At 54.0% G+C, this 56,517-nt stretch carries 59 protein-coding genes and 3 pseudogenes (1 of these 62 only partly in view); 23 read left to right on the top strand and 39 right to left on the bottom strand.

Annotated elements, in window-relative coordinates; translation table 11 throughout:
- The 3 genes in view from pgsA to uvrY are tightly spaced (at most 55 nt apart) and all read right to left on the bottom strand, a layout consistent with a single transcriptional unit that may run on beyond the window.
- Positions 1-175: the start of a CDP-diacylglycerol--glycerol-3-phosphate 3-phosphatidyltransferase gene (gene pgsA, locus RTU33_RS11300; RefSeq protein WP_312627391.1), read on the bottom strand. Its footprint begins 374 nt before the window's first position; only the first 175 of its 549 coding nucleotides appear in the window; the start codon lies at positions 173-175; its stop codon lies off the left edge, out of view.
- A 55-nt stretch (positions 176-230) separates the two neighbouring features.
- A complete protein-coding gene (gene uvrC / locus RTU33_RS11295; RefSeq protein ID WP_312627390.1) occupies positions 231-2,063 on the bottom strand; it encodes an excinuclease ABC subunit UvrC in 1,833 nt (610 codons plus the stop codon).
- Complete coding sequence (uvrY, locus tag RTU33_RS11290; protein ID WP_312627388.1) at positions 2,060-2,716, bottom strand: UvrY/SirA/GacA family response regulator transcription factor; 657 nt, start codon at positions 2,714-2,716, stop codon at positions 2,060-2,062. The genes uvrC and uvrY overlap by 4 nt, the downstream gene beginning before the upstream one ends.
- 457 nt (positions 2,717-3,173) lie before the next feature.
- Between uvrY and RTU33_RS11285 the strand changes: the two genes are divergently transcribed.
- The gene (locus RTU33_RS11285) at positions 3,174-3,398 is read left to right on the top strand and encodes a DUF2594 family protein (protein WP_097164893.1); all 225 of its coding nucleotides are present in this window, start codon (positions 3,174-3,176) and stop codon (positions 3,396-3,398) included.
- 62 nt (positions 3,399-3,460) lie between these two features.
- Here RTU33_RS11285 and sdiA read toward each other — a convergent pair whose 3' ends face one another.
- The 8 genes from sdiA to RTU33_RS11245 all read right to left on the bottom strand — a co-directional run bounded on the left by sdiA (position 3,461) and on the right by RTU33_RS11245 (position 10,678).
- Positions 3,461-4,183 (bottom strand): transcriptional regulator SdiA, encoded by a 723-nt coding sequence (gene sdiA / locus RTU33_RS11280; RefSeq protein ID WP_312627483.1) that lies wholly within the window; start codon positions 4,181-4,183, stop codon positions 3,461-3,463.
- 258 nt (positions 4,184-4,441) lie between these two features.
- Positions 4,442-5,194, bottom strand: coding sequence for an L-cystine ABC transporter ATP-binding protein TcyN (gene tcyN, locus RTU33_RS11275; protein WP_312627386.1), 753 nt, complete (start codon positions 5,192-5,194; stop codon positions 4,442-4,444).
- Positions 5,191-5,859 carry a cystine ABC transporter permease gene (gene tcyL, locus RTU33_RS11270; protein WP_312627384.1) on the bottom strand — a complete coding sequence of 223 codons (669 nt, stop codon included), beginning with the start codon at positions 5,857-5,859 and terminating at the stop codon, positions 5,191-5,193. Before tcyL ends, tcyN begins: the two co-directional genes overlap by 4 nt.
- A 12-nt stretch (positions 5,860-5,871) precedes the next feature.
- Positions 5,872-6,858, bottom strand: a complete 987-nt coding sequence (dcyD, locus tag RTU33_RS11265; protein ID WP_312627382.1) for a D-cysteine desulfhydrase — start codon at positions 6,856-6,858, stop codon at positions 5,872-5,874.
- Positions 6,859-7,075: 217 nt separating this feature from the next.
- On the bottom strand, positions 7,076-7,876 hold the full coding sequence (gene tcyJ / locus RTU33_RS11260; RefSeq protein ID WP_312627381.1) for a cystine ABC transporter substrate-binding protein: 801 nt from the start codon (positions 7,874-7,876) through the stop codon (positions 7,076-7,078).
- An 85-nt stretch (positions 7,877-7,961) separates the two neighbouring features.
- Positions 7,962-8,510, bottom strand: a complete 549-nt coding sequence (gene fliZ / locus RTU33_RS11255) for a flagella biosynthesis regulatory protein FliZ (RefSeq protein ID WP_312627379.1) — start codon at positions 8,508-8,510, stop codon at positions 7,962-7,964.
- Between the two features lie 52 nt (positions 8,511-8,562).
- Entirely contained in the window at positions 8,563-9,294 is a 732-nt protein-coding gene (locus tag RTU33_RS11250; RefSeq protein WP_312627378.1) for an RNA polymerase sigma factor FliA, read from the bottom strand.
- Positions 9,295-9,457: 163 nt separating this feature from the next.
- On the bottom strand, positions 9,458-10,678 hold the full coding sequence (locus RTU33_RS11245) for a FliC/FljB family flagellin (RefSeq protein WP_312627377.1): 1,221 nt from the start codon (positions 10,676-10,678) through the stop codon (positions 9,458-9,460).
- A 270-nt stretch (positions 10,679-10,948) separates the two neighbouring features.
- Here RTU33_RS11245 and fliD point away from each other — a divergent pair, with 270 nt between their 5' ends.
- From fliD to amyA, 4 genes are all read left to right on the top strand, one after another.
- Positions 10,949-12,352 carry a flagellar filament capping protein FliD gene (gene fliD / locus RTU33_RS11240; RefSeq protein WP_312627376.1) on the top strand — a complete coding sequence of 468 codons (1,404 nt, stop codon included), beginning with the start codon at positions 10,949-10,951 and terminating at the stop codon, positions 12,350-12,352.
- Positions 12,353-12,374: 22 nt separating this feature from the next.
- A complete protein-coding gene (fliS, locus tag RTU33_RS11235) occupies positions 12,375-12,785 on the top strand; it encodes a flagellar export chaperone FliS (protein WP_312627375.1) in 411 nt (136 codons plus the stop codon).
- Positions 12,785-13,162 carry a flagella biosynthesis regulatory protein FliT gene (fliT, locus tag RTU33_RS11230; protein WP_312627374.1) on the top strand — a complete coding sequence of 126 codons (378 nt, stop codon included), beginning with the start codon at positions 12,785-12,787 and terminating at the stop codon, positions 13,160-13,162. The genes fliS and fliT overlap by 1 nt, the downstream gene beginning before the upstream one ends.
- A gap of 81 nt (positions 13,163-13,243) precedes the next feature.
- Complete coding sequence (gene amyA, locus RTU33_RS11225; protein ID WP_312627372.1) at positions 13,244-14,731, top strand: alpha-amylase; 1,488 nt, start codon at positions 13,244-13,246, stop codon at positions 14,729-14,731.
- Positions 14,732-14,877: 146 nt separating this feature from the next.
- Here the strand turns inward: amyA and yedD are convergent, their stop codons facing one another.
- The 4 genes from yedD to RTU33_RS11205 form a co-directional block, all read right to left on the bottom strand.
- Positions 14,878-15,291: a lipoprotein YedD gene (yedD, locus tag RTU33_RS11220; protein WP_312627371.1), complete on the bottom strand. Its 414-nt coding sequence runs from the start codon at positions 15,289-15,291 to the stop codon at positions 14,878-14,880.
- A 61-nt stretch (positions 15,292-15,352) separates the two neighbouring features.
- A complete protein-coding gene (locus tag RTU33_RS11215; RefSeq protein WP_312627370.1) occupies positions 15,353-15,796 on the bottom strand; it encodes a YetF domain-containing protein in 444 nt (147 codons plus the stop codon).
- A gap of 9 nt (positions 15,797-15,805) precedes the next feature.
- Positions 15,806-16,318 carry a hypothetical protein gene (locus tag RTU33_RS11210; RefSeq protein WP_312627369.1) on the bottom strand — a complete coding sequence of 171 codons (513 nt, stop codon included), beginning with the start codon at positions 16,316-16,318 and terminating at the stop codon, positions 15,806-15,808.
- A 532-nt stretch (positions 16,319-16,850) separates the two neighbouring features.
- Entirely contained in the window at positions 16,851-17,150 is a 300-nt protein-coding gene (locus RTU33_RS11205) for a DUF2542 family protein (RefSeq protein ID WP_312627367.1), read from the bottom strand.
- A 765-nt stretch (positions 17,151-17,915) separates the two neighbouring features.
- Here RTU33_RS11205 and RTU33_RS11200 point away from each other — a divergent pair.
- Positions 17,916-18,143: pseudogene (locus RTU33_RS11200) on the top strand (integrase); the annotation flags it as partial.
- Between the two features lie 26 nt (positions 18,144-18,169).
- Here the strand turns inward: RTU33_RS11200 and fliE are convergent.
- The gene (gene fliE, locus RTU33_RS11195) at positions 18,170-18,481 is read right to left on the bottom strand and encodes a flagellar hook-basal body complex protein FliE (protein ID WP_312627366.1); all 312 of its coding nucleotides are present in this window, start codon (positions 18,479-18,481) and stop codon (positions 18,170-18,172) included.
- A gap of 214 nt (positions 18,482-18,695) precedes the next feature.
- Here fliE and fliF point away from each other — a divergent pair, with 214 nt between their 5' ends.
- The 14 genes from fliF (at position 18,696) to rcsA (ending at position 30,196) form a co-directional block, all read left to right on the top strand.
- Positions 18,696-20,372, top strand: coding sequence for a flagellar basal-body MS-ring/collar protein FliF (gene fliF, locus RTU33_RS11190; protein WP_312627365.1), 1,677 nt, complete (start codon positions 18,696-18,698; stop codon positions 20,370-20,372).
- Positions 20,365-21,366, top strand: coding sequence for a flagellar motor switch protein FliG (gene fliG / locus RTU33_RS11185; RefSeq protein WP_312627364.1), 1,002 nt, complete (start codon positions 20,365-20,367; stop codon positions 21,364-21,366). The genes fliF and fliG overlap by 8 nt, the downstream gene beginning before the upstream one ends.
- Entirely contained in the window at positions 21,359-22,057 is a 699-nt protein-coding gene (fliH, locus tag RTU33_RS11180) for a flagellar assembly protein FliH (protein ID WP_312627362.1), read from the top strand. Before fliG ends, fliH begins: the two co-directional genes overlap by 8 nt.
- Positions 22,057-23,427 carry a flagellar protein export ATPase FliI gene (gene fliI, locus RTU33_RS11175; protein ID WP_312627361.1) on the top strand — a complete coding sequence of 457 codons (1,371 nt, stop codon included), beginning with the start codon at positions 22,057-22,059 and terminating at the stop codon, positions 23,425-23,427. The genes fliH and fliI overlap by 1 nt, the downstream gene beginning before the upstream one ends.
- A 12-nt stretch (positions 23,428-23,439) precedes the next feature.
- Complete coding sequence (gene fliJ / locus RTU33_RS11170) at positions 23,440-23,883, top strand: flagellar export protein FliJ (RefSeq protein ID WP_312627360.1); 444 nt, start codon at positions 23,440-23,442, stop codon at positions 23,881-23,883.
- Positions 23,880-25,097 (top strand): flagellar hook length control protein FliK, encoded by a 1,218-nt coding sequence (fliK, locus tag RTU33_RS11165; RefSeq protein WP_312627358.1) that lies wholly within the window; start codon positions 23,880-23,882, stop codon positions 25,095-25,097. The genes fliJ and fliK overlap by 4 nt, the downstream gene beginning before the upstream one ends.
- A 105-nt stretch (positions 25,098-25,202) precedes the next feature.
- Positions 25,203-25,670 carry a flagellar basal body-associated protein FliL gene (fliL, locus tag RTU33_RS11160; protein WP_312627357.1) on the top strand — a complete coding sequence of 156 codons (468 nt, stop codon included), beginning with the start codon at positions 25,203-25,205 and terminating at the stop codon, positions 25,668-25,670.
- Between the two features lie 4 nt (positions 25,671-25,674).
- Positions 25,675-26,679: a flagellar motor switch protein FliM gene (fliM, locus tag RTU33_RS11155; RefSeq protein ID WP_312627355.1), complete on the top strand. Its 1,005-nt coding sequence runs from the start codon at positions 25,675-25,677 to the stop codon at positions 26,677-26,679.
- Entirely contained in the window at positions 26,676-27,089 is a 414-nt protein-coding gene (fliN, locus tag RTU33_RS11150; RefSeq protein ID WP_312627353.1) for a flagellar motor switch protein FliN, read from the top strand. Before fliM ends, fliN begins: the two co-directional genes overlap by 4 nt.
- A gap of 1 nt (position 27,090) precedes the next feature.
- Positions 27,091-27,474, top strand: a complete 384-nt coding sequence (gene fliO, locus RTU33_RS11145) for a flagellar biosynthetic protein FliO (protein ID WP_312627351.1) — start codon at positions 27,091-27,093, stop codon at positions 27,472-27,474.
- Positions 27,474-28,211: a flagellar type III secretion system pore protein FliP gene (gene fliP / locus RTU33_RS11140; protein WP_312627349.1), complete on the top strand. Its 738-nt coding sequence runs from the start codon at positions 27,474-27,476 to the stop codon at positions 28,209-28,211. The genes fliO and fliP overlap by 1 nt, the downstream gene beginning before the upstream one ends.
- 11 nt (positions 28,212-28,222) lie before the next feature.
- A complete protein-coding gene (gene fliQ, locus RTU33_RS11135; RefSeq protein WP_312627348.1) occupies positions 28,223-28,492 on the top strand; it encodes a flagellar biosynthesis protein FliQ in 270 nt (89 codons plus the stop codon).
- A 5-nt stretch (positions 28,493-28,497) separates the two neighbouring features.
- Positions 28,498-29,292 (top strand): flagellar biosynthetic protein FliR, encoded by a 795-nt coding sequence (gene fliR, locus RTU33_RS11130; RefSeq protein WP_312627347.1) that lies wholly within the window; start codon positions 28,498-28,500, stop codon positions 29,290-29,292.
- A gap of 280 nt (positions 29,293-29,572) precedes the next feature.
- Positions 29,573-30,196, top strand: a complete 624-nt coding sequence (rcsA, locus tag RTU33_RS11125) for a transcriptional regulator RcsA (RefSeq protein ID WP_312627346.1) — start codon at positions 29,573-29,575, stop codon at positions 30,194-30,196.
- A gap of 136 nt (positions 30,197-30,332) precedes the next feature.
- Here the strand turns inward: rcsA and dsrB are convergent, their stop codons facing one another.
- Positions 30,333-30,521, bottom strand: coding sequence for a protein DsrB (dsrB, locus tag RTU33_RS11120; RefSeq protein ID WP_312627345.1), 189 nt, complete (start codon positions 30,519-30,521; stop codon positions 30,333-30,335).
- A 131-nt stretch (positions 30,522-30,652) separates the two neighbouring features.
- Between dsrB and yodD the strand changes: the two genes are divergently transcribed.
- On the top strand, positions 30,653-30,880 hold the full coding sequence (gene yodD / locus RTU33_RS11115; protein WP_312627344.1) for a YodD family peroxide/acid resistance protein: 228 nt from the start codon (positions 30,653-30,655) through the stop codon (positions 30,878-30,880).
- 199 nt (positions 30,881-31,079) lie between these two features.
- Positions 31,080-31,895: a mannosyl-3-phosphoglycerate phosphatase-related protein gene (locus RTU33_RS11110; RefSeq protein WP_312627343.1), complete on the top strand. Its 816-nt coding sequence runs from the start codon at positions 31,080-31,082 to the stop codon at positions 31,893-31,895.
- On the opposite strand, the gene dgcQ is transcribed toward RTU33_RS11110, so the two are convergent.
- From dgcQ to RTU33_RS11095, 3 genes are all read right to left on the bottom strand, one after another.
- Positions 31,874-33,574, bottom strand: coding sequence for a cellulose biosynthesis regulator diguanylate cyclase DgcQ (gene dgcQ / locus RTU33_RS11105; protein WP_312627342.1), 1,701 nt, complete (start codon positions 33,572-33,574; stop codon positions 31,874-31,876). The genes RTU33_RS11110 and dgcQ overlap by 22 nt on opposite strands.
- Before the next feature lie 73 nt (positions 33,575-33,647).
- Positions 33,648-33,827, bottom strand: a complete 180-nt coding sequence (locus RTU33_RS11100) for a DUF2158 domain-containing protein (RefSeq protein ID WP_312627341.1) — start codon at positions 33,825-33,827, stop codon at positions 33,648-33,650.
- A 77-nt stretch (positions 33,828-33,904) separates the two neighbouring features.
- Positions 33,905-34,813 carry a DUF808 domain-containing protein gene (locus RTU33_RS11095; RefSeq protein WP_312627339.1) on the bottom strand — a complete coding sequence of 303 codons (909 nt, stop codon included), beginning with the start codon at positions 34,811-34,813 and terminating at the stop codon, positions 33,905-33,907.
- Positions 34,814-35,000: 187 nt separating this feature from the next.
- On the opposite strand from RTU33_RS11095, the gene yedA reads away from it, so the two are divergent.
- Positions 35,001-35,912: a drug/metabolite exporter YedA gene (gene yedA / locus RTU33_RS11090; protein WP_312627337.1), complete on the top strand. Its 912-nt coding sequence runs from the start codon at positions 35,001-35,003 to the stop codon at positions 35,910-35,912.
- On the opposite strand, the gene RTU33_RS11085 is transcribed toward yedA, so the two are convergent.
- The 19 genes and pseudogenes from RTU33_RS11085 to RTU33_RS10995 all read right to left on the bottom strand — a co-directional run.
- The gene (locus RTU33_RS11085; protein ID WP_312627335.1) at positions 35,881-36,381 is read right to left on the bottom strand and encodes a very short patch repair endonuclease; all 501 of its coding nucleotides are present in this window, start codon (positions 36,379-36,381) and stop codon (positions 35,881-35,883) included. The genes yedA and RTU33_RS11085 overlap by 32 nt on opposite strands.
- Entirely contained in the window at positions 36,365-37,786 is a 1,422-nt protein-coding gene (locus RTU33_RS11080) for a DNA cytosine methyltransferase (RefSeq protein ID WP_312627334.1), read from the bottom strand. The genes RTU33_RS11085 and RTU33_RS11080 overlap by 17 nt, the downstream gene beginning before the upstream one ends.
- Before the next feature lie 57 nt (positions 37,787-37,843).
- A complete protein-coding gene (locus RTU33_RS11075) occupies positions 37,844-38,539 on the bottom strand; it encodes a phosphohydrolase (RefSeq protein ID WP_312627482.1) in 696 nt (231 codons plus the stop codon).
- Between the two features lie 51 nt (positions 38,540-38,590).
- Positions 38,591-38,869, bottom strand: a complete 279-nt coding sequence (gene drpB, locus RTU33_RS11070; RefSeq protein WP_312627333.1) for a cell division protein DrpB — start codon at positions 38,867-38,869, stop codon at positions 38,591-38,593.
- Between the two features lie 303 nt (positions 38,870-39,172).
- A complete protein-coding gene (locus RTU33_RS11065) occupies positions 39,173-40,516 on the bottom strand; it encodes a VasL domain-containing protein (RefSeq protein ID WP_312627331.1) in 1,344 nt (447 codons plus the stop codon).
- 37 nt (positions 40,517-40,553) lie between these two features.
- Positions 40,554-41,003, bottom strand: a complete 450-nt coding sequence (locus RTU33_RS11060; protein WP_312627330.1) for a hypothetical protein — start codon at positions 41,001-41,003, stop codon at positions 40,554-40,556.
- A 55-nt stretch (positions 41,004-41,058) separates the two neighbouring features.
- Positions 41,059-41,514 (bottom strand): type VI secretion system baseplate subunit TssE, encoded by a 456-nt coding sequence (tssE, locus tag RTU33_RS11055; RefSeq protein WP_312627328.1) that lies wholly within the window; start codon positions 41,512-41,514, stop codon positions 41,059-41,061.
- Positions 41,514-42,059 (bottom strand): type VI secretion system lipoprotein TssJ, encoded by a 546-nt coding sequence (tssJ, locus tag RTU33_RS11050; protein ID WP_312627327.1) that lies wholly within the window; start codon positions 42,057-42,059, stop codon positions 41,514-41,516. The genes tssE and tssJ overlap by 1 nt, the downstream gene beginning before the upstream one ends.
- Complete coding sequence (tssG, locus tag RTU33_RS11045; protein ID WP_312627326.1) at positions 42,037-43,122, bottom strand: type VI secretion system baseplate subunit TssG; 1,086 nt, start codon at positions 43,120-43,122, stop codon at positions 42,037-42,039. The genes tssJ and tssG overlap by 23 nt, the downstream gene beginning before the upstream one ends.
- On the bottom strand, positions 43,086-44,840 hold the full coding sequence (gene tssF / locus RTU33_RS11040; RefSeq protein WP_312627325.1) for a type VI secretion system baseplate subunit TssF: 1,755 nt from the start codon (positions 44,838-44,840) through the stop codon (positions 43,086-43,088). The genes tssG and tssF overlap by 37 nt, the downstream gene beginning before the upstream one ends.
- A 499-nt stretch (positions 44,841-45,339) precedes the next feature.
- Positions 45,340-45,777: a DUF1240 domain-containing protein gene (locus RTU33_RS11035; protein ID WP_312627324.1), complete on the bottom strand. Its 438-nt coding sequence runs from the start codon at positions 45,775-45,777 to the stop codon at positions 45,340-45,342.
- Positions 45,778-45,780: 3 nt separating this feature from the next.
- Positions 45,781-47,046: a PAAR domain-containing protein gene (locus RTU33_RS11030; protein WP_312627322.1), complete on the bottom strand. Its 1,266-nt coding sequence runs from the start codon at positions 47,044-47,046 to the stop codon at positions 45,781-45,783.
- Between the two features lie 30 nt (positions 47,047-47,076).
- Positions 47,077-48,678 (bottom strand): type VI secretion system protein TssA, encoded by a 1,602-nt coding sequence (gene tssA / locus RTU33_RS11025; protein WP_312627320.1) that lies wholly within the window; start codon positions 48,676-48,678, stop codon positions 47,077-47,079.
- Positions 48,678-52,160: an ImcF-related family protein gene (locus RTU33_RS11020; protein ID WP_312627319.1), complete on the bottom strand. Its 3,483-nt coding sequence runs from the start codon at positions 52,158-52,160 to the stop codon at positions 48,678-48,680. The genes tssA and RTU33_RS11020 overlap by 1 nt, the downstream gene beginning before the upstream one ends.
- Positions 52,157-53,365 carry a hypothetical protein gene (locus RTU33_RS11015; RefSeq protein ID WP_312627318.1) on the bottom strand — a complete coding sequence of 403 codons (1,209 nt, stop codon included), beginning with the start codon at positions 53,363-53,365 and terminating at the stop codon, positions 52,157-52,159. Before RTU33_RS11015 ends, RTU33_RS11020 begins: the two co-directional genes overlap by 4 nt.
- A gap of 97 nt (positions 53,366-53,462) precedes the next feature.
- Entirely contained in the window at positions 53,463-54,017 is a 555-nt protein-coding gene (locus tag RTU33_RS11010) for a hypothetical protein (RefSeq protein WP_312627317.1), read from the bottom strand.
- Between the two features lie 57 nt (positions 54,018-54,074).
- Positions 54,075-54,260, bottom strand: a pseudogene (locus RTU33_RS11005) (M23 family peptidase); the annotation flags it as partial.
- Positions 54,261-54,288: 28 nt separating this feature from the next.
- Positions 54,289-54,879: a hypothetical protein gene (locus tag RTU33_RS11000; RefSeq protein WP_312627316.1), complete on the bottom strand. Its 591-nt coding sequence runs from the start codon at positions 54,877-54,879 to the stop codon at positions 54,289-54,291.
- A gap of 346 nt (positions 54,880-55,225) precedes the next feature.
- Positions 55,226-56,517, bottom strand: a pseudogene (locus tag RTU33_RS10995) (hydroxyethylthiazole kinase); the annotation flags it as partial.

Raw genomic sequence — 56,517 nt, 5'->3', positions numbered from 1 at the left:
TTTGATTCCAGCGGCGGGCCAGATAGCCATCGAACCAGTCCGTTACCGCGGCGACAAAGAAGATCAGCGCACAGACAAACGGCGCCCAGGTGAACGGCAGATAGAACGCCAGCACGAAAAAGGGGATCAGGATGACGCGGAACAATGTGAGCAACGTAGGGATATTAAATTGCATGGCGACGGTAACTATCTGTTGTCAGTAAAATTAGCCCTATGTTGCTACAGAGCCCCTAATGTTTCAATGAGTAGAAGATCTTTTCTGCCAGACCGTGTGAAATGCCGGGTACTTTCGCAATATCTTCCACGCTGGCTTTCTGCAGCCCCTGCAATCCGCCCATATATTTCAATAACATCTGGCGACGCTTCGGCCCTACGCCCTCAATGGTCTCAAGCGTACTGGTGCTTTTCACCTTCGCCCGTTTTTTACGGTGTCCTGTGATCGCATGATCGTGAGATTCATCGCGAATGTGCTGGATCACGTGCAGCGCCGGAGAATCGGACGGCAGGTTGAAACCCTCACCTTCCGGCTCGAAAAACAAGGTTTCCAGCCCGGCCTTGCGATCGCTGCCTTTCGCCACGCCCAATAGCAGCGGGTGACGTTTGTCCCAGTTGACCTCAAGCTCGGCAAAAACCTGTTTGGCCTGGCCGAGCTGGCCTTTCCCACCGTCAATCAGGATAACGTCGGGGATTTTGCTTTCTTCGATGTCCTTGCCGTAGCGGCGACGCAGCACCTGGTTCATCGCCGCGTAGTCATCACCCGGCGTAATGCCGGTAATATTGTAGCGACGGTATTCCGCACGCAGCGGGCCGTTGCTGTCGAATACAACGCAGGAGGCGACGGTTTGCTCACCCATCGTGTGACTGATGTCGAAACACTCCATACGTTTAACTTCCGGCAGGTTCAGCTGCGTTGCCAGCGCCTGCAAACGCTGAGAAATAGTCGACTGCTGTGACAGCTTCGTGACCAGCGCGGTTGCGGCATTAGTGCGCGCAAGCTTCAGGTAACGCGCCCTGTCGCCGCGAGGCCTGGTCTGAATATTGATGCGACGCCCGGCCAGTTCGGAAAGCGAATCGGCCAGCAGCGTTTTGTCACCCAGATTGAAGTCCAGCAGGATCTCACCCGGGAGCGTGCGTGCCTGGCTGCCCTGCAAATAGAACTGGCCGACGAAAGTCTCCACCACTTCCACGGCTTCCGTCCCGGCCGGGACTTTCGGGAAATAGCTGCGGCTGCCGAGCACTTTACCCTGGCGGATAAACAAGACATGAACGCACGCAAGGCCACCGTTGAAGGCTACGCCGATAACGTCGAGATCGTCGCCTTCATTGGAAACAAATTGTTTTTCGGTGACGCGGCGCACCGCCTGAATTTGATCGCGAATGCGGGCCGCTTCTTCAAACGCCAGCGACTGGCTGGCTTTTTCCATGCGGGCGACCAGCTGATTGACAACCTGCTCATCTTTGCCGGCGAGGAACAGACGCACATACTCCACCTGCCGGGCATACTCTTCTTCACTCACCAGCCCCGCCACGCACGGGCCGAGGCAGCGACCAATCTGGTACTGAAGGCAAGGTCGCGAGCGGTTACGGTACACGCTGTTTTCACACTGGCGTATAGGAAAAATTTTCTGCAACAGCGCCAGCGTTTCTCTGACCGCGTAGCCGTTGGGGAACGGACCAAAATACTCGCCTTTGGCGTGCTTTGCCCCACGGTGCATCGCCAGCCGTGGATGGCTGTCACCGCTCAGGAAGATAAACGGATAGGATTTGTCATCGCGCAGCAGCACGTTGTAGCGCGGCTGATAGAGCTTGATGTAATTGTGCTCCAGCAGCAGCGCTTCCGTTTCCGTGTGGGTGACGGTCACGTCAATCTGCATAATCTGCGCCACTAAGGCTTCAGTCTTACGCGAGGCAAGGTTGCTGCGGAAATAGCTGGAAAGACGCTTTTTGAGATCTTTGGCTTTACCGACATAGATGACCGTGCCGCCAGCATCGTACATACGATAGACGCCGGGCTGGCTGGTCACAGTTTTCAGAAAGGCTTTTGAATCAAATACATCACTCACTGACTTGCTAACGACTCCGCATTGCACAGGCCATGGCGAATTGCCAGGTGAGTCAGCTCGACGTCACCGTGAATGTTCAATTTGCTAAACATACGATAGCGGTAGCTGTTCACCGTCTTCGGGCTGAGATTTAACTGTTCGGAGATCTCAGTCACCTTCTGGCCTTTGGTGATCATCAGCATAATCTGCAATTCACGTTCAGACAAACTGGCGAACGGTGATTCTGTTTTTTCTGGCTCGATCTGGCTCAGGGCCATCTGTTGAGCGATATCGGAAGCAATATAGCGCTGCCCGGCGAAGACGGAGCGGATGGCATTGACTACCTCCTGTGGTGCAGCACCTTTACTCAGGTAGCCTGCGGCCCCTGCCTGCATCACTCTGGCGGGCAGCGGATTTTCCGTATGGACGGTTAACATGATGACTCGGGTACCGGTAGTGGCGCGCGCAATTTTGCGTGTGGCTTCCAGCCCGCCAATACCTGGCATGTTCATGTCCATAAGCACCACATCGACCGGGTTTGCGCGGCACCATTTGACCGCATCTTCACCACAGCAGACTTCACCGACGACTTTAATACCCTTTATATCTTCCAGAATGCGTCGTATCCCTGCGCGCACTAGTTCGTGGTCATCAACAAGTAGGATGTTGATCAAAGGAATAATCTCCAGAATAGGGATAACGCAACTCTCTCTAAAATCGCAACCATATTAACGGGTTTTATCTAAACATTGAAAGTCAAAAAATGTGCCATTTAGGTTTTTACTTAGATTTCTGGAAATTAAGCTGTACAACAACTGGAAACAACTACAAAACAGTTAGATACAACAACCGCATTTTTAAACGCTTGCCTTCAGAAAATTTCTTAAAAACACGACATTTTACGCAGATGAAAAATACGATTGCAAAAATGTAACAATAATTAACTGGTCATGAACCCGCGCTAAACAAATAAGCGACGAACGCTTTCTTACCCAGCTTAATTTAGCCGTAAGCAGCTCTGATCAGAGGACAAAAATCAGACGCTCCCGTTTTTCCTCTCGCCTGTGGTATACTGCGCGACCTTTACTGTTACTCCCCGCGCAAGCGCGATGAAATCCAACGAGGAAATAGATGAGCACTCCTGATTTTTCCACTGCTGAGAATAATCAACAACTGTCCCAGGAAGTTTCCTGCCTGAAAGCCCTGCTGACCCTGATGCTGCAGGCGATGGGCCAGGCAGACGCAGGACGCGTGATTATTAAAATGGAAAAGCAAATCACGCAGATGGAAGATGAAGCTCAGGCGGCCGTATTTTCCAGCACGGTTAAGCAAATTAAACAGGCTTACCGCCAGTAATGATGAAACCGGCTGCCATGTGCAGCCGGTTTTGCGTCTGGCACGCAGAACGTCGGATGCGGTCAGATAATGCCTGTCGCTGCCGCATAGCAGGCAATCTGAGTTTTGTTGGGCGCGTTGAATTTCTTTTGCATATTCTTCTGGTGGAAATTCACCGTATTTTCAGAAATCGACAGGATTATCGATATTTCCGCTGAGGTTTTCCCCTCCGCCGTCCATTTCAGAATCTCCAGCTCCCGCTTGCTGAATTTCATTTCTGGCGCCATGACCGTCGTATCTTCCAGCCGCAGCAACGTTGCCATACTAAGCTCCATCAGCGTTTGCAGTCGTAACTCGGTTTCATCATCCGCGAACGGATTAGCCTGATGACTTTGCCGCGATACGGATAAAAATCCGAGCGCCCGATTCGGCAGCATCAACGACTGTGTGATCCCACGCCTTAAGCCATGGTCACGCGCAGCATCCCAAAATGCCTGAGTCTCTTTGAATAAGCTTTCACTCCAGGGAAGATGCCCATTCTGGTAATTCTCAGCCTTCAGCACAGGATCGATGGCGAAATAGTTTTCAGCCTGATAAAGGTCCATCCAGGCCTCAGGATAGGTGGTGTGCAAAGAGAGTTTAGGGCGGGTAAACGGCACCGGATGACGCACGCACAACGCGAACCAGTCATATTCCAGCAGGTGCGTTTGCTGTTGCAGAATGGCATAGACCTGGTCATCTGCCGCGGCGGAGTGAAATTGTTGCGTCAGTCCCTTCCGCCAATGAAAAAAATCGATGTCCCTCATATCTGACGAGAAAACTCCTGATTGATAATCATTCCTGTGAATACTGCAAACTAACACATAAACCCTGTTTATATATCTAAAATATCGTTGAAGGCGTAAATAATCTGATACCCCCTCTTTTCTCGGGGCAAACTGGCGGTGGAATATGTTGTACAAGCATGCAGAAATTAAGCACACCTTAAATACAGGCGACAAAAACTTAAGCTAAATTTTCTGATAAAAGAAAACGGCCTGAAATTATCAGGCCGCTATTGAAGATTACTGCATCAGGAATTTTTCAAGGAACTGACGGGTTCGTGGCTGCTGCGGGCTGGCGAACAGCGCTTTGGCTTCGCCCTGCTCCACGATGCGTCCTTGATCCATAAAGATGGCCCGATCGGCAACGTCGCGGGCAAAGCTCATCTCATGAGTGACGATAACCATTGTGCGCTTCTCCTTCGCCAGCTGGCGGATAGTATTCAGCACCTCACCCACAAGCTCCGGATCCAGTGCGGAAGTCGGCTCATCAAACAGGATAACGTCCGGGCGCATCGCCAGGGCGCGAGCAATCGCCACGCGCTGCTGCTGCCCGCCGGACAGGCGGCGCGGATAGCTGGTTTCTTTACCCGACAGCCCAACCTTTGCCAGCAGCTCACGCGCGCGGGTTGCCGCTTCGCCTTTGTTCTCACCTTTAACGATCACTGGCCCTTCAATAATGTTTTCCAGCACCGTACGATGCGGGAACAGATTGAAGTTCTGGAACACAAATCCCACGTGCTGGCGCAAAGTCCGAATCAGCCCTTTCTGCTGGCTCAGCGGACGCGCAGTGTCGATGGTGATGTCACCCACCCGAATCGTGCCGCTTTCGGGCTGCTCCAGCAGGTTAATGCTGCGCAGAAGCGTGGTTTTACCCGAGCCGCTCGGCCCGATAATCGCCACCACTTCGCCCTCTTTCACCTCAAGATCGATACCGTGCAGCACCGTCTGACCGTGGAATTTTTTTACCAGGTTTTTAACGTCGATAGCACTCATTTCGGATCACGCTCCTGGCGGTTCAGCTGGTTTTCAAAGTAGTTCTGTAACGCGGAGAGTACCGTCGCCATGACCCAATAAATCAGCGAGGCGGCGAGGTACATGGTGAACACTTCCAGCGTACGCGAGGTGATCAGCTGCGCCTGACGGAACAGCTCCGGCACCTGAATAGTGGCCGCAAGTGACGTGTCTTTCACCAGGCTGATAAAGCTGTTCGACAGCGGCGGCAGCGCCACGCGTGCAGCCTGGGGCAGAATGGCGCGACGCAGGGTTTGCCACGGCGTCATGCCGATACTGGCGGCGGCTTCCCACTGACCTTTATCAATCGACGAGATCGCCGCACGCAGCGTTTCCGAGGTATAGGCTGCGGTGTTGAGCGACAGACCAATCATTGCCGCCGGAATCGGATCCAGCTCGATGCCAAACTGCGGCAGGCCGTAGTAGATCATAAAAAGCTGGGCAATGAGCGGCGTGCCGCGGAAAATCGAGATATAAAACCGCGCCAGCCAGCGTACCGGGGCGATGGGCGACATTCGCATCAGCGCCAGCACAAAACCCAGCACCAGGCCGAAGAACATCCCGCCGATGCTGAGCTGTAAGGTGAAGACAGCGCCTTTCAGCAGGTAAGGCAGCGAGTCGATAACCAGTTGGATACTTTCTTGCATTATGGGTGTCTTTTATACGTGTGGGTGATAGGCGAACAGCGCCGGAGCGCCGCCGGTATGAATAAAGAGAATCGGTCCTTCATCCTTAAAGCGTTTCTGGCTGATGCCGTCGATAAGCCCGGCCATCGCTTTGCCGGTGTATACCGGATCCAACAAAATTCCCTCCAGGCGTGCCAGCAGCTTCACGGCCTCCATCCCTTCATCGTTTGGCGTACCGTAGCCTGGGGCAAAATAATCATCCCACAGCGTGATTTCCGCTTTCGCTTTGAGTTCGAGGCTTTCGGCCACGGCCTGCTGAAGCGTAACGACTTTAGGTTTCTGATCGGCAATGCGACGGGACACCGTCACGCCAATCAGTTCCGCCTCAGGCATCAGCTGTTCTAAGCCAACGGCCAGACCGGCGTGCGTACCTGCGCTGCCAGACGCCACCACGACAGAAGAGAGCGAGACTGCGCCTTCACACTGCTGTGCAATTTCCAGCGCGCTTTCAACGTAGCCAAGCGCGCCAAGCGCATTCGAGCCGCCGACCGGAATCACATATGGGCGAAAGCCCTGCGCTTCCACGCGCGTGGCAAGCTCTTCCAGTTGGCGGTTTGGATCGGTCAGCGCATCGCACATTTCGATTTGCGTGCTGAAATAGTCCAGCAACAGGCGGTTGCCGTTGCTCAGATAGTTCTCAGCTTTTGTGCCAATCGGATTTTCCAGCAGCGCCACACAGTGCAGGCCCAGCTTCGCCGCCACAGCAGCCGTCTGGCGCACGTGGTTAGACTGAATCGCGCCTGCGGTGATCAGCGTATCTGCACCTTCGCGCAGCGCATCAGCCGCCAGAAACTCAAGCTTACGCAGCTTATTGCCGCCCATCGCCATCGGCGTGACGTCGTCGCGTTTGATAAAGATGTCGCGCCCCAGATAGTCGGAGAAACGGGGCAGGTACTCCAGAGGAGTCGGTGCGCCAATAAATTCCAGCCGAGGGAAACGTGTGAGATTCTGCAGTGACATAGCACCTCCTGATTTTCTTTTTATTATGCACACAGTTGCGGGTGAAATGAAAAAAGGCGCTGGGTTAGCGCCTTTTGATTTTTTATGGGGCAACAGCATTGTCTGCTCCCCCTCTCCCCGACCCTCTCCCTGAATGGAGAGGGAGAAAGTCAAAACCCGCTCCGGCCAATTCCCTCTCCCATTGGGAGAGGGTTAGGGAGAGGGAGATTACCGATGTTTATTTGGTTACGTCAGCCCCGAACCACTTCTCGGACAGCGCTTTCAGGCTACCGTCTTTCTGCATATCGGCGATAGCACCGTCGATAGCTTTCAGCAGGTCATCGTTGCCTTTACGCAGCGCCACGCCAGATTCCTGACGGGAGAATGCTTCACCGGTGACGGCCAGCGTGTTGTTGGTTTTCTTCACCAGATCCAGTGCGGCAAGACGGTCAACCAGAATGGCATCAATACGGCCTACGCGCAGATCCTGGTATTTGGTCGGATCGTCATCATAGGTACGCACGTCCACACCCTGCACGTTCTGACGCAGCCACTCTTCGTAGTTGGTGCCCAGACCCACGCCGACTTTTTTGCCCTTCAGGTCCGCGGCGGTTTTAATGGTGCCTTCATTGCCTTTTTTCACCAGCGCCTGAATACCGGACACGGTATAAGGCGTGGAGAAGTCATATTTCTTTTTACGCTCGTCGGAGATGGTGACCTGGTTAATCACCACATCAATGCGTTTAGAATCCAGCGACGCCAGCATGCCGTCCCATTTGGTCGGCTTGAGGTCTGCTTTTACGCCCAGATGCTTTGCCAGCTCCTGGGCAAACTCCACTTCGAAGCCGGTCAGCTTGCCGTCATCGCCCTGGAAACTGAACGGCGGATAGGTGCCTTCCAGGCCCACACGCAGAGAACCACGCTCTTTCACCTGACTCAGCAGATTTTCTGCCGCGAAGGTTTTCACACTTGCCCCGGCGACCAGCGCCACGGCCATCATGCCCATCAGAGCCTGACGGCCCAGAAATGCTAGTTTCATTCTTTCCCCCAACATTTGAATTTTTTTGCAGTGTAAGGCGTTTGGGAAAAACAGCTAATACCCGTCCGCTATAAGCCATTCAAATTTAATATAACTCAGAGGTTGCCTGCATGCCGAACTTCTGCTGATCGCCCACCGGGCGCAGACTTTTGAATTGCGAATACTTTCGTAGCGCAATGCGGTAGTTGTTGGTACTGGTTTGCGGCAGCCACGGCGCGAGATTTTCGTCCGCTTCACCCGCAAGCAATGCGCGGTCGATTTTCAGCGCGCTCAGATGATTGCCCAGACGACGCAGGCGCACAACGTATTCACGCACGGTGCCTGGACTCATGTCGGTTTGCTCGAAGAGATACTGCTTAAAGCCGAGGATATCGAAGAAGTCGCTCTGCTCTTTGCAGTGCAAATCGCCGCAGAAACGGCACAGCGCCACCCACTCGCGGCGCTCCTGTTGCCAGTCGGCTTCGTCCATCAGCATATCAAGGCGGGAAATAGCGATTTTGTTGACGATTTCGCCCCGACGCACAAGCGTGATGCGGTCGAGCATTTTATGGCAGTGGGCGCAATGCGTCTGGCTGTGTTTAAAGTCTTTGAGATAGCGGCTTAAAGGCCGTCTTTTTACCTGCTGCACCGTCATGATAACTCCTGGTAGTCAATGCTATGTGCGGCATTTCTCCAGGCATGACAGCTTAGCCGCCCTCCTGGTACCGACCCAGTTTTGTTCGCAAACGCTTAATGGCCTGGCTGTGAAGCTGGCTGACGCGCGACTCTCCCACCTCCAGGACGGCACCAATCTCTTTGAGATTGAGCTCTTCCTGGTAATAGAGCGTCAGCACCAGCTGCTCACGTTCCGGCAAGGCTTCAATCGCCTCCATCACGCGACTACGCAGGTTGCCCTCCATCAGCAGATGGAGCGGGTTCTCCTGCTGGTTCTCTTCAGTCACCAACTCGATACTGTCGCCGTGCTCTTCCCGCCACTCGTCGTAGGAGAAAAGCTGACTGTTGTTGGTATCGAGCAGCATCTGTCGATACTCCTCAACGGCAATGCCCAGCCGCTGCGCGACCTCCGTTTCGGTGGCGTTGCGGCCCAGCTCCTGCTCCAGTTGCCCCATCGCCTGCGCCACTTCACGGGCGTTGCGACGAACGCTTCTGGGCACCCAGTCCCGGCTGCGCAGTTCGTCGAGCATCGCGCCGCGTATGCGTTGTACTGCGTAAGTGGTAAATGCCGTGCCTTGCAGTGCATCGTAACGTTCGACGGCATTCAGTAATCCAATGCCGCCCGCCTGAAGCAGATCGTCCAGTTCTACGCTCGCGGGCAGTCGCACCTGAAGGCGCAATGCTTCGTGTCGCACCAGAGGTACATAACGCTGCCACAGCGAGTGTTTATCCATTACACCTTCAGCGGTATAGAGTGAATTCACGATAAACAGCCCTGCAATAGTTGAGTTATCGGCATGATTATCCGTTTCTGGAGGGGTTTTAATCGACGGAATAGTGGCTAAAAGGAGGGGTTATTTGGGGAGTTAAGTGAAACTCTAAAACAGAAAAACCCCGCCAAGGCGGGGTTTGTTAAGCGAATCAGGATTAGCCCTGCAGCAGAGACAGAACCTGCTGTGGAACCTGGTTTGCTTTAGCCAGCACGGAGTTACCGGCCTGCTGAATGATCTGCGCTTTAGACATGTTGGACACTTCGGTCGCATAGTCGGCGTCCTGAATACGGGACTGCGCTTCAGACAGGTTGGTGGTGGTGTTGTTCAGGTTGGTGACCGCAGAGTCCAGACGGTTCTGGATAGCACCCAGAGAAGAACGGAATTTGTCTACGGAAGCGATAGCCTGATCCAGTTTGTCCAATGGGTTAGAGGTAGAACCTGTGGTCAGGCTGCTCAAACTCATGTTATCAGTATCAATCTTAAATGCAGCAGTACCAGAGGTAGTTGCAGTATCAGCAGACTGCGGATCAATCGCAACATAATAAGACTTCGCCGTACCAGTTGTGCCATCGAATTCGCTTTCGAAGCCATTCGCTTTTAAGTTATTAACTTCTGCCGCACTTCCTGGAGTGATGGTGATTTTTGCAAACAAGTTACCGTTATCGTCTTTATAGACGTTGGAACCATCAACAGCAACACTACCAGCATCTACACCAAGGCGAGTCGCCAGGTCGCCGGCAGTATTTTCATTAACCGTCGCCGCCGTAACATTAGTTGTTGAACCGTAGTAGGATTTAAAATCTTTACCCGCTGTGCCGTCCAGTGCTGTCATCGTGCCTTTCGGACCATTAACGTTAAAGCTGTCCAGACCCAGAGTATTAGAGTCGATTTTCTTCAAATCAATGTCGATGGTTTCACCGTCGTTTGCGCCAACCTGAATAGACATTTTACCGTCTTTAGCCAGTACGTTCACGCCGTTGAACTGGGTCTGACCGGATACGCGGTCAATTTCATCCAGGCGGGATTTGATTTCGTCCTGGATGGAAGACAGGTCGGAATCGGAGTTAGTACCGGTAGAAGCCTGAACGGTCAGCTCACGGATACGCTGTAAGTTGTTGTTGATTTCAGACAGCGCGCCTTCAGTAGTCTGCGCAACGGAGATACCGTCGTTGGCGTTCCGCGCAGCCTGAGTCAGGCCCTTGATGTTAGAGGTGAAACGGTTAGCAATCGCCTGGCCCGCAGCATCGTCTTTGGCGCTGTTGATACGCAGACCGGAAGACAGACGCTCAATGGAAGTCGACAGAGCAGACTGGTTCTTGTTGATGTTGTTCTGAGTGATCAGCGAGAGGCTGTTGGTATTAATGACTTGTGCCATGATTTGGTTTCCTGTTGTTCATCAAATCTGTTAGTAGATTTGGGTTTCCACCCGTCGGCTCAATCGCCGTCAATGTGGTTATCGTCGCCCTCCATCCAACCTTTAGATTTTTTTTCACAAACCCCTGAATAATTTTTTAGCCGCCGAAATAGTCCGCCCTCGTGCCTTTATTCCCGCCATTAAAAAAAGCAAATTAAACGTAAACTTTGCGCCAATCCCGCCGATAACCCCGGTATTCATTCTACGTGTCGATAAATTTAAGGAATAAATATGGCAAGTATCTCTACACTGGGAATCGGTTCGGGTCTTGATTTGAGCACCATCCTGGATAACCTGGAAACGGCTGAAAAAGCGGGTCTGAAGCCTATTTCAACTCAGCAATCTTCCTACACCGCCAAGCTGAGCGCCTACGGCACGCTAAAAAGTGCACTGGTCGCATTCCAGACGGCCAATACCGCCTTAAACAAAGCAGGTCTGTTTACCGCCACCAGCGCCAACAGTAGCTCTTCAGCATTCAGCGCCACCACCACCGGTAACGCCGTGGCGGGAAAATACACGATTAGCGTCTCCCAATTGGCACAGGCGCAAACGCTGACCTCCAAAACCGCGCAGGCCGACAGCAAAACCGCGATCGCAAGTAGCGACAGCACCATTACCATTCAGCAGGGCGGCGGTAAAAAACCGGTCACGATTGATATCAGCGCCGCAAACTCCTCCCTGAGCGGCATTCGCGATGCGATTAACAAAGCCGATGCGGGCGTCAGCGCCAGTATTATTAACGTCGGGAACGGCCAGTATCGCCTTTCGGTCACCTCGAACGACACAGGCTCTGACAATGCGATGACCATCGCCGTCAGCGGTGACAGCGCCCTGCAAAGCTTTATGGGTTATGACGCCTCCGGCAACGGCGGCATGCAGGAGAGCGTGACGGCGCAAAACGCCAAACTCAAAGTCAACAATATCGACATTGAGAACAGTAGTAATACCATCAGCGACGCGCTGGAAGACATTACTCTGAACCTGAACGACACCACCACAGGTAATCAGACGTTAACCATCACCAAAGACAACTCACAGTCTGAAACAGCGATTACCACTTGGGTCAATGCCTATAACTCGTTGCAGGATACTTTCGCCTCACTCACCAAGTACACCGCGGTGGATGCAGGTACCGATTCGCAGGATACCACCAACGGCGCTCTGCTCGGCGATAGCACCCTGCGCACCATTCAGACCCAGCTGAAAAGTATGCTGACAAGCTCCGGCAGTTCGACCCTGAAAACGCTTTCCCAGATTGGTATCACCTCCGACGCCAGCACCGGCAAGCTGAGTATCGACAGCACCAAGCTGGAAACTGCACTGAAAACCGGTTCTTCGAACATCAAAGACCTGTTTATGGGGGACGGAAAAGCCACCGGCATCACCACCACCATGGACAAGAGTCTGACCAGCTGGCTCTCCAGCACCGGGATCGTCCAGGCGGCCACCGACGGCGTGAGCAAAACCTTAAAAAATCTGACCGACCAGTACAACGCCGCCAGCGACCGCATTGATACGCTGATGGCACGTTACAAAGCCCAGTTCACCCAGTTGGACGTAATGATGAGTTCGCTGAACTCCACCAGCAGCTATCTGACTCAGCAGTTCGAATCGTCTTCCAGCAGCAAAAGCTAATTAATCAAGCTCAGGAGCTAACATGTACGGCGCAAAAGGCACGCAGGCCTACGCAAAAATCGGAGTCGAAAGCGCGGTGATGAGCGCCAGCCAGCAGCAGCTGGTGATCATGCTGTTTGATGGCGCCCTCAGCGCACTGGTGCGCGCACGCCTGTTTATGCAGGATAACAACCTGGAGGGGAAAGGCCTCTCCCTCTCGAAAGCCATCAACATCATCGAAAACGGTCTGAAAGTGGGCCTCGATGAAGAGAGCGAAGATGAGCTCACGCAAAATCTGATCGCGCTGTACGCCTACATGGTAAGGCGTCTCCTGCAGGCGAACCTGCGCAATGACGTTTCCGCTATCGAAGAGGTGGAAACGCTGCTGCGCGAGATCGCCGATGCCTGGAGGGACGTTGCCACCTCGACCAACCTGATTCAGGACGCCGTCTAATGAGTACTGCACCGCACCTGTATAGCCTGTACCAGCAGCTGCTTGAGCAAAGCCTTGCCATGCTGCGCCTTGCCAGCGAAGGACAATGGGATGAGTTGATCGCCTGTGAAATGGAGTACGTCAGCGCGGTGCAAAAACTGGCAGAGGTGACGCGTCAGTCGGAACCCTCGGGCGTGATGCAGGATCAGCTGCGTCCGGTTCTGCGGGCGATTCTGGAAAACGAGACGGAAGTGAAACGTCTTTTACAGGCCCGAATGGACGAGCTGGCGAAGCTCGTCGGGCAGTCAACCATCCAGAAATCCGTCCTCACCACCTACGGCAAACAGGGCGGCCACGTTCTGGTTCCGCAGGAAACCCGCGATACCCCAACCAACTGATTCGCTGGCGCGCACCGCGCGCCAGGCGTTTTTCCGTTTCGTATTCCATACTTGAGTCTCCTTATCTGTCGGAGTCCGTGTATGCGCAACCCCACCCTGTTGCAGTGTTTTCACTGGTATTACCCCGCTGGCGGTGAATTGTGGCGAGAGGTCGAAGCGCTTGCGCCCAATCTGAACGAAATCGGCGTCAATATGATCTGGCTGCCTCCGGCCTATAAAGGCGCATCGGGTGGTTATTCCGTCGGTTATGACAGCTACGATCTGTTCGATCTGGGCGAATTTGATCAAAAAGGATCGGTTGCCACCAAATACGGCGATAAGGGCCAGCTGCTGGCTGCCCTGGATGCGCTGAAGAAAAACGATATCGCCGTGCTGCTCGACGTGGTGGTGAACCACAAGATGGGTGCCGATGAGAAAGAGCACATTCGCGTACAGCGGGTCAACGAACAGGACCGCAACCAGATCGACGATGAGATCATCGAATGCGAGGCCTGGACGAAATACACCTACCCGGTACGCAACGGCCACTATTCTCAGTTCGTCTGGGATTACAAATGCTTCAACGGCATCGACCACATCGAAAATCCCGATGAAAACGGCATCTTTAAGATCGTCAACGACTACACCGGCGAAGGCTGGAACGACCAGGTCGACGGCGAAATGGGCAACTTTGATTACCTGATGGGCGAGAATATCGACTTCCGTAACCATGCGGTCACCGAAGAGCTGAAATACTGGGCGCGCTGGGTGATGGAACAAACTCACTGCGACGGTTTCCGCCTGGATGCGGTGAAACATATTCCGGCCTGGTTCTACAAAGAGTGGATTGAGCACGTTCAGGAAGTGGCACCAAAACCGCTGTTTATCGTGGCGGAATACTGGTCACACGAAGTCGATACGCTGCAAAACTACATCAATCAGGTCGATGGCCAGACGCTGCTGTTTGACGCCCCGCTACAGATGAAATTCCACGAGGCCTCGAGGCTTGGCCGCGACTACGACATGAGCCAAATATTCACCGGCACGCTGGTGGAAGCCGATCCGTTTCATGCCGTGACGCTGGTCGCTAATCACGACACCCAGCCGCTACAGGCGCTGGAAGCGCCGGTCGAACCCTGGTTTAAGCCACTGGCCTATGCGCTGATTTTACTGCGTGAGAACGGCGTGCCATCGGTGTTTTATCCGGATTTGTTTGGCGCGGTCTATGAAGATACCGGCGGTGATGGCAACACCTACAAAATCGAGATGCCGGTCATCGAACAACTTCACGAGCTTATCGATGCCCGACAGCGGTTTGCGCACGGCGTGCAAACGCTCTATTTCGATCACCCCAACTGCATCGCCTTCAGCCGCAGCGGCACCGACGAAGCGCCCGGCTGTGTGGTGGTACTCTCAAACGGCGACGACGGTGAGAAGACGCTCACGCTCGGTGAAAACTACGGCCAGAAGCGCTGGAAAGATTTTCTCAATAATCGCGAGGAAATTGTTGAAACAGACGACGATGGCAAAGGCGTCTTTACCTGTAAAGGCGGCAGCGTCAGCGTGTGGGTGATGGAGGATGTTCTGTAGGGCTGTTTGTCACGAACCGCATTGAGTGGTGAAATGCCCGGTGGCGCTGCGCTGACCGGGCCTACGATTTCGCACCGTTTTTTATGTCCGGTTGTAGGCCCGGTAAGGCATAGCCGCCACCGGGCAATCGCAAACGGGCACATTTTTTAAGGCAATGGCGAAAGCAAAGGATTCTTCTGCAGATAGTCTGCACATTCCTGCGTCGGACGGTCGACACGTTTTAGCGTCATGCGATCGTAGTCAAGACGATCGCCGTCGCGCTCGATGGCGTAAACATCTTTCTTGCCAGTGACGTTATACACGTCGTCGCTACGCAGCATCAGTTTACCCGGCAGCGCAATCACGCGCTGCCACTGGCGACAGTCCAGCGTATCGCCGTCTTTGGTCACCACAAGCGTGGCAATGGCTTCCGGACTGACCATCGCGCTTTGCGGCCCTTCCGACTGCCAGTAACCCGCAAGGCCTGCCGGCGCAGGCGCTTTAACCACATCGTTGTAATTATCAACCTGAACACATCCGCTCAGCGCCAGCATTGCGCCGAAAATTGCAATTTTTTTCATCACTCATCCTGCAAACCGTGAAAAAAATATTGTGGCATTAAAGCGTTAACGCTTCCAGCCTTTACTTCTGCGGGATAATCGAGATATGGCCGTTGCTCTCGAGGATGGCAAACTTGATCTCCGCAAGCTCCGTCAGCCCCTGATTGTTGCGGGCCGATACCATAATATCCTCCTCGGAGATATCGGCCATTTTCATTTTTTTGCGCATCAATACGCCATTTTCCACCAGCACCACCGCCGTTCCGTCAATCATCTCCTCCGCGCCGGGCAGGTATTTTTTGATTTTGCCAAACAGCATATCCATTACGATGAGGGTAATGATGCACAGTGCAGCCCCGGTGACGGAAAAATCATTGCCGAGCAGCCCCTGCTGCGTCGCCTCGCTGATGATCAGCAGCAGAATCAAATCAAACGAGGTCATCTGCAACAGCGCCCGACGCCCGGCAATTTTGAAGACGACCACCAGAATCAGGTAAATCGCGACGGCACGAAGGATCATATCCATATACAAATCCTAAGGATAAATATACTGGGTCAAAGTGACAGCGGGCTGCTGGTTAGCCCTCAGCGTGGAGACGACCTTACCGGAATGCCGGGGTTGCACGCTAAGCCAAAGCGTATGCAAGCCCCCTTCCGGCTGGTCATGAAACTCGAGCGTCATATCGCCGTTATGGCTGCTGAATCGCCACGGCTGCGGGTAGAGGGCTTCGATTTCAAACATATCCATAAACTGCCCGCCGAGCGTCACGGTATAGCTCTCTCCCGGCGGCGCGTTGAGCGTGACTTTCAGATCCATATCGCTTTGGTTGCGACCAAAACGCTCGTAATCGACCTTCAGAGAGTGGTTGCTGTTTACCGCGCTGCCGTTGCTGAACATCCCTTTTGAAAACAGCCCGCAGAACCCGGCCAGCAGCACTAAAATCAGCAACACAAAACCGTACTGTCGTGCCGCATTTTCCACCCGTAGCCAGAAGGGGTGCTCTGCTACAGGCGCTGATGAAGACGATGAGGATTTACTGTCAGCCATAATGACCCCGACGCGTGAGCGAACCGTAGAGGAAAGTATGGTCGCTTCCGGGCAGACCGTAAGTGACTGATGAAAAAATAGTGACAGGAAGTTATAGAGATATATCCCAACCAGCCCGGGCCGGGTTTCACATTTTATTAAACCTGCATGCCCATCATATGAGCATACATTTTTCATAATCGACAAAGATCGTCTCAGAGCACACCAAATAACAGATGATTAGCGTCGTTGAAAACATCAGTCGTCTAAGTTCACCTTAGATCGAGTGCTGTTTTATGCCTCCCCCATGTCCCATCATCGAAGCTTTACGAGCGCGTTTCCAAAGTTACTATCCCCTATATTTTCTCCTTCCGCCGTTCCCGGCGGGAATCTCAGCAAACCATGACATCAGGACGATGAAACAGAAAACCTATCACTACCTTCAGTTCCAGGCTGAGGGTAGTGATGTCGTTACTTCCGCAGTCAGCGAGGTTTATTGCTTAGTAAAAGAAGATGTAGTCTTACCTGATAAACCTTGAATTGCCGTCAACGCCTAAAATCGAAAAGGTAGCATTGCGCGGATTTCACTAAACCAATGGTTGACTGCGGGGATTTCCTCCAGGAGCCAGAAACCTAACACAATCATCACAATACCCATTACCAGATGAAAAATAATGCTGAACCAGAATTCAATAGGTTTGTCATCTTTATGAATGTACTCCTTTCGGCTCGTTCCTTTGAATGTTTTGGTATAAACGCCACGACGACAGTAGATAAATGATTGAGCCAAGGAGATTGGACCAACCAAAAAAGCTGCGCATACGGTGAACCAATATTGAAAACCCATCGCCATTCAATCCATTTAATGATTTTTCCCATTATTGCACAGGTAGTTCAGATTCCGCTCAGGATGGCATAAGCATCCGCTACTCACTCGAACGTGTCGGCATAGTGGTTAAACCTGGACGGCATCAGCAAACGTTCGTGGATGTATCTACCTTCACCGCGGCTGTGAGCGCACCTACACCAAAGTCCTTCTGATGGAAGAATATTTGAATGGTCGCAGCGACGGATTTAAACACTGAATGGTTATTTGTTTGGTCCGTGCGGAGCAAGACGGAATTCCAACTGATAAAGTTTTCCATCCGGAGCTTTAAAGTCGACGTCAAAAGAGCCCGGCGGGTTAAACGGATCTGGAACGTTTCTCGCTATACACGTTGACCGCCAGGCTATATGGCCGTTTTTTCCCAAGCCAAGTGAGCGTGACTTCCACCAGTCGTACCATGACTGGTCTGTTGGCTGGTCACTGCCCTTCTCTCTTACGAACCAATGATTCCGCTTCGATCTCTTTCCCATTTCACGAGTGGAGTACATCGGGGATGGAAGCTTTTTGTCTATCAGCATCTGACGTGCCTGATTATGCATTAACGAGAAATGCATTTTGGTCACTCTCACGCCTGTTAATCAAGGAAAAATCATGAGCGAGTTTGCGCTTATTGAAATCAAGCCGGAACCTGCTCCAATGCTTTACATCACAAATGGCCTTGACGTTTACCTTGAGCAAATCTGTCAGACAGATCGGGCTGGTGTCCGCAAGGCGGCACCATCAATTACATCCGCGAGACGCTACCAGTCCCGAAATACGGATGCATGCTGGTCGTTGGCTGCCGGTGCTAACCCGAACTTCATCGCGAAGCAAATGGGCCACACCGACGCGCAAATGGTTTACCGGGTGTACGGATCCTGGATGGCTGAAAATAACCAGGACCAGGTACTCATCCTCAACCAGAAATTGAGTGAGTTTGCCCCATCCATGCCCCACGCAGTGGGATCAGATGGATATTAATTATAAATATCATTAGGTTATCTAACCTAAACCTGCATCCCCATCACTTCCTGGTAAGCCGACACCAGTTTGTTACGCACCTGAATGCCCATCTGCAAAGAAACAGACGATTTTTGCAGGTCGGTCATCACATCGTTCAATGCCACGCCCGGCTCGCCTAAGGCAAATTTCTCCGCCTGCGCTTTGGCACTGTTTTGCGTTTCGCTGATGCGGTCCAGCGCGGCGTTGAGCTGCCCGGCGAAGCTGATAGTTGGCTGTTCTTCCACCTGCTGATTGCGGGCGACGCTGGCAGCAGCCTGCATTTGCGTCAGAACCCCTTCGATGCCTGTAATGGCCATTTTGATCCCCTGGTTGATGTCATGGGTGATGAGATTATCAGTTTGTCAATGAGATAAAGGCGCTAATTAACGTTAAAAAACCCGACTATTTGAGCGATGGAAAATTCGCGGAGGGCAAATAATGGCATCAGTACCCCTTTGCCTTTGCCGACCGGGAGTCAGCCTTGCTTTTGTACACGTTTAACGCCATCGACCTGGATTTACGAGGTGCGCAATGAGCGCGACCGCGGCCACGCCACAATCTAAAATGCCAGAGTGGGTCGCTCGCCTGCGCGCTAACCCGAAAATTCCTCTTATGGTTGCCAGCGCTGCCGCAGTGGCAATCATCGTTGCGCTGGTGCTGTGGGCAAAGCAGCCTGACTACCGGACGCTGTTCAGCAATCTGACCGATCAGGACGGCGGCGCCATCGTCACTCAGCTCCAGCAGATGAACATTCCCTATCGCTTTGCCGACAGCGGCGGCGCGATCGAAGTGCCTGCTGACAAAGTCCACGAGCTACGCTTGCGTCTGGCGCAGGCCGGGCTGCCGAAGGGCGGTGCGGTCGGCTTTGAGCTGCTGGATCAGGAAAAATTCGGCATCAGCCAGTTCAGCGAGCAGGTGAACTACCAGCGTGCGCTGGAAGGCGAACTGGCCCGCACTATTGAAACCCTCGGTCCGGTGAAAAGCGCCCGCGTGCATCTCGCGATGCCAAAACCATCGCTGTTCGTGCGTGAGCAAAAACTCCCTTCTGCCTCCGTGACCCTGAACCTTGAGCCTGGCCGCGCGCTGGACGAAGGTCAAATCGCGGCGGTGGTGCATTTGGTTTCCAGCGCCGTGGCAGGCCTGCCGCCGGGTAACGTGACCTTGGTCGATCAGGGTGGCCATCTGCTGACCCAGTCGCAGACCGGCGATCGTGACCTCAACGACGCGCAGCTGAAATACGCCTCCGATGTGGAAGGACGCGTGCAGCGTCGTATCGAATCAATTCTGTCGCCGATTGTTGGCAACGGCAACGTCCATGCGCAGGTCACCGCCCAGATCAACTTCGACAATAAAGAACAGACCGAAGAGCAGTATCGCCCGAACGGCGATACCAGCCAGGCGGTAATGCGTTCGCGTCAGGTGAACGAAAGCGAGCAGGTTGGCAGCCCGAATCCGGGTGGCGTGCCGGGTGCGCTCTCCAACTCCCCTGCTCCGGCGCCGAATGCGCCAATCTCCACGCCACCGGCAAACCAGCAGGCAGGCGCGCAGGGGCAGCAGCGTACGACCAGCACCAATAACCAGAGCGGGCCGCGCAATAGTTCCCGCAACGAAACCACTAACTACGAAGTCGACCGCACCATTCGCCACACCAAAATGAACGTCGGCGACATTCAGCGCCTGTCGGTAGCGGTAGTGGTGAACTACAAGAATCTGCCCGACGGTAAGCCGCTGCCGCTGACCGCCGATCAGATGAAGCAGATTGAAGATCTGACCCGCGAAGCGATGGGCTATAACACGACCCGTGGCGACACCCTGAACGTGGTCAACTCGCCGTTTACCGCGGGTGATGAAACCGGTGGCGAACTGCCGTTCTGGCAGCAGCAGTCGTTTATCGATCAGCTGATGTCCGCCGGACGCTGGCTGCTGATTGCCCTGGTGGCGTGGATCCTGTGGCGCAAAGCGGTTCGTCCGCAGCTGCTGCGCCGCGAAGAGGAAGCCAAAGCCGCGCGCGAAGAAGCGAAGGTCGAGCGTGAAATCGCCGAGGCCGTGCAGGTTAACCTCAGCAAAGATGAACAGCAGCAGAGCCGTCGCGCCAACCAGCGCCTGAGTGCCGAAGTGATGAGTCAGCGTATTCGCGAAATGTCAGACAACGATCCGCGCGTCGTCGCGCTGGTCATTCGCCAGTGGATGAGTAACGACCATGAGTAATTCAGCCCTTAGCGGTACCGATAAAAGCGTCATCCTGCTGATGACCATTGGCGAAGACCGCGCGGCGGAGGTGTTCAAGCATCTCAACACGCGCGAAGTACAGACGCTCAGCGCGGCAATGGCCAACGTGCGCCAGATTTCCAACAAGCAGTTGACCGACGTGCTGGCAGAGTTTGAGCAGGAAGCCGAACAGTACGCGGCGCTGAACGTCAACGCCAACGAATACCTGCGTACCGTGCTGGTGAAAGCGCTGGGTGAAGAGCGCGCGGCAAGCCTGCTGGAAGATATTCTCGAAACCCGCGAAACCACCAGCGGCATCGAAACGCTCAACTTTATGGAGCCGCAGAGCGCCGCCGACCTTATCCGCGACGAGCATCCGCAGATCATCGCCACCATTCTGGTTCACCTTAAGCGCGGCCAGGCGGCGGATATTCTGGCGCTGTTCGACGAACGCCTGCGTCACGACGTGATGCTGCGTATCGCCACCTTCGGCGGCGTGCAGCCGGCGGCGCTGGCGGAGCTGACCGAAGTGCTGAACAACCTGCTCGACGGCCAGAACCTCAAGCGCAGCAAAATGGGCGGCGTGAGAACGGCAGCCGAAATCATCAACCTGATGAAAACTCATCAGGAAGAAGCGGTCATCACCGCCGTGCGCGAATTCGACGGCGAGCTGGCACAAAAGATCATCGACGAGATGTTCCTGTTCGAAAACCTGGTCGAAGTGGACGACCGCAGCATTCAGCGCCTGCTGCAGGAAGTGGATTCCGAATCGCTGCTTATCGCCCTCAAAGGCGCCGAGCATCCGCTGCGCGAGAAATTCCTGCGCAATATGTCGCAGCGTGCGGCGGATATCCTGCGCGACGACCTCGCCAACCGTGGCCCGGTGCGCCTGTCTCAGGTGGAAAACGAGCAGAAAGCGATTCTGCTTATTGTGCGTCGTCTGGCGGAAACCGGCGAGATGGTGATTGGCAGCGGAGACGATACCTATGTCTGATGCCACGCCGTGGAAAGTCTGGTTGCCTGATGACCTGGCCCCGCCGGTACAGGCCTTTGTACCGGAATTTACCGAACACACCGACGGTGAACCGGTAGATGAAATATCAGAAGAACAAAAGCTGCAGCAGCAGCTCGCGCAGATTCAGATGCAGGCTCATGAACAGGGCTATAGCGCCGGTCTGGCCGAAGGACGTGCCGCCGGGCAGTCTCAGGGCTATCAGGAAGGCTTAGCGCAGGGTCTGGAGCAGGGCCAGATGCAGGCTCAGCAGCAGCAGGTGCCTCTGCACGCGCGGATGCAGCAGCTGGTGAGTGAATTTCAGCATACGCTGGACGCGCTCGACAGCGTTATCGCCTCGCGTCTGATGCAGATGGCACTGGAAGCCGCCCGCCAGGTGATCGGCCAGGCGCCGGTTGTCGATAACTCGGCGCTGATCAAACAGATTCAGGCCCTGCTGCAACAGGAACCGCTGTTCAGCGGTAAACCGCAGCTGCGCGTGCATCCGGATGATTTACAGCGCGTGGAAGAGATGGTTGGCGCCACGCTAAACCTGCACGGCTGGCGGCTGCGGGGCGATCCTTCCCTGCATCACGGCGGCTGCAAAGTGTCTGCCGATGAGGGCGATCTTGACGCCAGCGTAGCCACCCGCTGGCAGGAGCTGTGCCGCCTGGCCGCTCCGGGAGTCATCTGATGACCGCCCGTCTGACGCGCTGGCTCACCACGCTCGATAACTTCGAGACAAAAATGGCGCAGCTCCCATCGGTGCGCCGCTACGGACGGCTGACCCGCGCCACCGGGCTGGTGCTGGAGGCCACCGGGCTGCAGCTGCCGCTCGGCGCGACCTGCGTGATTGAGCGTCTGGAAAACGGCGAAGTGCACGAAGTGGAGAGCGAAGTGGTCGGCTTTAACGGTCATCGCCTGTTTCTGATGCCGCTGGAAGAAGTGGAAGGCATTCTGCCCGGTGCTCGTGTCTATGCGCGCAATGCATCCGGCGACGGTTTGCAGAGCGGAAAGCAGCTTCCGCTTGGCCCGGCGCTGCTGGGACGCGTACTCGACGGCGCAGGAAAGCCGCTCGACGGCCTGCCCGCTCCGGACACAACCGAAACCGGCGCGCTGATCACCCAGCCGTTCAACCCCTTGCAGCGAACCCCGATTGAACACGTGCTGGACACTGGTGTGCGTCCCATTAACGCCCTGCTGACCGTGGGACGCGGCCAGCGCATGGGCCTGTTTGCGGGCTCCGGCGTAGGGAAATCGGTACTGCTCGGCATGATGGCGCGCTACACCCAGGCCGATGTGATCGTGGTCGGGCTGATCGGTGAACGTGGCCGTGAAGTAAAAGATTTTATCGAGAACATTCTTGGAGCAGATGGGCGTGCGCGCTCGGTGGTGATCGCCGCCCCGGCGGACGTCTCTCCCCTGCTCCGCATGCAGGGCGCGGCCTATGCCACGCGTATCGCCGAAGATTTTCGCGACCGCGGCCAGCACGTTTTGCTGATCATGGATTCTCTTACCCGTTACGCGATGGCCCAGCGTGAAATCGCGCTCGCCATCGGTGAACCGCCTGCCACCAAAGGTTATCCGCCTTCGGTGTTTGCGAAGCTGCCCGCACTGGTGGAACGCGCCGGGAACGGCATCAGCGGCGGTGGTTCGGTCACCGCCTTTTATACAGTGCTCACCGAGGGCGACGATCAGCAGGATCCGATTGCCGACTCAGCGCGTGCCATTCTCGACGGCCACATTGTGCTGTCCCGCCGTCTGGCGGAAGCGGGCCACTATCCGGCCATCGATATCGAAGCCTCCATCAGCCGCGCCATGACTGCGCTCATCACCGAGAAGCACTACGCGCGGGTGAGAAACTTCAAACAACTGCTCTCAAGCTTCCAGCGCAACCGCGACCTGGTGAGCGTCGGTGCGTACGCAAAGGGCAGCGACCCGATGCTCGACAAGGCCATTGCGCTGTGGCCACAGCTGGAGGGCTTTCTGCAACAGGGTATTTTCGAAAAAGCGGACTGGAATGATTCCCTCCAGGCTCTGGACATCATCTTCCCGGCCGCTTAACAGGAGACCGATATGGCAGAACACGGTGCCTTAGCCACGCTGAAAGAGCTGGCGGAGAAGGAAGTCGACAATGCCGCCCTGCAGTTGGGTGAGATGCGACGCGGCTGCCAGCAGGCAGAAGAGCAGTTGAAGATGCTGATGGATTACCAGCTTGAGTATCAGACCAGCCTGAACGACACCCTGTCCCAGGGGATGGCAAGCCTGCGCTGGCAGAACTACCAGCAGTTTATCCAGACCCTGGAGAAGGCTATCGATCAGCATCGCCAGCAGCTTCTGCAGTGGAACCGCAGAGTCGAACAGGCGCTCAGCGCCTGGCGTGAAAAAAAACAGCGTTTGCAGGCATGGCAGACGCTCCAGGACAGACAGGCCGCCGCCGAGCTGCTGGCGGAAAACCGTCTGGATCAGAAAAAAATGGATGAGTTCGCCCAGCGCGCCACCTTAAGGAAACCCGAATGATTACTCTGCCGAAACTTCTCGTCAGTGACGCCGATATTCCAGGCGCGCAAACCGGCGTCACCGCCGGTGCCGATGCCGGGGACGCTCAGGACTTTTTTGCTCTGCTGGCCGGGGCGATGTCTGGCAAAACCGCGAAAGAGGGCAAGCTGACGCTCGCCGACCTGCAGGCCGCCAGTCAAAAGCTCCCTCAGGGAGAGGCAAAAGCCACGCTAAACCAGCTTCTCACACAGCAGGACGAAGGCGATACGCAGAAAATCGATCTGACCACCCTCACGGATGCTCAATCGGTGCTGAGTGCACTGACGCCGGAAGCCAAAAGCGACGTGGTGAAACAGCTGACCAAAGATCTGCAAAAAGCCGAAGACAAACCGACGCTGAGCGAAGAAGAACTGGCGGGCATCAGCGCACTGATGGCGATGCTGCCGCATACTGCTACGGCTACCACAACAGCCGCACCAGCCGCTTCAGGTGATGCCGTTACCCAGACGGCAGGCGCAGGCGTCAAAGGGTTTGCGGATCTCGCAACTGCGGCAACCGCTGTGGGCAGTACCGCCGGACACGCAGCCGGGAAAGAATTCACCCTCACGCAAACGGGTCATGGGGTGCAGGCCGTTCATACAGAGGATGCCGCCAGCCAGGCCACGCCGCTGGTCGCGTCTGTTGCCGCAAAAGCGGATGCAGACAGTTTCCTTTCTGCCGCAGTGCCTGTGGCGACCGCCGCACCGGCCATCAGCAACGCCACCGCCACGGTCAATACCCACCCGGTGGTGACCGTCAATTCTCAGCTCGGCACACCGGAATGGCAGCAAAACGTCAGCCAGCACATTACGCTGTTTACCCGCCAGGGCCAGCAAACGGCCGAGCTGAAGCTGCACCCGGAGAACCTGGGCCAGGTCAATATCACCCTGAAAATTGACGACAATCAGGCGCAAATCCAGATGGTTTCCCCGCACAGCCACGTGCGTGCGGCACTGGAAGCGGCAATTCCGACCCTGCGCACTCAGCTTGCAGACAACGGCATTCAGCTGTCGCAGAGCAACGTCAGCAGCGAAAGCTTTGCGGGACAGCAACAGCAATCTGCTTTCGGACAATCTTCATCGCAACGTTCTGCTGAAGGTCGGGCAAATCCTTCCGATAACGAAGAGACGCTGAGCGTTCCCGTCAGCCTGCAGGCGCAGGCTCGGGGCAACGGCACAGTTGACACGTTCGCCTAACGCCAGAGGTAGCACGATTATTCCCGTCTTTTCCGCCCTTTGAGCCGGACTTAAGTCGGGATAATCATCGGATAAGCAGTACCCATTAAAGGAAAGCCGTAACAGATGACTGACACCGCGATCGCAAAGAAAAGCAAGCGCTCAATCTGGATCCCGCTGCTGGTGCTGGTGACGCTCGCGGCCTGCGCAACCGCAGGCTATAGCTACTGGCGTCTGCAGCAGCAACCTTCAGCGGAGGCGAAGAAAGAGGCTCCCCCGCCACCTGCCCCGGTATTCTGGGCGCTGGACACCTTCACGGTGAACCTGGGCGACGCCGATCGCGTGCTCTACATTGGTATTACGCTGCGCCTGAAGGACGAGGCGACCCGCACGCGTCTGAACGACTATCTGCCGGAAGTACGCAGCCGCCTGCTGCTGCTGTTCTCCCGTCAGGACGCCGCGAAGCTTGCGACCGACACCGGAAAACAGGATCTGGTGAACGCGATTAAACAGACACTTGCCCCACCGCTGGTCGCGGGTCAGCCGAAGCAGGAAGTGACTGACGTGCTGTATACAGCTTTCATTCTGCGGTAATCCCATGGGCGACAGTATTCTTTCTCAGGCCGAAATTGATGCGCTGCTGAACGGCGACAGCGACAAGAGCGACGAACCTCAGGCGGGCGCATCCGGCGACAGCGACATTCGTCCCTACGATCCCAATACCCAGCGTCGCGTGGTGCGCGAGCGTTTACAGGCGCTGGAAATTATCAACGAGCGTTTTGCGCGCCAGTTCCGTATGGGACTGTTTAACCTGCTGCGTCGCAGCCCGGATATTACCGTCGGGGCAATCCGCATTCAGCCGTATCACGAGTTTGCCCGCAACCTGCCGGTGCCGACCAACCTGAACCTGATCCACCTGAAGCCGCTGCGCGGCACGGGCCTGTTCGTGTTTTCGCCAAGCCTGGTGTTTATTGCCGTCGATAACCTGTTCGGCGGCGATGGACGCTTCCCGACGAAAGTGGAAGGCCGCGAATTCACCCACACCGAGCAGCGCGTCATCAACCGCATGCTGAAGCTGGCGCTGGAAGGCTACAGCGACGCCTGGAAGGCGATTAACCCGCTGGAGGTCGAGTACGTGCGTTCGGAGATGCAGGTGAAATTCACCAACATCACCACCTCGCCGAACGACATCGTGGTGAACACGCCGTTCCATGTGGAAATTGGCAACCTGACCGGCGAGTTCAATATCTGCCTGCCGTTCAGCATGATCGAGCCGCTGCGCGAGCTGCTGGTCAACCCGCCGCTGGAGAACTCCCGCAGTGAAGATCAGAACTGGCGTGAAAACCTGGTTCGCCAGGTTCAGCACTCCGAACTGGAGCTGGTGGCGAACTTCGCCGACATCTCCCTGCGCCTGTCGCAAATATTAAAACTACAGCCCGGCGATGTACTGCCGATCGACAAACCGGATCGCATTATCGCCCACGTGGACGGCGTGCCGGTGCTGACCAGCCAGTACGGCACGATAAACGGACAGTACGCGCTACGCGTTGAGCATTTGATTAACCCGATTTTGAACTCGCTGAACGAGGAACAGCCCAAATGAGTGATATGAATAATCCGTCCGATGGCAACGCTGGCGATATGGACGATCTGTGGGCTGAAGCGTTGGGCGAACAGAAATCCGCTGGCGGCAAAAGCGCCGCCGATGCCGTGTTCCAGCAGTTAGGCGGCGGTGACGTCAGCGGCACATTGCAGGACATCGACCTGATTATGGATATTCCGGTCAAACTGACCGTTGAACTGGGCCGCACTCGTATGACCATCAAAGAGCTGCTGCGCCTGACGCAGGGTTCCGTGGTGTCGCTGGACGGCCTCGCGGGCGAGCCGCTGGATATCCTTATCAACGGCTATCTGATTGCCCAGGGCGAAGTGGTGGTGGTGGCCGATAAATACGGCGTACGCATCACGGATATTATTACGCCGTCTGAGCGTATGCGTCGCCTGAGCCGCTGATATGAAACCCCAGGTCGTCGTTTCACAATCGGCTCCCACAGCAGCGCCCTCTTCCCCGCTGATTGCCGTCAGCGGTGCGCTGCTCGGCATTATTCTGCTGATCCTCGCTGCGGCGTGGCTCGCGAAGCGCTTTGGCTTTAACGGGGTGAAAAATAGCGCCACCAAAGAGCTGAAGGTCAGCGCCAGCGCGGCGCTGGGCCAGCGTGAGCGGGTGGTGATTATCGATGTTGAAGATGCGCGCCTGGTGCTGGGCGTGACCGCAAATCAGGTGTCACTGCTGCATAAGCTGCCGCCGAAAACCGTTGACCCTGAAGCCCCGAATCCTGACGCCCCCGATTTTGCCTCACTGATGAAATCCGTGATTAAGCGTCCAGGGAGACTTTGATGCGCCGTCTGTTATCCCTTTCGCTTGTTACGCTGTTGCTGATCTCCCCGGCAGCGTTCGCCCAGTTGCCAGGGCTGGTGAGCCAGCCGCTGCCAAACGGCGGCCAGAGCTGGTCTCTACCGGTGCAGACGCTGGTATTTATCACCTCGCTGACCTTCCTGCCTGCCATTTTACTGATGATGACCAGCTTCACGCGCATCATCATCGTGTTTGGCCTGTTGCGCAGCGCACTCGGCACCGCCTCCGCACCGCCAAACCAGGTGCTGCTGGGCCTGGCGCTGTTTCTGACGTTTTTCATTATGTCGCCGGTGATCGACAAGATTTATAACGACGCTTATCAGCCGTTCAGCGAAGACAAAATCACGCTTGAGCAGGCCATTGATAAGGGCTCGCAGCCGCTGCGGGAGTTTATGCTGCGCCAGACGCGCGAGGCAGATCTTGCGCTGTTCGCCAGGCTTGCCAATACGCCCCCGATTCAGGGCCCGGAGGCCGTGCCGATGCGTATCCTGCTGCCCGCCTACGTCACCAGCGAGCTGAAAACGGCCTTCCAGATTGGCTTCACCATTTTCATTCCGTTCCTGATTATCGATCTGGTGGTCGCCAGCGTGCTGATGGCGCTGGGGATGATGATGGTCCCCCCGGCCACCATCGCCCTGCCGTTCAAGCTGATGCTGTTCGTGCTGGTTGACGGCTGGCAGCTGCTGGTCGGTTCGCTAGCACAAAGTTTCTACAGTTAAGGAGTGCCGCGATGACCCCTGAATCGGTAATGATGCTCGGCACTGAAGCGATGAAAGTGGCCCTGGCTCTCGCCGCCCCACTGCTGCTGGTGGCGCTGGTTACCGGGCTGCTGATCAGTATTTTGCAGGCCGCGACGCAGATTAACGAAATGACCCTGTCGTTCATTCCGAAAATCATCGCCGTGTTCGTGGCGATGATCGTGGCCGGTCCGTGGATGCTGAACCTGCTGCTCGACTATGTGCGCACGCTGTTTAATAACCTGCCCTATATCATCGGGTAAGCGGGATGTTACACGTCTCAAGCGATCAGTGGCTCCACTGGCTTAGCCTCTATTTCTGGCCGCTTTTGCGCGTGCTGGCGCTGATCATGACGGCGCCGCTCCTGAGTGAAAAATCGGTGCCTAAGCGGGTGAAACTCGGGCTTGGCGTCATCATCACCTTTATCATCGCCCCAACGCTTCCCGCCACTGACGTGACGCTGTTTTCCCCCAACGCGCTGTGGCTGGCGCTGCAACAAATCCTGATTGGCATTGCCCTCGGTTTTACCATGCAGTTTGCCTTTGCAGCGGTGCGCTTCGCGGGTGAAGTGATTGGCCTGCAGATGGGGCTTTCCTTTGCGACTTTCGTTGACCCCGGCAGCCATCTCAGTATGCCGGTGCTGGCCCGCATTATGGATATGCTGGCGATGCTGCTGTTTCTGGTGTTTAACGGCCACCTGTGGCTGATCTCCCTGCTGGTTGACACGTTCCATACGCTGCCCATTGGCGGGCACCCGCTCAACAGCAACGCCTTTATGGCACTGAGCCGGGCGGGAGGGCTCATTTTCCTCAATGGACTGATGCTGGCGCTGCCGATCATCACCCTGCTGTTGACCATCAACCTGGCGCTGGGAATGCTCAACCGCATGGCGCCGCAGCTTTCAGTGTTTGTTATCGGTTTCCCGATTACGCTCACCGTCGGTATTATTTTGATGGCGGCATTAATGCCCTTAATTGCTCCTTTCTGTGAGCATTTATTCAGCGAAATATTCGATCTATTAGCAGATATTATCAGTGAGTTACCAAAGATAAGTTCTCCATAATATAAAAAGGGTTATCCTAAGGATATTCTTAAAACAGACCTGCGAAAACATCTACCAGGATAACTCTGGCGCGGGTTAATTGTTTTTACCCCCCTCACAGTTCATAACATTTACTTTACTTTAAGATGTTTCCTGGCAAATTATACGTAACTTTACGGGATAGTTGTGGTCACCCGATTGTCTTACTTGCTCTTTGCTATGACAGGTATGGCGCGCTCTGACAAATAAAAAACAATCGGGTTATGGGTTAATTATCGTTATGCATTGAGTGAGGGTAACCATGTCAACGATTATTATGGATCTGTGCAGTTACACCCGGCTGGGTTTAACCGGGTATTTGACCAGCCGGGGGATAAAGAAGCGTGATATCGGCGACGTCGACAGCATCAGTGAGCTTGAAGAGGCCTGCGGTGCGCTAAGCCCGTCTGTCGTGTTCATTAATGAAGACTGTTTCATTCACGATCCACAAAACAGTCAGCATATAAAGCAGATCATTAATCAACACCCCAGGACACTGTTTATCGTCTTTATGGCTATTGCCAATATTCATTTCGATGAATATTTGCTGGTCAGAGATAATTTGCTGATCAGTTCGAAATCGATTAAGCCAGAATCCCTGGACGGTATTCTTGCCGATTATCTGCAAAAAATCGGCGAGGATGTTAGTAAGATTAAAATCCCAACATTATCATTAAGCCGGACTGAATCCAGCATGCTGAAAATGTGGATGTCGGGCCAGGGTACGATTCAAATATCCGACCAGATGAATATTAAGGCTAAAACGGTATCATCACATAAAGGTAATATTAAAAAGAAAATAAAAACCCACAATAAGCAGGTTATTTATCATGTTGTCCGATTGACAGATAACGTGACCAGCGGGATCTACGTCAATATGCGATGAATAAAAGTGCAGACGATTCCGTCTGCGCTATTTCATTGCCCGGCCTACAAAACCAGCTTGCCTCGCAGGCTGGCGTAAGGCGTAGCCGCCACCCGGCAAGTGTTTACTGCACATCCCTGCCCCGGCAGAAAGACGCTCAGTCGACTTTTTCGACGAAGATACCGTCGTCGTGGCCGATTTCATTAAAGAACCAGATGCCCATCGGGTAATCTTCCAGCGACACCAGATACATCGTTCCTTCGTTAAACTGCTCTACGGCCAGTACAACGCCCGGCCGACGCGGCCCACCGTCCGTTTTGACCGTGACGCGATCGTTCACCTGCATACGTTCTCTCCTGTCTTTTCCTTTGAGCCAGTGTAGAACAAAACGTCCCCGCTGACAGCGTCTCACGTACCGATGGCTGTTTTTTTCGACGGTCTATACTTAAGGGTGGGTTACTGGATGAGGAGCCTTGAATGAAAACTGTCAAAGAGTATAGCGAGACGGCCAAACGCGAGGTCAATGTGGACGTCGACGCCTTGCTGGACGCTATCAATGAAATCAGCGAGAGCGAGGTCCATCGCGCCGGTGATTCTCCGCATCACGTCAGCATCAACGGGCGTGATTACCATACGTGGCGAGAGCTGGCCGAGGCCTTTGAGCTTGATATTCACGACTTCAGCATTACTGAAGTGAACCGCTGATCGCAATAAAAAAAACCCGGCCATGGCATGGCCGGGTGGAAACAAGCTTTCGCAAGAAGCACTTGAAAATTCGTTACACCAGGAAATCCGATGCGGGGAAAACATTATCCTCAATTTTTCCATCAGACAAGCACCATTCATAAATAATGTGAATGTCTTTAAGATTTTTCCCGCATGAATTTATGTTTAAGGAGCGCGAATGCCCACCCTGCAACAGCCGCTGATCCTCTTTACCGACGTCGAAGGTACTCTGCTTGATATCCATACTCAGGAATGGCAGCCCGCCAGCGACTGGCTACTGCGCCTTAAACAGCAGCAAATCCCCGTTATACTGTGCAGCAGCAAAACGGCGGCTGAGATGATGCTGCTGCAAAAAGAGCTGGGACTGGAAGCGCTGCCGCTGATTGCTGAGAACGGTGCGGTTATTCATCTGGCAGATGAATGGCAGGACGATGAGGCGTTTCCTCGCCTGATCAGCGGATCGCCGCACGAAGAGATCCGGCATGTGCTAAACCAGCTTCGCGACAGCGACGGATATAAGTTCACCACGTTCTCTGACGTCAGCGAACCAACCATCGTCGACTGGACAGGAATGACGCCCCGGCATGCGGCGCTGGCGAAGCTGCATGAGGCTTCAGAAACGCTTATCTGGCGGGACAGTGATGAAAAGATGCTGGAATTCAGCGCCGCGCTTGCCTCACTTGGTCTGCAATTTGTGCAGGGTGCCCGCTTCTGGCACGTACTGGATGAACGCGGTGGCAAAGCGCAGGCGGTAAACTGGCTGCTGCACCGCTATCAGCAGCGGGAAGGCTTTCGGCGGACGTCGATAGGCCTTGGCGACGGACCCAACGACGCATCGCTGCTTGATACCACCGATTATGCCGTGGTCGTCAAAGGGTTGAACCGCGACGGTGTCAGGCTCTCCCGCGATACGCCAGAGCGCGTCTATCATACCAGGGAAAGCGGGCCTGCGGGCTGGCGCGAAGGGCTGGACTACTGGCTAGCACCACCCTGACAGCACACCTGGTTACGCCCGTTCTGCTTGGCCAGATAGAGCCTGCCATCGGCAACGGACTGCAAATGCTCAATATCATAGATCCCTTTTTCATCACTGCTGCTGACGCCAAACGAGGCGCTGATGCGAAGCGTAGTGCCTTTGCCGATGAGCATTTCCCGGTTGTTAATTTTGGCGCGGATGCGTTCGGCCATCGCGCAGGCATCTTTCCGGGAAGCACCCGGCATGACCAGGCAGAACTCTTCTCCGCCAACGCGCCCGGCTAAATCGTCCTTGCGGATCTGCGAGGCAATCGTGCTGGAGACATGGCTCAGCACACGATCGCCAGCCTGGTGACCAAACCGGTCATTGATGCCCTTAAAGTAATCCAGGTCAAGCTGAATCACCGACAGCGACTCGCCGTGCAGCTCACACTCGCGCGCTGCTTTAGCGGCCAGGTCAAACAGCGTGCTGCGGTTGTACAGGCGCGTCAGTCCGTCATGCCACGCCTGCCATTGTAGCGAGCTTTGCAAAGTACTCATGTTGCGGACCATACGACGAATCACAACCCAGGAGATGATGAGCATGGTGGTAAACAGCGCCCAGACCAGGCTCAACGCCACGGAAATAGTGCCGAAATCGCCCCGAATGCCCTCATTCAGAGGGTGAATACGCACCAGCACGCCGTCAAAGTTGCGCATTTTTTCCCAGTTAACGTAACGTGTCGCAAAGCGCATGCCGCCGTGGTTGTCATACTCAAGCGCCCTTGCGAGTTGGGCTTTTTCACTATTACTCAGCGGCTGTGGCGTGGCTTCAACGGAGAGGGAGCTGGCAAGCAAGTTCATTTGCCGATCGTAAAGACGGTATTCGCCTTCCTTTTCACCCTGCATAGCTGTCGACAGCAGGTGCTTCATCTGTGCGAGAGAGAAATCAATCGCCAGCACGCCATGCCAGTAATGCTGATAATCCACCGGGAGCGAGACGGCAATCCGGCGTTTCGGCCCTTCCGGCGTATCCAGCATCCAGCTCACCCAGCGAATGCCGCGATTTGGATTAGTGCGCTCAGACTGATCGACAAACCAGGGGCTGGTCACCAGCGCGTAATACTGCCCAACGACGTCATTGCTGAGCATCGTCGGATTGCTGGCGATAAAAAAACCCGCGCGGGAAACGTAGAGCATCTGCTGCGAGTCGCCTTTAAGCGTGGTGGACAGCCTCAGCAGGTAACCCACCTCCAGCGTGGCGGTCAGTTCGTTGCCGAGCAGCAAACTGTCGCGAGAAAGAATGGTGGTATCGTCGACAAACGCATCGGAGACGCCGTGCACCGGCAACGTGCGCTGGTTGTCGAGCAGAATGGACCACTGATGCTGCGTGCGCTTGCGCTCAAACTCTTCGCCTGCATTATGCAGCACGTCGAACGCCAGCGGCCTTTCAAGCGCCGCCTGCATCCCGTTGCGGTAAAATATCAGCCGCTCAATGCTGACCTGCAGCTGATTGTTAAACTCGTGGGTCACGTTCTCCAGCGAGTTGCGCTGGCTGGAGATGTAGGCATCTTCAAGGACGACCACTTCACGCCAGGTAAGCAGGGTTGAAAACAGCAGGACGACACAAAAACAGACGTTAACCACCCGGTCCGGGCTGGAACGATGGCTGAGTCTCTTTAGCCAGCGCGGATTTTCCACTCGTGATAGGTGGGGCACACAAACTCCCTGAACATGATCTGGGGCGATGACTACAGTTAAAACGCCCGGCTAAGAATACCGGGCGTTGTCACTATGCTTCGTTTTGGGCTCGCCCGTCTCCCGGCATGAGTTCGTCTTCACGGAATGCTTCCCGCTTTACGCCAAACCCATCATACCAACGGCATTCGACCATGCCACTGGCGTACCCGGTGACGACCATACGCGGCCCGCCACTTTTTGGCTTAACTTCATCACTGACCAAAAAGACCATAACTGCCTCCGGTATCAGAGTGAAACTGTTTCACGATAGCCGAAAATAGTCAGGTTTGCGTAGTCGCTGAAAAACTTTTACGTTGCCGAACGCAGCCGCGAGATAAGGTTCACGCCAGCCAGCACAACGGCGCCCACCACGAAACCAAACAGCAGATTGAACAGCGTTGGTGAAAGCATGCCAACGATCCCGCCCTGCCCCGCGGCAAAAGCTTCAACCGCGTGATGTAGCGGCGCGATACCGTGCACCACAATGCCACCACCCACTAAAAACATTGCCAGCGTTCCCACCACGGAAAGCACCTTCATCAGCCACGGCGCCACAAACAGCAGGAATTTGCCAACCGCCTGAGAAAGTGCGCCGCGCTTCTCCACCAGCCAGTAGCCCATGTCGTCAAGCTTCACGATCACACCGACCAGACCGTAAACGCCGATGGTCACGAGAACAGCAATGCCAGAGAGGATCAGAATCTGATTAAGCAGCGGCGCGTCAGCCACGATCCCGAGGGTGATCGCCACAATTTCTGCCGACAGAATAAAATCGGTGCGTACCGCGCCTTTTACTTTGTCGCGCTCGAACGCCTGCGGGTCCTGATTCGCAATAGCTTCCAGACGCTGCTGGCGCGCCTTTGGATCTTCTTTATGCTTGCGTGAGTGTAGCGTATGCAGCACTTTCTCCACGCCCTCAAAGCAGAGGAATGCGCCACCCAGCATTAACAACGGTGTGATAGCCCAGGGCAAAAACGCACTGATGAGCAGCGCCAGCGGCACCAGGATCACTTTGTTAATAAACGACCCTTTCGCCACGCTCCATACCACGGGCAGCTCGCGGTTGGCCCGCACGCCCGTGACCTGCTGTGCGTTTAGCGACAAATCATCCCCGAGCACGCCAGCGGTTTTCTTCGCCGCCAGCTTACCCATCATGGAAATATCATCCAGCAGCGTGGCAATATCATCCAGTAACGTTAAAAGACTGCTTCCGGCCAAAAGGGACTCCTGTGTTTTGTTGTTATTTCTGAGTCTTATAGTATGAAGCAAAAGTCCTTTCCCGCCCATTGGCTCACGCTGTCAATCAAAAAGAGTTCGTCTGGTGCCAATTAAAGCGCTCGCCAGAAGGATAGTTTTCCCGTTAACTATACGCGCCCTTCTTAATTCTCTGTCGCCGTGAGGACTCATGCAGGTCAGACATCTTTTACCGCTCATCGGAGCGCTTTTCGCCCTCTATATCATCTGGGGATCGACCTATTTTGCCATCAGCATTGGCGTAGAGAGCTGGCCGCCGATGATGATGGCCGGCGTGCGCTTCCTTTCTGCGGGCGTGCTGCTGATGGGCTACCTGCTATTGACCGGGCATAAGCTGCCAGCCCGCCGTCCCTTGCTGAACGCCGCCCTGATTGGCGTACTGCTGCTGGCGATTGGCAACGGTTTTGTCACTATCGCTGAACATCAGCGCGTTGCCTCCGGCATTGCCGCCGTCGTGGTGGCGACCGTACCGCTTTTTGCCCTGTGCTTCAGCCGCCTGTTTGGCATCACCACCCGCAAGCTTGAGTGGCTCGGCGTGGCGATTGGGCTTGCGGGGATTGTGCTACTGAACAGCGGCGGCAACCTCAGCGGCAATCCGTGGGGGGCAGTGCTGATTCTGATAGGCTCTCTGAGCTGGGCGTTTGGCTCGGTTTACGGCTCGCGTATTGAATTGCCAACCGGGATGATGGCGGGTGCGATTGAAATGTTAGCGGCAGGCATCGTGCTGATGTGCGGCTCGTGGCTGACCGGGGAAAAGTTGACGCAGATGCCGACGCTCTCCGGCTTCCTGGCGGTGGGCTATCTGGCTGTTTTTGGTTCACTGATTGCCATTAACGCCTACATGTATCTGATTCGCAATGTTTCACCGGCAGTGGCCACCAGCTATGCCTACGTCAACCCGGTGGTTGCGGTGCTGCTCGGCACCAGCTTCGGCGGAGAGTCGCTTTCTTCTGTTGAATGGCTGGCGCTGGGGATAATCATCTTCGCCGTGGTGCTCGTCACGCTCGGCAAAACGCTGTTCCCGGTAAGGGCTACCGTGAAGTCGTGCGAGGCGGAGAAGTAACGGACAGCGGCGCAATGCCCTGAGTGTCGATCTGCGCGCTGTCGGTGCCGGCGCAGATCCACTCCTCCAGCCGCTCCCTGAGCGCCACATCGCTGAGCTTTTGTTTCCCCCGCAGAGCGCATTCCCAGACGACCATCACCCGCCAGCCCTGCGCTTCCAGCTGTGCAATATCCCGCGCGTCGCGTTCAACATTTTTACCAATTTTGTTCAGCCAGAATGCCGTGCGGGTTTCGGGCACTTTAAATAAATAGCAGTCGTGATGATGCCAGAAACAGCCGTGAGTAAAGAGGATGCAGCGGTACGCCTCCAGCACAAAATCAGGTTTTCCCGGCAGCGTGGCATCCTGCACGGTGAAAGGAAAACCTGCGTCATTCAGTAATGTGGCGAGACGTTTTTCAATAGCGGTATTCTGCGTGCCGATAGCACGCATATTTTTACTGCGCGTGGCCGGACTATGAACGTCCGCCATCGGCTTTTTCATTAGTGCGGCATGCCACCGCCTGGAGAATACGGGACTTCAGCAGCTTCGCGACGGCCGCAAAGGCCGGAACCACTACGGAGTTGCCGAACTGACGGTAGGCCTGGGTGTCTGACACCGGAATCCGGAACTGATAGCCCTGCGGCGATTCGAAGCCCATCAGTCTTGCGCATTCGCGAGGGGTTAAGCGGCGCGGGCGGCGCTGCTGATTCTGCGGATCGTCAAAGTCTTTCTCACCGAGCGCTTTGTCCCAGCCGCGATCGACCAGGATCTCCGCGCCGTCTTTGTAATAGCGGGCAGAGAGCGTTCGCGCCACGCTACTGGCCCGTGTCGGGTCAACCAGCCCATAGCCAAAGCCGTTGCCGCGTGCCTGATGTTTTTTGGCGTAGCGGTAGAGATACTTCCACAGCACCGGCGTCAGAATAAATTTCGCATCGACGCCAGGCTCCAGCAGTTCGCCGAACGTCGGGCGACGCTCAGGATAAAGCGCAGGCAGATCGCGCAGGGTAAAGCCCTGCTGAAGATTCAGATCGCGGCGGAACCCCACCAGCACGATACGTTCCCGGTGCTGGGGCAGGAAGTGCTGTCCGTCGATGATTTTTGGATCGTCCGCGCCCATCTCCGCGGAGTCGGCAATGTCGTAGCCGAGTGCGTCCAGCGTCTGCATGATGATGCGGAAGGTTTTCCCGCCGTCGTGGCTTTTCAGGTTCTTGACGTTTTCCAGCACGAATATGGCCGGGCGACAGGCGTCAATGATGCGCGCCACGTCGAAAAACAGCGTGCCCTGCGTATCACAGGCAAAGCCATGCGCGCGGCCCAGCGCATTTTTCTTCGACACGCCAGCCAACGAAAACGGCTGACACGGGAAGCCCGCGAGCAGCACGTCATGCTGAGGGATGATAGTGCGAATATGCGTAGCAGCCTCGCCGTCGCTGACGTCCGGTTTATTGCTGAGGGTCACATCGCGAATATCTTCATTAAACTGATGTTCTACCGGATCGCAGTACCAGTTGGCTTTGTAGGTCCGAACCGCGTGCTTGTTCCATTCGCTGGTAAAAACGCACTTTCCGCCGATGGCTTCAAAACCATGGCGGATGCCACCTATTCCGGCAAAGAGATCGATAAAGCGAAACTGCTCCGGCTGGCCTGACGGCTGAGGTAAGAGTGCCGCAAGCCTTGCAAACTCACGCTCGCCCAGACGACGGTTGATTTTCCCGTTCTCCGCGGCGCGTTTGAGAATAGCCGGGCTCCAGTGCTGTTCGCCAACGGCGTTGAGCGTGGCAACCAGCGTCTTCACGTCGTAAATGGTGAGCAGTTGGGTAACTAAAGCCTGTGCGTCTGGCCCGGAAAATTCCGCGTCCTGCGCTGGGAGAGTGCGAGTAAGTATGTGCTGCATATCAGTAACCGGGGCAGACTATTTTCTCTGAGAGTAACACAGTTTCCCGATCCCGGCTCAGGCTGGCGGCGCAAAACGCGCCAGAATCGCCCGATCGTACTCCAGATAATCGCCCTGCAGTTCAGCGCTGATTTTTGCCATAAACTCGACCAGATAGCGGGCATTGTGATTTGCCAGCGCTTTCCCCTTCACCGTTTGCATTGTGACAGGCAGGCCAAGAAGCTTATTCTGGAAGTGATCGAGGGCATAACGCTTATCGTTTAGCGGGCGCGAATCCGCAAAAGGATCGTCGGCGTTGAACAACGAAAAATTGAGTTTTCCCGCCACCGCAAACACGCGGGCGAGCCCAATCGCGCCTAATGATTCCAGCCGATCGGCATCCTGAACGATCTTCGCTTCCAGCGTTTCAGGGGGTATATTTGCGCTGTGGCTGTGTGCTTCGATGGCGTGCATTACCGCGGGGAGAAGCGATTCCGGGAAGTCAGGAAAATCTTCATGCAGAATCGTCTGCGTTTTTTGGGCCGCCAGGCGTGAAGAGCTGCTGCGCTCCGGGTGATTTTTCGGCAGGCTGACGATGTCATGGAAATAGCAGGCGGTGAGAATCACAAGCTCGTCGACATCGTCATCGACGGACAAGCGTTGGGCCGTGGCCCAAACGCGGCGAAAGTGAGAAATATCATGTGCCGCATCATCATCCATGTGGTGCGCCATCAACCACTCTTCAAAACGCTGTTGCCAGGAGTGCACGGGGATTCGCCTCTCTACATTATCGGAACGAAGAGGCGAGCATAGCAGCTTTTTGTGTCAGCTTCCCGATGGCTCAGAACGACGGGGTCGGGTGTACCAGGCGATTCCACCGAGGATAGCTCCCACCACGCTCAGCACCAGAAAACCGAACAGCGCGCCCAGCCATTTCCCCATGGTCAAACCGAGCTCCCCTTCAGGCATGGCACCGGGATTGGGATCGATCTGACTGACCACCCAGAAGTAGCGCAGCATAGCCCAGATAAAATAGCCACAAAACGCATAAAAAACCCACAGCGCCAGCATACCGCCGGGACCACGCGAAGCTCTTTCTTCCATTAAGAGAAGCCCTTCCTTTTCACAGAGAAATGTTTCATTTTTCACTTACCATTGCCACAAATGTGATTCTCATCACATTACAACCCTGTTGTGCCGCCAGAAAAGCCTACGGAGACCTCGTCAGGGAATGACTTATCGTTCATTTGATCTCTGGCAATGTTCACCGGAGCTGTCGCTCACGATTGTGGCGTGGACTTCTCATTGGATTGTTCAGAATAAATGCTGCGACATGCAGGATTTTGTCAACGTTTTCAGGCACGAAAGAGTCTCTTGTGACTGAAGAGAAACGTATCGAAGCAGCAATCAAGGCTGCTCCAGCGAGGAATATCTATGCTGCAGGCCACTAAAATGCTGCAGGATCTGCTGCTGTGTAGCCAACGCTGCGTCGCCTTCCTGAGTTTGCAGAAGGCGTAACTGTTCCTCCAGCGGAATCGACTGACCGAAGCTGTTTATCATCCCGTATACGCTCGACTTCAGCTCACTGACGGTAATGTATTTGCCCTTTTGACCATCCAGCGCGTTGAGGCGGTCTGCCAGCTGCTGCAGCTGCTGCATCCCGGTATACCAGCCACTCAGAGAAGCATCGGAAATTGCGCTGGCGGCCATTCGTTGTTGCCACTGCCTGCTCATTCCTGCCACTTCAGGGTCATCGGGCCACAGAACCTTTGCCTGAGCCAGCAGCCCGTTGCCATACCGGTATGCCCAGTCGGGCGGCAGCGAAGCCAGCCTGTCCAGCTGTGATGATGCCCTTTTTAGCCAGGCTGCCGGGTCAGGTTTGACTTTGCTCGATTGCTGTAATGCCTGGATTTGTGTCGTGCTCAGCGGCTGAGGAAGCGGTGCCACCGAAGCAACAAGCGCATCAGCGGCTTCGTCCACACTGTGTGCATAATGCCAGCCGGTTAATGCGATGGCACCGGCAACCAGTGCGGAACAGGCTCCCGCCAAAAACACCGGCCAGCGCTTCGGCGCCGGTGGCGTTTCCTGTACAACCTGCACGTTTACCTCCGGTTCAGGGCGTATGACGTACACGAGGCGGCTAACGGGTGAGGCCTCCTCTTCCGCGGGCACCGCAGCCAGCGCCTGTGGCGGAAGCGTTACTGCTGGTTGCGTATCGTTCGGCGAAGCGCTGTTTTCCAGCCGGGTTAATGCGCTGTTTATTTGCTGCATCAGCGGAGTCGTCTGACAGGCATGCTTCAGCTCCTGACGCGCCAGAATATCGTACATGCTCTGCAACAGCCCTTGCGCCTGTATCAGCGCCGGTAAATCCCCATGGCTAAGTGAAAAGGTGCGAAACAGCTTCTGTAAGCGCTGAAAAAGGCCATTGAGGATTTCCGCGCGGGCATGAACCGGCTGCGGCCAGAGCTGCGCCCACTGATGGCTCAGCAGCGCATTCAGGATAGTCAGCCCTTCATTCAGACCATTTATGCGGGCCAGATGGCTGCGGGCGAGCGTATACCACGCCCCGGTCTGGAGCTCGACGCCGTTCAGTTCAAACAACGAGAGCGACAGCGCTTCCACCTGCTGCCAGTTCACGTCCGGGCGCGCCGGATGCGTCAGCTTTGCCATCTCCTCGCGAAGCGCAATAAAGTCAGAAAGTGCGCGCGGGTCACTGCCGGTTTTCACCGGGCGGGGTTGTACATCGTGCATAGTGATTTCATCCCTGAGGATAAGAAAAAGGCGGGGCTTAATCGGGCAACAGCGCGCCGATCATCTCAAAAAAGGCATCTTCGTTAAAAGCAACGCGGGGTGCTGCCCTGTTGCCGCTGACGCTCCAGGTCCAGCTCACATCGTTGCTTGAGCGCATAAACAGGCGGTAAAGCGAGGCTATCTGCCCCTGCATACAGAGCGTCACTTCCACACAGCCGACAACGCCCTGCCCGTACAAAAATACCGGCGTGAACTTCACCACCCGGTTTTCATAACGCAAATGGATACCCGGCACGCTGAACGTATTGCCGCTAATCAGAAACTCAACCAGCGATACGGAGACCGCCTCTACGGAAATTCCCGTGTCGGTCAGCCAGTTTTCCATTGTTTCCTGAAGCTTGCCCATTCGCTCACAAAACTCGGCGATATCGGCCTGGCTTTTATTGTCGTACGCCCGGCTGCGGGTCTGCTGCTGGAGTTTTTTCATGAATCGTGCTTTGGCTGACATGCTGTCCCTGTGGTTTTCATCCAATGAACAAGATCTATAAATGGGCTTTGGTATCGAGGTAGTTCTGCCGTTTGAGGTGACGAATAAGCACCCGCCCCTCCGGCATAAAATCGGTGCCGTAGCGAACAAGGCCGATGCCTTTCAGCTCGGCGTCAATGGCGTAGCGCAGCTCGCCGGGGATGTGCTGGTCGAGCAGGATGACGTTGATGCTTTTCAGGCGCGGCTCGTATTTGAGCAACACGTCGGAAAACGTCTTCAGTAACTGATGCGCGGTGCCCGGCATGCCTTGCAGGATTTTGGTCATATCCGGCAGGCCATAATCCGGCAAATGTGCCAGCGTCCCGGCGCGGCAGTTGAGGATCCGCTGCATGTTGTCGAGCACGGACAAAATCACCTGGTTTTGTTCGCTGACCTGATGGAGATCGAGGCCGCCGGTGAAGTTGCCCGCCAGCAGTTCATACAGCGAAGGGGTATTGTGTCCCTGGGCCATCACTTATCCTTAACAGGCTGTAGCGTCAGATGGTTGTTTCCGGCTTCCAGAATGCGTGGTTTATCAGGGTCCAATTCCTCCCGCTCAATGACCAGCTTCCAGGTGTTATTCTCCATATCCGGATGACGGAACAACCCGACCACGGCCACGAACTGCGCATCGGCTTCCATCGGCATATCGAGGCTGGCATCACCGCCCGGTTTCACCACCACATCCCGACTGGATAACAGATCGGCTTTCAGTACGGTTTCACCTTCTTTCAGTAGCTGCTGATAGACGGATTTATCGAAGGTTTTTCTGTCCCTGAGCTGATATACGCGAACGACAACTGACTCGGACAAAGAATTGTTCTCTCGGGCATCGGTGTTCAGGGCCTCACGCGCGGTGAAATCCAGATGCAGCACTTTAATTTTTTTATAAAAGACGGAGGTAAATGCGGATTTAGTCCCATCGGTGACGCTTTGCGTCAGGCCACATCCTGTCAGGCCAGATGCCAGCAGCGGCAGCAGCCAAAGAGCGGGTTTAGTCAAACTTGTACGTAACACGTCGGTTTCCTTGTTGTGGTGTTGCGGACTGCAGGCCGCTGTAATAACCCAGCTCAGTCGTAAAGGTCTCAGGAATGTCATCAGAAAGCTCAGCCTCCCCGGCGCCCAACACGCCATTCATCCCGAGCCAGAATGCCCCTTCGCCGAGCGGAGGAGGCGTCAGCAGACGAGTGCTGACCGTCAGGTGGATTTTTGCCTTAAAGCGCCATCCCAGATACACCCGCAGCATCACCAGAAAGTCCTGATACAACAGCCCGTCTGGCTTCCAGCCCTGCACTTCCCGTTCATTATTCGTCGAGAGTGCAATCAGCAGTTGGCTATTCGCATCCATCGCTTCCTCACCCAATGGCGTATTGCCATCAAGCAGGAAATCATCATCAGCGTAAAAGCCTAAAGGCTGGCTGATTTCCACCGGTCGCAGGCAGTAAGGGCTAACTTTCACGGTGGTATCCGGGGCCAGCAGGGTTACCAGTGCCTGCATGCCCTCCTGGGTTTTTCCCGGCTGCCGCAGTACGCCGAGCAGCGCCAGAAAGCGCGATACTGGCGTGGCGATGTGATTCGCTGTGCCAGGAATGCCCAGCCCCACCAGGCCCAGCAACGACTGAGAAATAGCGTCGGTGCCGCCGGGTTCAAACGTGGCCGGATAGGAGTATTTACGCCAGATGCGGTAAAACTGGGTCAGGATGCGATGGCTGAAGATGTCGAGGAAGCCCTGCAGCGCCTCATGCCCTTCACGACGTTGGGTGATGTCATCGAGATAGGCTGTGGGCAACGGGGAATCCACCCCATACATGCCCATAAAGGTGGTACGAACGACCGGCGGCTTGCTGTCATCCTCTTCATCGTATTCGACGGCTTTCAGTTCGCTCGCCGGAAAGCCCATCCCCGGGTGCGGCACAAACCGCACCGGATCGTCACCAGGATGGCTGGTTGAGCCCATCAGTGGTTTGCCCGGATTCATCTTCTCCAGCAACTGGCAGAAGCGGTAAAAGTTTATCCGGTTAAGGTCAGCCTCGAGCCGCGGGGTCAACCGGGAATGCGGCGATTGTGCTTCTCTTCCCATTCCAGGCGTTCTCCGGTCGGTTGCAGAATAATAATCAGGCGGTTAAACAGATAGATATCGGTGTACAGCGCAAAGAAGCGACTCAGCATCTCACCAAACAGGCAGATATCCCCGCGACCGGCAAAGCCGTGGCTGTCGAGCGTCACCTCAATCTGCACACCGCGGACCAGGTAACCCTGCTCAAAGCGCTCCGTTTCACTGTGCTTCACGTCGATAATCGCTTCCAGGCGGCGGCGGTTCATCTCGCTGTCGGTCCATTCATACAGCGCCAGGGTACCGCGCAGCACATCGGCATTATCCATCATCGACAGGAAACCGCTCCCGAGGTGGCTCAGCACGCGCCAGTGAAAACGGTCCTGCGCCGGGGGATAACAGGGTAGCGTCGGCGCACACAGGTTACGGACGGCAATACTGGCCGAGGTGGTTTTCATTAGCGTATCGAGCACGGTACTTTGCAACGCCCTGCGCGGTAGCTGCCCGTTGGTGCCGGTGAGCGTCAGCGACAGGCTTTCGTCCTCCGGCACCGTGTGGTTATCAAACGCTTCGCCACCGAGGATAAGCCAGGTGTTATGCAGCCCTGACGGGCCCCGGCGCACGCGAGTGTGATAGTAATATTCAGGCGCTTCGTGTCGCATCATCCCGCCTTTATGACGGAAGCTGGAGAACGGCACGTAGGTATGCTGGCTGGATGACATCACCGAGTCCACGGCGTAAATCTCGGTGTGACCATCCTGCACGCGCATCGGGCGCAGCATGTATTCGGTTTGCAGAGAGTTGAGCGTGAGCGGGTCAGATTCCAGCGGGAACAGGTTAATCACCGGAACGCAGTTCAGGCGCAGATGCTTTTCGGTAAAGCTGAAGTCATGCTCCCAGCGTTCCGCCAGCACCACATCAATTTCAAACCAGGGGAGCTCAGCCGGGAATTCCACGTTTTCCAGCCCACGCAGGCCGGTGAACATGAATTTCTCGCGGAAGGTGAAATACTCCAGCAGCAGCTGGTAACCGCTAAAACTGCTGCTCCCTTTCGGCCACAGATCGTCGTCATCACCAAAGCCAAGCGCGGTGAAATACCCGTCGAGCGGTCTTCTGTCCACATCACCCGGCATCCGCAGCCAAAGTCGGGCCACGTTCATGGTGAAGGCTTCATGCATCGCGCAGGCCAGCGGTGCGTCGGCGTTAAAATAGAACGGGAGCTGGCTGAGAGCGACGCGGGTCCAGTCAGCAAGATGGCTGCAGCTGAAGCGCAATGTGATGACCGAGCGGCCATCCGGATCGGTTGCCAGACGGGCACTGTCAAGCGACAGCGGCTGAAGCTCGATCTCTTTGGTGGTTGTATACCGGCAGCGGGTGCCCTTTTCCCCGATTGGCCGCGAGTTCACCTCAAAACCTTTGGCGATGCGCATCTGCTCTTTCATTTCGCGCCAGTCAGGGGTGAACTCCACCACCGACATTGACGGAATGGTACGCAGATAATGCGGCCACAGCAGGCTAACCAGCCCTTCGGTCAGTTCCGGCAGATCGTCATCGAGCTTCTCACGAAGACGGCCCATCAGGAAGGCAAAGCCCTCGAAAAGCCGCTCCACGTACGGGTCGCGCGCGCCCGCTTTATCGAGATTAAGCATTGCCGCCCGGTCAGGGTGAGCCCGGGCAAACTCTTCACCTGCTTCAAGCAGGTAGCGCATTTCAGCGTCGTAATAACGCAGGGTTAAGTCATCCATATTTATTTCTGCTTAGTTAATTGCTGCGTGATGAGCGATTAAGAGAATTCCAAAAACCGACAGGCGACTTCAAATAGAAAAGGTCGCTCATCAATATGGTTTGCAGGAGAATGTTTCTTTTACATAACGAGTGGCTGTGCCTGGCATCCAGCCCGATGGAATATCATTACAGCGTACATATCCTCTGCTAATCAGCTCTTTTGGATAGAGGATGGAGTACAACAGACCCAGTATAACAATAGCAATGCAACCCTATTTTAAATAAACGACACAGTAATACATCTTCCTGAAAGCAAACTCTTTCCCCATGAACAGAACCAGAATAAAATAGGCCAGTGGGAATATCATCACGAAAGGCAACACAACCAAAGCAACGGTTAACCATGAAAAAACAATTTCATCACCAAAGCTGGAATATTCTTTAAATATACCTTTCCCAAGATAAAAGCTCAGAGTACACGACCCAAGAATGATCACTATAACGAAAAATGCACGAATTCTATCTTTCATTCCGCCAACCCGGACTGAAACATAACTTTTTATCTACTACATACTTGCTGGCCGTTCCGGGTGTCCATCCAGAGGGGACTCCTGAGCAAAGAATGTAACCTTTGCTTTTTAGTGTTGACAAATAGCCAAACGAAATAGTACATGACAAAACAAACGCAAACACACACATATACTTGAAAAGTGGCATAATTTTATTCATTTTTTTAAGTGCAAATTCTTGCTCATATCGGAGCGAAAGGAAAAACCAGTATAAAGGAAACGCAAACATAATTGGTATGGATATAAGACTTAATGACATCCACGAAAAAATAATCTCATCATGAAATTCGAGATAATCAAAGACCTCGCTCAACCAAAAATAAAACGACAGAATAGAAACAACCAACAATATAAGAGTTGAAAAAACAGCATTGGTTTTTTTTGTCATATGTTAGTATATCCTCTTGGTAATGTCGTCAATTGAGTCCCTCAAATAACTTCTAATCTCTGACTCTATAATTTTCTTGCCTTTTATTAACATTTGTTCTGCAAGCATAGCACCTAAGTCCCAAAAACCATCTTCCATTTCTCTGGCTTTTTCAGCAAATTCTTGTTGAGCCGCATCAATGTACTCAACTACTTTGTCTGTCACACCAAACTTCTGGTCCAGCTTATTTAAACCCCAGGCAGCAAAAAATCCAACGCCAATGACTATTACAAGGTTAAATGCAATCAACGGGGTTACTACGACACTTCCAACGACAAATGTGACTACTGATACAATGCCGATTTTCACTACATCAGTAGCCAGAGACCCTATGAATTCAGCTAAAGACCTCTCATCGTTCAAAATGAAATCAAGAGTCCTGTAAGCGGCTGCGACATAAAATGTCAGCCGTGCTCCTTCAACAATAGATTTTGCAAACCCATATTTACCAATTCCCAAATCAACAATCTTTGGATTTTTAGCCGCAAACACAGGCGCATTCAATATCTTCCTTACACCAGGATAACCACTTATTTTTATCAGTTCTGTACCGTTGCGGTTTACATATGTTGTTGCTTTTATGCTGAAGCTTCCCAATTGGTTGATCAACATGGATGCAGTCACAACATCCTTGATGTTTGTTCCATAATTTACAACTATTTGTCCGGGGTCACTTTCTGTTATTGCTACCCATCCGTGTTTCCATGCCCCCCACGAGGACAATATTTCGAAAGATTCTGGAAGAGTGAGCAGCATCACATCCTGATTAGTTTGCCTTAGCATAGCCCTCAAATTACCATCAGGTGAATCATGAGTATTCCGTAAAACTGGATAATCAGGTACAAACCCAGTTGGCTTTTGCTTACCGGTCAGATAACTCGGCAATTCTTGCGAAGTTTGCACAGGTGCTGCAAAGCCTGCTGCTGGTTCTGCAGCGGAAGCCCCACTGCTCTTCTCGTACGTATCATCCATCATCGACGGAATAAACTTTGCCTTACAGGGGCAGGTACTGTAGCTGTCGAGGGTTCCGGCCATTCTTCTGCCGTGAATGGTATCGTTGTCGATGCCACCAGCTATCTTGTAAAGCCCCGCATGTTTTCCGCAGGTCACACTGTCCTGCTCCCGGGCCACAGGTTTATCAAACAGAGTGTGATCCTCTGCGCCCGTGGTAATTTTCCCGCCGCAGGTCGTCTTGTCGCCCTGCACCAGATAAAAGCCTTCTGTTGCCATATTTTTCCCTTTAGCTGAATTCAGTCCGGGTTACCCACAAAGCACTGCACTGCTTGCCGGATCGAGCGCAATCAACCCCGCCAGGAGCAAGTCCATCTCAGGCTGAAGCCGTAATTTATCGCTTTCACTGCGTGTAGCTTTCATGCGTAGCAGTCTGAGGCGGCGAGATTTCACCTCAAACAGCAGTGCTGGTGTCCACTGAGTGAGTGTGATTGACCGTGCAGCACTATCGAGTTCACCCAGCAAATGCAGTGCCAGTTCATTCTTGCCCTTTTGCTCGACCACGCGGGCCATCAGAAGACGTAGCAACCATTTGTCTTTCGTGGAGTCCGCCCCCGGACGCGTCTGCAGCCAGTGGAGGGTAGCATCAAGCCCCTCCGCGTCGGCTTTCTCCAGCGCTTCCGACTCGAGGGCCAGAATATCGTTATCAGCCTCAGTAACGGCACTGACGTGCTCATCCCGCCAGCCAGACAGGTCGTCCAGCACGCTCTGGTTTATCCAGTTCAGCGTGACCTCATCGGCAAACGGCGTGCCGTCGTTAAAGGCCAGCGTTTCAAGCCCGGTGAGACGGCGCAGCAACCCTTTCAGGTCAGCGGTGATGATGTCGGCCAGTACATCCTGGCCCGATTTGACCAGCGCCTGATGGATATACCATTGCAGATCCAGCCAGAGGTGATTGGCGCCACGCGAAAAGGCGCTATCTGCCTGCTCCAGTATCTCCAGCCAACTTTGCTGAAGGTAAAGGCGTTTGAGCATGGCCCGCTGGTCAGCCCGCGGCGGTTCAATGCGCGTTTTTCCCTCCGCGTCCGGTGCTGGGATAGCACTCAGCGTGTCATGACGCAGGCTTTTCATCAGCCTGTGTGCGGCAAGCCAGCCATTGGGTTGTTCACGCAGATACCCCGTCAGCGTTCGGGCCTGGGTCAGCAGATCCTGACCGGACGTGATGCGATTCAGAAGCGGCGCATCATGCTCTGTCATGTGCAATGAGACTTCTGAATGAGACTTGCTGCTGGCGTTTTGCGGAACCACTGCATTCACACCGCCGGCCTTCATCAGACGGGATTCCAGCGCGGCGTACAGGGCATTCAGCTCCGGCTGCGACGCTTCCGGCTCAGCCTCCAGGCTGCCACGCATAAGCAGCAGCGCACCAGCAGTGCGCAGAGCATCGTCGCGCACCACTTCCGGCCAGAACGAGAGGCTGTCGAGCACGCGAGAGCCCGCCAGCCATTCCAGCGCGGATTTACGGCTCCGCTCACGCTGCGGATGAAGCTGCGTTCCATAGCGCTGCAGTAACCCCGCCAGCAGTTCAAGCCCTTCAGCAAAACCGGCTTCTCCGTCCTGATGCAGACGCGCCCAGCAATAATAGGTGGCAACCCGGATATCTTTGGCCGTGGTAGTCAGTAATTTTTCAGCAAGCGTGCATATCAGCCCGGTATCAACGCCGGAAAGTTTATTGACCTCCTCACGGATACGCTGAAAATCATCATCATATCCCGGGTCTTCTCCGGTCGGAGTGGCATCATTCACCGGGGCAAGCCAGTGCTGCCAGTTTTCCGTGCGAGACTGCGCCTGTTGTCGCAAGTGGGTTTCGTCCACCAGGCAGGCAGCAACCAGATTCTGCAGTGTGCTCATTATTCAACACCCTCCATGTCACTGTTTCCCGTGTTAGCCATCAGCACCTGCGCCGTGGCCGCACTGTCGACGCTGAATATTTGCTCCGGCAGAGTGAAACCGCGCAGCTCCAGCAGCGCCAGCGGGCCTTTACCCAGCTGTGAACGCAGCACCCACTGCAAAGTCCGGCCATCCTGCGCGGTAAAACTCATCATCCACTGGCTGCGGTCAAGCTGCTGGCGCTTGCCCTGATCCAGCCAGCGAATAAAGCCCCATGTGCCGCTGTAGTCGCCGAACAAACGGGCTCCTGCGCTGGTTGAAGTCCAGGTCAGCATGGTTCCAGGCTTGTAGGTATCCCCCGGCCAGCGGAATGACTGCCAGTCGGCCATCTGGTTAAAGTAATGCAGCTTTTGTCCGTCGATGGTCAGCTGAGTTTCCACCACCTGCGGCACCGGACGCGCCTGTAGTTCAAAACTGATGCCCTGGCTGCCATCGGTAAACAGGATATCGGACAGCTGACTCAGTTGATTCACCGCTTTGAGGAACTCTGGATTAAATGTCAGCCCCTGGCTGTGTGCGCTATCAGGCACCCACTTGCTGCCTTCTTTGTGCAGCACCCCACTGAGCTCCGTGGTCAGGAAGCGGTCGATGCGTCCAGTGTCTTTACGGATAAACTCTGCCAGCATCGGCAGGGAAGCGTCGCTCTTGCTCACCGCGAACGGGAAACGACCGTCGAAGGCAGTACGCCAGTTCGCCACAACAGAACGACTCCAGCGGTCATTGAGGCTGGCCGCTGAAGGCTGCAAAACCGTTTCCCAGGCCTGAGTCAGCGGCTGCACAAACATCGTGCGGCCAAACCCGCTCCACTCTTCACCAAGGCTTGCCGCCACCAGGCTGCCGTACTGCTGGGTATCGGTCAGATCGACGCTTTTGCCCTGGAACACCGTCTGGGCCAGTGTTTGCATCATCTCCTGCGGATCGGAAGCGCTTGCCACCTGTTGCAGGCGTAGACGCACACGTGTGATACGGGTCAGGTAGGTTTGCAGACTCAGCGTGCTGTCTGCAGACATTACGTTGCTGGCTTTATTTTTGCCCAGAAGCTGAAGAAGCGGCCCGAAGGTTTCATCCAGCGGCCCCTGCGGCCCGGCAGCGTTCTGATCGATAGCCGGCTTATCTTTACTGCCGATAAGATCTTTCGCGGACTTGATAAGAGAATCCGACAGCCCTTCAGCCTGCTGCCCGGTCTGGCCTTGCCAGGCGAGGGTATTCATCAGGGCAATCATCGGTGACTGCCGCACGTCGCTCATTAGCGTTAGCTGATCGGTGACGTCGGCAATATTGTTCGCCGGGTTCCAGTGCAGGCTGTTGAGGAAACCCAACCAACTGCCAGCAAAGTCAGTGAAGTAACGCTGGGTCAGACGGGCTTTCAGCGCGTCCGGCGACAGATCCGCAGAAATGGATTTCCGGCTGTCGCTCAGAACCCAGTCGATTTCATCACGGCGCGAATTCGCCGCTTTCTCGATAGCCTGCTGAATTCCCCCTTCCCATGCCTGACGGGTGAACATCCCCGGCACAACTTCATCAGTAGTGAAGAGACGACGGGCATCGGTGCCGCTCGTCATGTCCTCCAGTGACACATCGGCAAAGTTACGACGCACTGACTTGAGCATATTTTCATACAGCGTACTTTCAGCATTGCGGCGGCCAATCTGCTGCAACAGCACCTGGCGGCTCTGGCTGACCAGTTGCGCATCCGGCGTAATTTTCCACTGCGGCTGCTTTGGCAGTTCCGCAATGTAGAACGCCCACAGGTCCGGTGACAGGCTCTGCCACAGGCCTGTTGAAATCCCCATCCGCGTCGGCTGCACGCTTTTCATGGTCCGGGCGTAAAACGCACCGTCGGCTTTATCCGGACGGGACATCATTAGCCAGGCTTTCAGCTGGTCATAACCCGGTTTCGCGAGCTGTGCGCGCTGGTCGCTGTTGGGAGCGGAGTTTGCCAGCGCGCTGAGCTTCTGCGTCAGTGCGGCATTTGCCGGGTCGCGTATCAGGCGATTGTTCGCTACGCCGTACCAGGGCAGCATGGCGTCGAGCAGCTGCTGATTATGATCCAGACCAAAGCGCTGATACCAGGGTGCGCCTTCCTGAATACGGTGCTGCAGGCGACCGGCATCATTACGCAAGGAATGCAGAGCCGTCAGTTGGAAATCCGAAACGGAAGGATGCTCCACCAGGGCATGAGCCTGCTCAGCGACAGAAACTATCTGCAGGCGGTTCACCGCGAACGACAGCAGTGTTCCCACTCCCCAAATACCGATGATGGCCATCAGCGTCCAGGCAAAGGTCTGCTCCCAGGCCATACCGACACGGCGGCCGCGAACATGGGAGCAGTCATCCACAATGCCCTGCCAGGTTACCGGTAGGGTCAACGCATGACGCTGTAGCTCCGGGACGTATTTCTCAGTGTCAGCAGGTACAGCACCAGTTGTTCCCTCAGACTTATCAGCAAGTTTATCCTCCGGCAGGCTGAACATCAGACCACGCAGAGGAACACGCTGCTGGGAGGCCGCCAACCATGGCGCCAGTTGCTGAGCCCAGCGGACAATCCCCCCCTCTTTCAGGTACTGTCCAAGACGCAGCAGGAAGTCATGGCTGTTGTTCTCAGCGACCTGGCTCATGCCCTGCTCCCGCAGCGCCGGCAGCATCAACTCAAGCTGACGGGTAACATCGTCATCTTTTGCACGCAGCGGGAAACTGGCCCCTACCGTCTGTTCAGTGCGTTTTGCCTGCGACCACTTGCTGTCGCACAGCTGCCACAGCCAGACCGGGGCGGAATAACGGAGCAGCTCACTGATTTTTTCCAGTCCGCGTAAATCGTTGTCGCTGATTTGTGGGGTCAGATTAAGTGACTGCGGCATGACGCGTACAATACCGTCCAGCGGAAGTCCGCGACGCAGTTTACGCAGCGCGGTGTATTTTTCCTTATCGGGCTCAGCGGTCAGACTGCCGCCGTAAATCAGAACGGTACGGTTGCCTTCAAGCCACTGCTGTTGTTGCAGGCCGGGTGCCAGTTGTTCGATGGCTGCTTCGTCGCCAGCGATAAGTAAAAGGCGGACTTTGTGGCGCCAGAAAAAACCAAGACGAGAGCGCAAATGACGGCGAATGCTTGCACACATAGTGACAGCCGGATGAGCAGGTTCCTTTTCACTTTCCCGTTTCTTTTTCTCATCATCGCCAGTGGTGCCAGCGACAAGCGCATCAAACTCCTGTTTGCCGGCACTGCGTAGCGCAACCAGTAGAACAACCGATACGAGAAATGCGCAACCCGTAATACATCCACCCGCGATAAGCCAGTAAATCTGCTGCTGGCTTCCCTCCGCAAGTCCGGCGAGATCGGGATGCTTCCAGACCACGAAGGTCATAGCGCCTAATAGCAAAAAAAGAATCAATGCGACAGCAAGATAGCGGCCTTCCGTAGTCTTTGGTGCCAGGGGTAGCTTCACGGATCCATCTCCTGTCGGGAAGCAATCGGGGTAACGAGCGTGCTCCAAAGCACATTCTGTGTGGTGTCACCGCAGATAATCATCTGCGGGAGCTGGGTTTGTTGGGCAATCTCTGTTGCGGCAGCAATGGCCAACCAGGGGGCTGCGGCTCCGGCATGTCCCATGGACGTATCAAGTGAAACAACGGCTTCGTTCTCTACCGATTGCGCTGGGTGTGCATTTTGACACTCGATCACTTCTGCGCGCTGCGCGCCAGTTAGTCCGGCAAGCCATAAATTTTTAACGATATTTTCTTCGATCGGAACGTTATAAGCAGCCATCTTCATCCCTTCTCTCAGTTCTCCTGATGGGGCAGCATCTGGCCGATGTAGTAACGCGAGGGGTTCCAGAGCCTCCTGCGTCAGCCGGTTGCCAAGAAGGAGCGCAACGGCTGCTTCTGCGGTTTTGTCTGATACAACCGGAGCAACCTGTAGGCCAACAATCAATAGCATCCCCTCATCTTTAATGCGGTTATCCAGCCAGTATTTGACTGCCTCCGGCCCATTACTGTCTACGTACTCAACTGCGCAGGCTATGCCACTTTCCTGCCAGGCTTTCTGCCAAATCTCTCGAACTATAGGGAATGGCAGAGCTGACGAAACATCAAGCATGACAGCCAATGAGACATTCTCCGGGAACTGGCCGACTGGCAGATCAGCAATGAGCTCAGAAATCAGGCGTGAGACGACTAACCCAGGAGTATCTTCTGGCTCTGCCGTAATACGACTCAGCCTCTTGCTTTTATCGCCCTTCCAGTCCGATTGAGAAATGATAATGCTTTGATTATTTAGCATTTCAACTGCAGCAGAAGCTTGTTCATCTTCTGGATGGGCAGTAATAAATGTCGTACTCAATACCTGAAGCGCACGACGTGCCCTACGGGTCTCACTTAAGATCCATTGCTCCCGACGCAGGTCAAAACCATTCGCTTTACTATCCTGTAATGACCAGACCCACATGCGAAAACTGAAAGTTACAATCCAAATAACAACGGGAGTACCAATAGCGACCAACCAAAAGTGGTTGTTATCGATGTATCGCCCGAATATGCGCATGAAGATCACGCTGATGATCAACATAGCTACCAGGACAGCAACCCAACGAGCAGTTTTGGGAGGGGCTGGTCGTGGATAACGTTCTGGAAGATGCTTAAGGGAATACGACATTAATTATCTCGATATGAAAGCACCACAAACTAATTTTATAATTATGAGAAACTCTCATCGTAATAAAATTTGGTTTAATAATGCATCGCCAAGATCTCTACTCAGTAGATACCCTGGACAAAACACTTTTAGGGAAATGGCTCAGGCATTCAGGGCTTGCACTTACATTAAAATGGCTAACTCGGCCTAGGCCATTAATATACATAGCATTTACTTCAGGCAATCCATCTTTAGCAATACCACGATAAAATACCCCACCAACTCCACGATTAGACTTTCTTAAATATATGACTTCATCAGTTGGCTTGCCATTTTTCATGCTAAATATAACCAATGAACCTAATTTTAAAAGAGTGTCATTTAAAATATAAGCATGCCCATCGATTGCTAACCTGTCGTCCCCCCAAGAATAATTTACTTCACTGACACTCGTTAGAAGAATGTATGAATTATCTTTGCTAGTTTTAGTGCTCATAATTTCATAAACATCAGAAATTGCATTAGCGCGAATCATAGCGCACATTGAAATGGATTCTTTGTCAACATTATCACTTGCAAGACAATAAGTTGTAAATAAAAACACACCGAGAATGTAAAAGATAAAATTTGATATCAATCCACTAATCGCGGTGAGAATTTTTTTGAACATCATTATTCACTCCCAGCAGCAACGACATAATCAACACCTCCCCTTGATTGACCTTTTATTTAGATCATACTTCCCGTCAACCTGCGTATTTTTCTGGCGCGTTACCATCGTACAGCTGCCTTGCGCCAGAGTCATGCTGGCATACAGAGGCGCATTACTTGTATAGCGTTCAGAAATACCTGTTGTGGAAGTGCTGTTATCTGCCGGTGCCTTGTCGTAAAACTTTGTCCCTGCTGGTAGATAAAATCAGTCGCAATCAAATCACCTCACATCCTCACCAATTTATATTCATTGATTCAAAAAGTGATTCAACTTTTCCTAGAAAATAAATCTCATTCTTCTGAGAGAATCTTATTGGAGCGGAGCTGTATACTGCTGCATAATCATCTTGCGAATAAAAATATATATCTCTGACAATGCTTATCGGTTTGCTATTTTTATCCTCAAAGACAATATCAGAAACAACCACGCCTCCATTACCCTTTGGAGTGAATTTTATTTTTACAATCGGATTTAATTCCTCAATGTATTTATTATTGTCACTCTGCTTTACAATGTCATGTATTGTATTATTTAATTCATCTTTATCATAGCTATACGTTTTATTTGATTCATCCCATGTCAGATAGCTTGCTCCACCAGTGGGACTTGCCTCTGAGGTAAGGCTGAACATATCTTTTATCCCTTTGTAATGTATTGGAACAGGTTTATCACGACAGTCAGAATTAGAAGATGCTTTTTCAATGAGGGCGTAATTAAAATCTCCGGCATAGAACTCTATCGTCTTACAAAAATCAATGTTTTTTGCATAAGCATTAATAACCATTCCAATTGTAAAAATGGCAGCCAAAATTTTAACTTTCATATTAGCACCTTCAGCTTAAAAACTTCACATTATCATTTGCAGAAATACTATCATTTAAAGCATAAAATGCGTGTTCAAAGCAAGGCCATCGGATACCATCTAATCCATTGCTCCCACCATTAACACACTTTGTTACCGCTTTAACTTCTGCGTATGTAGCACCCTGATCGGACCAATAATGTATACTCAACGCGCCCCATTTAACTATTTTTTTATTTTGCATCTTCATTCTTTGCTTCTGAATCCAATAAAACCCACCTGCATCACAGCAATAATAAGATGATGATATTAAATTTTCCGCACTAGCTGAACTTATGAACTTCGTGGCATCACCCTTATATTCACCATATAATTTATAGTTAGTCCTACCTGTAAGCTGTATAATTCCACGGCCTTTAAACTTGATGCCATCGCCAACTTGATCGTTTCCAAGTTTTTCCGCGAGTTCGTTTTTATTATTATGCTTCGCATCAAACTCAGGTTCATATTTATCAAAATATGAGTCTTTCCCTTTTTCTTCACATTCGCTCACTCGGCCCGTTTCGCAATATATTTGTGAAAGAAAATGAGCTAATCGCATTGTGCTATTCACACCAAATTTTCTCATTGCCAATGCTAGGCTTTTTCTCATTTCTGATGGGCGAATTATTGCTCCTGACGATTTTTCTTTTTGTTGATTAAGATACTCAATGACGGTTTTTTCCGTCAGTCGCCCTTCTTCTCTTAATGTAGATTCATTCTTCACAGTTTTTCTAATCGTTCTTACAAAATCCTGCTCACTCAACCAATTAAATTTACGAAAATGGGAAATAAATGCCTCTGACTCAAAATGCCACAGCCTTCCGCTACCGAGTGAACCAGAATCAAAACAGCGCTTCTGCGTGCTGTTTGAACTTGCCATAATCCTCCTCACTCATCAGAACGCGGTCCTTTTTTTCCTGCGTCCCCGGGACCATCCATATAGCCGTTTTTTCTGAAGTACACTGCTCCCAGGGTAGACCGGTCATCAACCATTTATATCTGGCATCTATTGTGCTTTTTTCCCACTCGAATGGTAAACAGCAGATAAGCCTGTTGCTTTGAGCTTCATACGTGCCTTCTTCCTGCAACTTTCTGATGATCGCCGAATTACACTGACTGTGTGTATCGTTGTCATCATCAACCAGCAGCCATCCTGTCCAGTGGGGGAAATCTGCATCGCTAAACTTTTTGATATCGGGAGCGGCAAGATTGACCACCCCTGTTCCATCTGGATACCTGACTGTCATCCATAATGGTGCATCTGCCGGAACCAGCGTTTCATTTTCCGTATTGATAACCCGCCCAAAACGAAGTAATTCGAACCCGGCACTCGGGCTCTCCTTGTAATTCCGCATCGCGGTTTTATAAAGGTTATATTCGTAATCTTCACCATCGGCGTTAATCAGCGGCTCTCCCAGCAGAGCATACTTCCCGTCAGTCTGCGTATTCTTCTGTCGGGTCACCATCGTACAGTTGCCTTGCGCCAGGGTCATGCTGGCATACAGAGGCGCATTACTTCTATAGCGTTCAGAAATACCTGTTGTGGAAATGCTGTTATCTGTCGGTGCCTTGTCGTAAAACTTTGTCCCTGCTGGCAGATAAAAATGGATATCACCG

It is taken from the genome of Scandinavium sp. (assembly GCF_032012665.1).
Classification (GTDB): domain Bacteria; phylum Pseudomonadota; class Gammaproteobacteria; order Enterobacterales; family Enterobacteriaceae; genus Scandinavium.
This window is presented reverse-complemented; position numbering and strand designations above follow the sequence as displayed.

Bases quoted from the DNA above. Each gene is read 5' to 3' on its own strand.
- sdiA (WP_312627483.1), bottom strand. From the start codon at position 4,183: ATGAGGGACATCGATTTTTTTCATTGGCGGAAGGGACTGACGCAACAA.
- RTU33_RS11245 (WP_312627377.1), bottom strand. From the start codon at position 10,678: ATGGCACAAGTCATTAATACCAACAGCCTCTCGCTGATCACTCAGAAC.
- RTU33_RS11100 (WP_312627341.1), bottom strand. From the start codon at position 33,827: ATGGTCTTTTTGGTCAGTGATGAAGTTAAGCCAAAAAGTGGCGGGCCG.
- RTU33_RS11205 (WP_312627367.1), bottom strand. From the start codon at position 17,150: ATGGCGATGGGTTTTCAATATTGGTTCACCGTATGCGCAGCTTTTTTG.
- RTU33_RS11110 (WP_312627343.1), top strand. From the start codon at position 31,080: ATGCCCACCCTGCAACAGCCGCTGATCCTCTTTACCGACGTCGAAGGT.
- RTU33_RS11210 (WP_312627369.1), bottom strand. From the start codon at position 16,318: ATGGCTGACAGTAAATCCTCATCGTCTTCATCAGCGCCTGTAGCAGAG.
- yodD (WP_312627344.1), top strand. From the start codon at position 30,653: ATGAAAACTGTCAAAGAGTATAGCGAGACGGCCAAACGCGAGGTCAAT.
- fliR (WP_312627347.1), top strand. From the start codon at position 28,498: ATGTTACACGTCTCAAGCGATCAGTGGCTCCACTGGCTTAGCCTCTAT.
- fliK (WP_312627358.1), top strand. From the start codon at position 23,880: ATGATTACTCTGCCGAAACTTCTCGTCAGTGACGCCGATATTCCAGGC.
- fliE (WP_312627366.1), bottom strand. From the start codon at position 18,481: ATGGCCATTACAGGCATCGAAGGGGTTCTGACGCAAATGCAGGCTGCT.
- fliO (WP_312627351.1), top strand. From the start codon at position 27,091: ATGAAACCCCAGGTCGTCGTTTCACAATCGGCTCCCACAGCAGCGCCC.
- fliQ (WP_312627348.1), top strand. From the start codon at position 28,223: ATGACCCCTGAATCGGTAATGATGCTCGGCACTGAAGCGATGAAAGTG.
- tcyL (WP_312627384.1), bottom strand. From the start codon at position 5,859: ATGCAAGAAAGTATCCAACTGGTTATCGACTCGCTGCCTTACCTGCTG.
- RTU33_RS11035 (WP_312627324.1), bottom strand. From the start codon at position 45,777: ATGACAAAAAAAACCAATGCTGTTTTTTCAACTCTTATATTGTTGGTT.
- rcsA (WP_312627346.1), top strand. From the start codon at position 29,573: ATGTCAACGATTATTATGGATCTGTGCAGTTACACCCGGCTGGGTTTA.
- fliT (WP_312627374.1), top strand. From the start codon at position 12,785: ATGAGTACTGCACCGCACCTGTATAGCCTGTACCAGCAGCTGCTTGAG.
- yedD (WP_312627371.1), bottom strand. From the start codon at position 15,291: ATGAAAAAAATTGCAATTTTCGGCGCAATGCTGGCGCTGAGCGGATGT.
- fliZ (WP_312627379.1), bottom strand. From the start codon at position 8,510: ATGACGGTGCAGCAGGTAAAAAGACGGCCTTTAAGCCGCTATCTCAAA.
- fliM (WP_312627355.1), top strand. From the start codon at position 25,675: ATGGGCGACAGTATTCTTTCTCAGGCCGAAATTGATGCGCTGCTGAAC.
- RTU33_RS11215 (WP_312627370.1), bottom strand. From the start codon at position 15,796: ATGGATATGATCCTTCGTGCCGTCGCGATTTACCTGATTCTGGTGGTC.
- dcyD (WP_312627382.1), bottom strand. From the start codon at position 6,858: ATGTCACTGCAGAATCTCACACGTTTCCCTCGGCTGGAATTTATTGGC.
- RTU33_RS11030 (WP_312627322.1), bottom strand. From the start codon at position 47,046: ATGGCAACAGAAGGCTTTTATCTGGTGCAGGGCGACAAGACGACCTGC.
- fliG (WP_312627364.1), top strand. From the start codon at position 20,365: ATGAGTAATTCAGCCCTTAGCGGTACCGATAAAAGCGTCATCCTGCTG.
- RTU33_RS11010 (WP_312627317.1), bottom strand. From the start codon at position 54,017: ATGATGTTCAAAAAAATTCTCACCGCGATTAGTGGATTGATATCAAAT.
- yedA (WP_312627337.1), top strand. From the start codon at position 35,001: ATGCAGGTCAGACATCTTTTACCGCTCATCGGAGCGCTTTTCGCCCTC.
- RTU33_RS11085 (WP_312627335.1), bottom strand. From the start codon at position 36,381: ATGGCGGACGTTCATAGTCCGGCCACGCGCAGTAAAAATATGCGTGCT.
- tssF (WP_312627325.1), bottom strand. From the start codon at position 44,840: ATGGATGACTTAACCCTGCGTTATTACGACGCTGAAATGCGCTACCTG.
- drpB (WP_312627333.1), bottom strand. From the start codon at position 38,869: ATGGAAGAAAGAGCTTCGCGTGGTCCCGGCGGTATGCTGGCGCTGTGG.
- fliP (WP_312627349.1), top strand. From the start codon at position 27,474: ATGCGCCGTCTGTTATCCCTTTCGCTTGTTACGCTGTTGCTGATCTCC.
- fliF (WP_312627365.1), top strand. From the start codon at position 18,696: ATGAGCGCGACCGCGGCCACGCCACAATCTAAAATGCCAGAGTGGGTC.
- fliS (WP_312627375.1), top strand. From the start codon at position 12,375: ATGTACGGCGCAAAAGGCACGCAGGCCTACGCAAAAATCGGAGTCGAA.
- dsrB (WP_312627345.1), bottom strand. From the start codon at position 30,521: ATGCAGGTGAACGATCGCGTCACGGTCAAAACGGACGGTGGGCCGCGT.
- RTU33_RS11000 (WP_312627316.1), bottom strand. From the start codon at position 54,879: ATGAAAGTTAAAATTTTGGCTGCCATTTTTACAATTGGAATGGTTATT.
- RTU33_RS11285 (WP_097164893.1), top strand. From the start codon at position 3,174: ATGAGCACTCCTGATTTTTCCACTGCTGAGAATAATCAACAACTGTCC.
- fliD (WP_312627376.1), top strand. From the start codon at position 10,949: ATGGCAAGTATCTCTACACTGGGAATCGGTTCGGGTCTTGATTTGAGC.
- fliI (WP_312627361.1), top strand. From the start codon at position 22,057: ATGACCGCCCGTCTGACGCGCTGGCTCACCACGCTCGATAACTTCGAG.
- RTU33_RS11065 (WP_312627331.1), bottom strand. From the start codon at position 40,516: ATGCACGATGTACAACCCCGCCCGGTGAAAACCGGCAGTGACCCGCGC.
- tcyN (WP_312627386.1), bottom strand. From the start codon at position 5,194: ATGAGTGCTATCGACGTTAAAAACCTGGTAAAAAAATTCCACGGTCAG.
- tssA (WP_312627320.1), bottom strand. From the start codon at position 48,678: ATGAGCACACTGCAGAATCTGGTTGCTGCCTGCCTGGTGGACGAAACC.
- fliN (WP_312627353.1), top strand. From the start codon at position 26,676: ATGAGTGATATGAATAATCCGTCCGATGGCAACGCTGGCGATATGGAC.
- RTU33_RS11080 (WP_312627334.1), bottom strand. From the start codon at position 37,786: ATGCAGCACATACTTACTCGCACTCTCCCAGCGCAGGACGCGGAATTT.
- amyA (WP_312627372.1), top strand. From the start codon at position 13,244: ATGCGCAACCCCACCCTGTTGCAGTGTTTTCACTGGTATTACCCCGCT.
- tssE (WP_312627328.1), bottom strand. From the start codon at position 41,514: ATGGCCCAGGGACACAATACCCCTTCGCTGTATGAACTGCTGGCGGGC.
- tcyJ (WP_312627381.1), bottom strand. From the start codon at position 7,876: ATGAAACTAGCATTTCTGGGCCGTCAGGCTCTGATGGGCATGATGGCC.
- RTU33_RS11015 (WP_312627318.1), bottom strand. From the start codon at position 53,365: ATGTCGTATTCCCTTAAGCATCTTCCAGAACGTTATCCACGACCAGCC.
- tssG (WP_312627326.1), bottom strand. From the start codon at position 43,122: ATGGGAAGAGAAGCACAATCGCCGCATTCCCGGTTGACCCCGCGGCTC.
- fliJ (WP_312627360.1), top strand. From the start codon at position 23,440: ATGGCAGAACACGGTGCCTTAGCCACGCTGAAAGAGCTGGCGGAGAAG.
- RTU33_RS11060 (WP_312627330.1), bottom strand. From the start codon at position 41,003: ATGAAAAAACTCCAGCAGCAGACCCGCAGCCGGGCGTACGACAATAAA.
- fliL (WP_312627357.1), top strand. From the start codon at position 25,203: ATGACTGACACCGCGATCGCAAAGAAAAGCAAGCGCTCAATCTGGATC.
- fliH (WP_312627362.1), top strand. From the start codon at position 21,359: ATGTCTGATGCCACGCCGTGGAAAGTCTGGTTGCCTGATGACCTGGCC.